The sequence below is a fragment of the Aeribacillus sp. FSL K6-3256 genome, assembly GCF_037965805.1.
GTDB lineage: Bacteria > Bacillota > Bacilli > Bacillales > Aeribacillaceae > Aeribacillus > Aeribacillus composti.
The window spans coordinates 2,637,678-2,695,348 of the sequence record NZ_CP150188.1; the positions used below are offsets into that span (position 1 = coordinate 2,637,678).

The window sequence follows — 57,671 nt, forward strand, 5'->3', positions numbered from 1 at the left end:
GCTTCTCCCATTAATTCGCCTTTTTTTAAGCGTTCAACGATTTCTTGAATCGTCATCGATTGATTAAATTGATAATTTCCTGCTTGAAACCCTGATTCATTTTTAAATTTCACGTAATATTTAAACACGATCGCACTTTTAATGATGTCATTTTTTTCTAAAATAGAAGCAATTTGCGATACGGAAGATCCAATCGGAATTTGTACCTTTACAGGTTCCTTATTATCCGGATCAACAGGCTTTAATGCAGATCGCACATATAAATACCCGCCGCCAATCACTCCAGCAAATAGAACAACAAAGGCAATCAGGACAGTTAACACAGTTTTTCGAACAATTTTCGCTATATACAGTTTTTCTTGGAGTTTCTTATCCAAAAATTCCTTATTCGAATCCGAATCCGCCATCAATTCATCCTCCTTCCGTCCCGATTATTATACTACATACACGCATTTATTCGTCAAAAATCTCCATTTTTTTATAGGAAGAAATTGTTTTTTTCATTTGGATGTAAATCACCTCAACAAAAAAAGCACCGCAAAACGGTGCTTATTCCTCTTCTAAAAATGTATTTAAAACGGCCTCGATCATTTCCCATTCTTCATCGGTTTCCACAGGCTCCAGCTTTCCGCCTTCACCGTCTTCATTGGGAATGTAGCTTGCTGCATGAATTTCTATTCCATCTTCGTCTTCCTCATCATCGATGCCGATCGGATAATAAAGAACGTAAGATTTGTCAAATTCGTCCGAATTAAACGTAAACAAAATTTCGTATAGTTGTTCATTACCGTTTTCATCAATAACGGTAATATGTTTTTCACCTTCCACTTATTTCACCTCAATTTATTGTTGACTGTCCAAATAACTTTGCAAAATAATCACCGCAGCCATTTTATCAATGACTTGCCGTCTTTTTCGCCGGCTTACATCCGCCTCAATGAGAAATCTTTCGGCTTCCATCGTCGAAAGGCGCTCATCCCATAAAATGACCGGAAGCTGAAACTGCTCCTTCAAAAGCGCGGCAAAGCGCTCGCTTGCTTCTCCCCTTGGTCCAACGGTGCCGTTCATATTTTTCGGATACCCGACTACTATTTTTTCTACCTCGTATTTCTTTATCAGTTCAGCGAGTCTTTGAATCCCGAACTCGCCTTCATCTTCATTTATGCTGATCGTTTCCACACCTTGAGCAGTCCATCCCAGCTCATCGCTTACCGCAACTCCTAATGTTTTTGAACCTAAGTCTAACCCAATGATTCGCATTTTATTCCTCACGGTTGTTTTTCAAATAAAATTTTACAAGCTCTTCAATTAATTCATCTCGTTCAATTTTTCTAATCAGATTGCGTGCGCCGTTATGTCTAGGAATGTAAGCAGGATCTCCGGACAACAAATAGCCGACGATTTGATTGATCGGATTATAACCTTTTTCTTCCAGTGCATTGTATACGGCACTTAGAACTTCCTTGACATTTGTCTCAACAGGTTCTTCTGAAAAATTAAACTTCATCGTTTTATCGAAGGAACTCAATTTTTGCACCTCTTTCCTAGACTAAAAAGCGAATCTGCTTGTCTACATCCATTTTACACTATGAATGAAATTTATGAAACGGATTTCACCCAGTCTTCGACAAAACGAAGAGCTTCAGCTAACCGTTCAGGATTTTTTCCTCCCGCTTGAGCCATGTCAGGTCTTCCGCCGCCGCCGCCTCCACAGCGGCTTGCAATTTCCTTAATTAATTTTCCAGCATGGAACCCTTTGTCAACTAAGTCTTTTGTGATGCCGGCTGCTAAATTTACTTTTCCGTCTGATACCGTTGCTAGCACAACAATAGCCGAGCCGAGCTTTTGCTTCAGTTCATCGACCATGCCGCGCAATCTGTTCATATCTTTCACTTGAACTTTTTCCGCAAGAACTGTTACACCTTTGATCGTTACCGCTTTTTCAGCGATGTTCCCCGCTTCCAGATTGCTAAGCTTCATCGTAAGAGATTCGTTTTCCCGCTGTAGTTCTTTTATTTCTTGCTGCAGACTGTCAATTCTCTCCGGCAGATTTTTTACATTCGCTTTCAGTTTTGCCCCAATTTCCTTTAACAATAAATATTGTTCATTCATAAACCGGTACGCTTCTTTTCCTGTCACCGCTTCAATTCGGCGGGTTCCTGCACCAATTCCAGTTTCGGAAACAATCTTAAACAGTCCGATTTCCGCTGTATTTGTTACATGGCATCCGCCGCAAAGCTCAAGCGAATAATCGCCTACTTGAACAACGCGAACAATTTTTCCGTATTTTTCTCCAAATAAAGCCATCGCGCCCATCGCTTTCGCTTCGTCAAGAGGCATGTGCTCGATAGAGACTGGAATGCTTTCCCAAATTTTCTCATTTACAATTCGTTCAATTTTTTCCAGCTCTTCTGTTGAAACTTGTCCAAAATGTGAAAAGTCAAAACGGAGACGGTCGGAAGCAACAAGCGATCCAGCTTGGTTGACATGTACGCCCAGCACGTCCTTCAGCGCTTGGTGCAGCAAATGTGTCGCTGTATGATTTTTCACGATGGATTTTCTAGACTCTGCACAAACGGAAGCGTAAACTGCTGCTCCTTTTGTCAAAACGCCTTTTTCGATGACAGCCCGGTGCAAGTGTTGGCCGTTCGGCGCTTTTTGCACATCTTTTACGTTTAAGACCACATCATCATTTTTGATGATTCCTTTGTCAGCAATTTGACCTCCGCTTTCAGCATAAAAAGGCGTCTCGTCCAATATAATTTGGACCTCTTCCCCGCTCTCGGCTTGATCGACTAATTCCCCATCTTTTATGATCACAAGCACCCGTGCATTTGCTTCTAGGGTATTGTAGCCGACAAATTTGCTTTCCTCTTTTAATTCCACAAGAATTCCGCTTTGCACTTGCATCGAGTCGACATCCTGTCTGGCTTTTCTTGCACGTTCTTTTTGATGCTCCATTTCTCGTTCAAAGCCTTCATAATCCAGCTCCATGCCTTCATCTTGTGCGTATTCCTCCGTCAATTCCACTGGAAAACCATATGTGTCGTAAAGCCGAAACACATCTTCGCCTGGAATTATTCGGCTACCCTGTTCTTTCTGCTTTTTGATTACATCCGCTAAAATGGCAAGCCCTTCATGGAGAGTCTCATGGAAACGCTCTTCCTCATTTTTAATTACCTTTTGAACAAAGGATGCTTTTTCTTTTACTTCCGGATAGTAATCGTTCATAATTTCCGCTACAACCGGAACTAATTCATACATAAACGGGCGGTCTATGTTGATCGTTTTTGCATACCGAACCGCTCTGCGGATAAGACGGCGAAGTACATACCCTCTGCCTTCATTAGAAGGTAGCGCACCGTCTGCAACAGCAAATGTAACCGTGCGGATATGGTCGGCAATCACTTTAAAAGCGACATCTTTCTCTTTGTCGGTTCGATAAGCTTCCCCCGAAATCTTTTCGGTAGCTTGAATGATCGGTAAAAAGAGATCTGTGTCAAAGTTGGTCGGCGCATTTTGAATGACAGAAACCATTCGCTCTAAGCCCATGCCTGTATCAATATTCTTTTTTGGAAGCGGAGTGTAAGTTCCATCAGGATTATGATTAAATTGAGAAAAAACAAGATTCCAAACTTCCAAATAGCGTTCGTTTTCCCCACCGGGATAAAGTTCCGGATCATTTGGATCGTTTCCAAATTCTTCTCCACGATCATAAAATATTTCAGTATTTGGTCCGCTTGGCCCTTCACCAATATCCCAGAAATTCCCTTCCAAACGGATAATTCGTTCTTCCGGCAACCCGATTTTATTTTTCCAAATGTCATACGCCTCTTCATCTTCCGGATGAATAGTAACTGATAATCTATTTGGGTCGAAGCCAATCCATTTTTCGCTTGTTAAAAATTCCCATGCCCATTCAATCGCCTCTTCTTTAAAATAGTCGCCGATTGAGAAATTTCCGAGCATTTCGAAAAATGTATGATGGCGCGCTGTTTTTCCGACATTTTCAATATCGTTTGTTCGGATTGATTTTTGTGCGTTAGTAATTCTCGGATTTTCAGGAACAACCCTTCCGTCAAAATATTTTTTCAATGTTGCGACACCGCTGTTGATCCACAATAGTGACGGATCATCAACCGGAATTAAAGAAGCGCTCGGTTCAACCGAATGTCCTTTTTCCTTAAAAAAATCTAAAAACATTTGACGAACTTGTGCTGAAGTGAGCTTTTTCATGGCATTCCTCCTAAAATGTCTTCATTTTTCTCGCAAAATAAAAACTCTCGCCTATGTAAATGCTCTGATTTACACAGGGACGAGAGTTACTCGCGGTACCACCCTGATTATGAGCCAATTGCTCATCACCTTCATTTGCCGTAACGTGGCATTTTCGTCAGGTTTTGCCTGCACTCAGAATTAGCGTTCTGTTGCCCTTCATCTAGAGCTTCTTTCAGCCTCGGAAGCCCCTCTCTTTTAAGATGGACTGCAACATACTCGATTCGTCATCGCTTTCATGCACTTATTCCATGTCTATCACGAATTATAGACAACGAAAAATCGCTTGTCAATGCGCTTTCCTCAGACGGATGATATGCAGCAATATCTCTTTCAGAACAGTGATAAAAGGCACAGCTAAAATTAAACCGATCACTCCGCCGATTTCTCCGCCCGCCAAGAGCGCCATAATAATCACCATCGGATGCATATGCAGGCTTTTCCCAACGATGAAAGGGCCAAGAATATTACTTTCAATAAATTGCAGCCCAAAAATGATGAAAAGCACTACAATTATTTTGTTAATGGAGAGCGTCGCAGCGACCATCAAAGCAGGAACCGCACCGATAAATGGACCGAAATAAGGAATAATATTGGTCATTCCGATAATCGTCCCTAAAATTAACGGATATTTAATTTTAAACAGCCAAAACAAAATCGAAGCCGCCAGCCCGATCAGAAAACAAACAAATAGTTGCCCCCGCAAATAACTTCCGAGCGACTCATCGACGTTTTCTAAAAAACGTCTCCCTTCACGTCTCCATTTCTTCGGGGTGAAGTACCAAATGGCCTTTTTCATTTTCTCATAATCTTTCAACATATAAAAAACGAGAAAGGGAATGACACCAATAATAACAGCATAATCAATAATTGACTTCATGCTTGAAAGCATCCGTTCAAGAAAGGCAGCGACGGATGTTTCCATTCCAGCAATAAAAGATTCAATTCGATGATGAATTTCTCCAGGTAAATTGGTTGTTCCGTCATGAATTTTATCCGTCCAGCTTTGGTAATATTTTGTAAACATAGGGATATTTTCGGAAAGGTCTTTCATTTGTTCAACAAAAATTGGGACACCTTTATAAAAGCTAAAACCGACTCCTCCGAAAAAAATAAAATAGATGATGAGAATCGAACATGTTCTTGGAACACCTGAACGGTAAAGTTTTTCCACTACGGGATGAAGCAAGTAGGTAATGAAGCCGGAAAGCATAAAAGGAATTAAAACAGCTTTTAACATTTTGAAAATAGGAAACCAAATGACTTTTAGCTGAAGAACCATATATACAAACAATGATAAAATGAGAAAAAAAATGATTCGGAAAAGCCATTTCCGCTCTCGCTCATTCATCCCGCATCCCTCCTCTTATTATTTTGAGGAATGCTCACGAAAATATGCATGAAGGCGCCCATTTTAGGCGCCTCAAATCGCACGATCTTCTTCAGGAAACAAGTCATCTAAAGAACTTAGTGTTCCGTCTTCTTCTACTTGATGTGTGTGAATAATGCCTTTTGTAACGGTAAGCTCAATAAAACAATGCCAACAATAATACTGATTGACTCCGATTTTTCCAATATCTTTGCTTTTACAATTCGGACATGTAAACAAACAGGGACACCTTCTTTATTCATTTATTTAATTATTTATTAATCCGGTATGTTCTCGCTATGCACACTACTATTTGTTACCATTTTCAAAAAAATTATACGTCTCTATAAAGCATGCTTTTTATGCTTAAACAATTTGTCCCCTGTTTGTAGCATCATCTGTCAATCGTTATCGATCTTATGGAAAGGAACAAATTTATTATCCTTCGCCCTCTTCCATAAAATCATATGGAGTGATGTTCTCCATCCCAATGTTGGCATCTTCTAGTGGAAAAGGAAGCTCCTCTTTCAGCTCGACAAGTTCAGACGTTTTCAGCCTCTCTTTTAAGGTTGTCTGCCTCATCGACTCCTGATTGTTGTATACTCCCATTTTTAACGCTTCCCATTCTCCGCACATAATTAAAAATTGCTTGCTCCTTGTAACAGCTGTATAAATCAAATTTCTTCTCAACATCCGAAAGTAGCCTTTTACTACCGGCAAAATGACAATCGGAAATTCGCTTCCCTGCGCTTTATGGATGGAGCAGCAGTAAGCATGAGTAAACTGATTAAAATCTTGCTTCGTATAGGTTACTTCGATACCGTCGTAAGAAATGACCACCATATCTTCTTTTTCGACATTTTCTTTTGCGTAAAAAATAGAAACAATCTCCCCAATATCGCCATTAAACACGTTTTGATCAGGCTGATTGACGAGCTGCAGCACTTTGTCCCCGATTCGGTAAATAACGTTGCCATGCTTGATCTCTCTTTTTTCTTTTGAAGGGGGGTTTAACATTTCCTGAAGCATTTCATTCAACTGATCAATGCCGGCAATCCCTCTGTACATCGGTGCCAACACCTGTATATCCTTCGCAGAATATCCTTTTTTCAAAGCGTTCTCAATTACTCTCGTTATAACTTCTTTTATTTGTGATGTTGTACAAGGAATAAACGATCTGTCTTGTGTCGTTTGCAAAAGGTTCGCTGGAAGAGTTCCTTGGCGGATTGAATGGGCCAAATCAATAATTGTAGATCCTTCTGCTTGTCTATAAATATCTGTCAGTGTAACAACTGGGATTCGTCCGGATTGAATCAAATCGCGAAGCACTTGGCCGGGTCCAACGGACGGAAGCTGGTGTTCGTCTCCGACAAGAACAATTTGTATGTCCGAAGGAAGCGATTTAAACAATTGATGCATGAGCCAAATATCAACCATTGATACTTCATCAACAATCAGAAGCTTTCCAGAAATCGGATGATCCTCATTGTGTTCAAATCCTTCTGAACCATTCCATCCTAAAAGGCGGTGGATTGTGACGGCAGGAAGACCGGTTGCTTCTGCCATTCTTTTTGCAGCTCGTCCGGTAGGTGCCACCAGTACAATGGGAAACGGCTCTTCCTTCTTTTGATATTCTTTTGGGTTCAATGAAAGGCCATGGAGGTTCGCATAAATTTCAACGATGCCTTTGATAACGGTTGTTTTTCCCGTTCCAGGCCCGCCGGTCAGCAAAAGAATCGGCGAATGAATAGCCCGCTGAATGGCTTCTTTTTGAGAGGGGGCATACTGAACATTCATTTTTTCTTCCAGTTTTCCTAACTCCAGCAAAAATTCTGATTCAGGAAACATATCTTGAAATTGGTTTTGGGTTAAAATTTCTTCAATGTTATTGGCAAGTCCCACTTCAGCATAGTAAAGAGAGGGTAAATAAATTCGATCTTCCTCGACGATAATTTTTCGATCTTCTTCCAATTCAAGAATGATTCTTTCAATATCCTGATCAGATATGTCTTCTCCATTTTGGGTGAGCAATTTTTTCGCTTTTTCCATCAGCTGAACTTTTGTAACATATACATGTCCTTCTTTTACAGCATCTTGTTCAATAGTGAACAAACAAGCCGCCTTCAGCCGGTCGGGATGATTGCCGGAGATCCCAAGCTCTCTCCCAATTTCATCCGCTCGAATAAAGCCGATCCCTTCAATATCTTCCACCAATTGATATGGGTTTTTTTGAATGATTTTAAGCGTATCCTCCCGATATAGCTGATAAATTTTCATCCCAAGTGCAGGCCCAATGCCAAGCTGATTTAATCCGATTAAAACCCCTTCTAAACCTTGATGTTCCTTCAGTGTTTCAGCCAGTATTTTGGCTTTTTCCTTTGAAAGCTTCTTCACTCTTTTTAATGAATCGGGATCCTCCAAAATAATCGAAATCGCATGTTCCCCCAGTTCATTCACGATCGCTTCCGCTGTTTTTTTGCCGATTCCTTTAAAAAGCCCGCTTGATAAATATTGAATAACTCCTTCTTTCGTAGTTGGAAGCTCCTTTTGAAAACGCTCAGCTTGAAATTGTACGCCGAATTTTGGATGGTATTTTTTTGCGCCAAAAAACGTATAGCTGTCATGTAATTGGAGAAGAGGAAAAAAACCCGTCACGGTCACTTGATCTTGCTCAAACTGTTCATTCGTCTCTTCAATTTTCACTTTAATAACAGTATAAAAATTTTGCTCATTCTGGAACACAATATGTTTAATGACTCCGCGAACAAAAGGAGTACTTTCCTCATGAAACAAACTCTCCTGTTGACCGCCCATCCTCTTTCCTCCTAATTTCGTTTAAATCATCTCTTCTAACAGCCTTTTCCCGTTGCCCGCAAGCAAATGATCCGGTTGAATGGAAAGCGCCATATCAAACATTTTTAAAGCTTCTTCTCTATTTTCTTCAAATGCGTACGCAACACCTAAATTATAATAAGCATCTGCGTGATGTTGATCGAGGTCGATCGTTTTTTCAAACTCTTTTTTTGCTTCTTGAATGTGGCCTGCTTGTGCTAAACATAAACCATATTGAAAGTGAGCGCTGGCGTCTTGTTCATCCAGCTCAACCGCCCGCAAAAAATATGGAAGTGCAAGACGGGGCTGTTCAAGCTGGTAAAGAGACATTCCAAGCATAAAATAGACATCTTTATGAGCAAGCCCATACTTTTCCGCCTGATCAAAAAATGTTTTCGCTTTATGATAATCTCCCGCATTATAATGAACGGTTCCAATGCCGTAATACGCAGTAGCCGTCCCTTTATCAATCTCAATCGCCTTTTCATAAAATTTCAATGCTCTTTCTGCATCACCTGAAGAGGCAAGCAAATTCCCAAAATTTACGTATAACACAGGGTCGTTTGGATTTTCTTCCAATGCTTCTGCAAAATATTTCGCTGCTTCTTCCCATTTCCCTTCTTTTATTGCTTCTAAAGCCAGTTGATTTTTATGCATCCATTTCATCCTTTCACATCCAAAGACAAAGAGGCTGCGCCAAGTTAACAAATCTCATTCCGATCGGTACAGCTTATCTCTTTAACCGACATACCACAGTTTTTCGCCGTTGCGAAATACTTTATCGATAATGCCGCCTCCCAGACATTCCTCTCCATTATAAAAAACGACAGCTTGTCCTGGTGTAACGGCACGGACCGGCTGTTCAAACGAAATTTGTGCAGTTTGATCACCGATCATTTTCACTTTTACCGGCTGATCAGGCTGGCGGTAGCGAAATTTTGCGGTGCAAACAAGCTCATCTGTTGGTTTTACACCGGTTATCCAGTTTACATTTGTTGCGATAATGGAGTCTGAATATAAATGTTCATTATGAAATCCTTGTTCAACATATAAAATATTATTTTTCAAATTTTTTCCAACCACAAACCAAGGATCGCCATTTCCTCCTATTCCGAGTCCATGGCGTTGACCGATCGTATAATACATAAGCCCGTCATGCTTCCCTTTTACCTCACCAGACAACGTCTCCATTTTGCCGGGTTGAGCAGGTAAATACTGGCTTAAAAATTCTTTAAAGTTCCGCTCGCCAATAAAGCAGATGCCTGTTGAATCTTTTTTCTTTGCTGTTGCCAAGTTTGCTTTTTCCGCAATTTCTCTAACTTCTTTTTTTTCAAGATGCCCGATGGGGAACATGACCTTTGACAGCTGCTTCTGATTCAGCTGATTCAAAAAATACGTTTGATCTTTGTTTGGATCCTTTCCTCTGAGCAATTTGTACACACCATCGCGGTATTTTACCCGTGCATAATGGCCTGTTGCGATATAGTCCGCGCCTAAGTCAGCTGCATGCTCCAAAAATGCTTTAAATTTAATTTCTTTATTGCACATGACATCGGGATTTGGCGTTCTTCCAGCTTTATATTCCTCTAAAAAGTAAGTGAACACTTTATCCCAATACTCTTTTTCGAAATTCACTGCATAATAAGGAATCCCAAGCTGATTGCATACACGGATTACATCATCATAATCTTGCGTTGCCGTACATACGCCGTTTTCATCCGTATCATCCCAATTTTTCATAAAGACCCCGATGACTTCGTACCCTTGTTCTTTTAGGAGCAAAGCAGTTACAGATGAATCTACTCCGCCAGACATCCCGACTACGACTCTTGTTTCATGCGGCGCCTTTTCCATCTCTCTCACCTCTTTCTATTTTGACGTTAACCTTTTAACAATCTCGGCTGTTTTTTTGGCAGCCGATTCAATTTGTGCCTCCGTATTTCCTAAGCCGAAGCTGAATCGAACCGATGAAGTTATTTCTTTTGAATTTTTGCCAAACATTGAAACGAGCACATGCGACGGTTCAACTGATCCTGCTGTACAAGCTGATCCGCTTGATGCCGCAATTCCCGCCAAATCGAGGTTGACAAGTAGCGATTCAACGTTTGTTCCCGGAAAGAAAACGTTTAATATATGAGGCAAGCTGTTGTCAATCGAGCCGTTCACAGCGAAGGAAATGCCCTCTTGTTCAAACACATCGATCATGATTTGTTTAAAATGCACATATTGCTCTGTTTTTTCCTTTCTTGTTTGTTCTGCAATTTTTGCGCTTTCCGCAAACCCGATAATCGCTGGAACATTTTCCGTTCCGGCTCTTCTCTTCAATTCCTGCTCACCGCCATGCATGCGCGGAGTGAATTTCACCCCAGCTTTTGCATATAAAAAACCGATCCCTTTCGGCCCATTTATTTTATGACCGGAAACCGACAGCAGATCGACATTCAGCTCGCGAACATCAATTGGAACGAGTCCGTATGCTTGAACTGCATCGGTATGAAAATACGCTTGATGGTTTTGTAATAAGCTTCCTATTTCTGAAATAGGCTGTAAGGCACCTACTTCATTATTTCCATACATGACTGTGACAAGAATCGTTTCATCTTTTAAAGCTTTTTTAAGATCCTCGACAGAAATAACTCCCGATTGATTGACAGGCAAATACGTAACGTGAAATCCGTTTTTTTCTAGATAGCGGCAAGATTGGAGGACAGCCGGATGCTCAATTTCTGTTGTGATAATATGGTTTCCTTTTTCTTTATTAGCAAGCGCTGTTCCAATCACCGCTAAATTATCTGCTTCTGTTCCTCCGCTAGTAAATATGATTTCTTTTGGGTCGGCATGAATACTTTTGGCAAGGAGCTCTCGAGCCTCATCCACTTCTCGTCTGCTTTCTCTGCCAAAAGAATGGATGCTAGACGGATTGCCGAAATAATCCTTCATAAAGGTTGTCATTTTATCCAAAACTGCGGGATGGACTGGCGATGTTGCCGCATGATCCAAATATATCCGTTCCAAAGTTAATTCCTCCCGACTTTAAATGTAAAACATGTAAGCGTCCTGCTCATTATCTCCTGTATGGCTTGCTAAATCATCAAGTGTCGTGTTGTCAAGAACGTCCTTCACCGCATCGCGGATTTTTAACCATAGATGCCTTTGAGCAGGCGGTTCATCTTCAATTCCTTCAACAGGGGTGATCGGTCCTTCCAACACACGGATAACGTCACCAGCCGTTATTTTGGACGGATCGTTCGCTAAAATATATCCGCCATAAGCTCCGCGAATGCTTTTGACAAGTCCGGCATTGCGGAGAGGAGCAATTAATTGTTCCAAATAATGCTCTGATAAATCATGAGATTGTGCAATACTTTTCAAAGATGTCGGTCCTTCTCCGTACTTTCGCGCCAATTCAATCATAATCGTTAAACCATAGCGTCCTTTCGTTGAAATTCTCACGTTTCTACACTCCTATTTTTTAGTTTTTTTCAAGATTTTCACCATTTTGGTTCTACTTTAAACTTTAGACATTATAGCATATTATTTTATTAGTGGGTAAATGAGATGATATGATTTTTATTTGGGAGCGATAAAATGGAACCTTTAGCGTATAGAATGCGTCCAACCAAAATAGAAGATATTATTGGACAAGAACATTTAGTTGGAAAAGGAAAGATTATTGAACGAATGGTGCGAGCTAAATATTTAAGCTCGATGATTTTATACGGACCTCCTGGAATCGGAAAAACATCTATTGCAACAGCAATAGCAGGCAGCACTAACACGCCTTTTCGAAAGCTGAATGCGGTTGTCCACAATAAAAAAGATATGGAAATTGTTGTAGAAGAAGCAAAAATGTCAGGGCAAATCATTCTCATTTTAGATGAAGTGCACAGACTTGATAAAGGGAAACAAGATTTTTTGCTTCCATATTTAGAAAACGGCATGATTATTTTAATCGGTGCAACGACAAGCAATCCGTATCATGCCATTAACCCGGCGATTCGGAGCCGCTGTCAAATTTTCGAATTGCACCCTCTTTCTCCAGATGACATTATGATTGCCCTGAAAAGAGCTCTTACAGACCCAAGAGGACTGAGCGACTTTCCTGTTCAAATCAGCGACGAAGCTCTAAGACATTTTGCCGAAAGCTCCGGCGGAGATGTGCGTGCGGCGTTAAATGGATTAGAACTCGCCGTTTTATCAACAAAGGAAGATGAGAATGGGAACATTTGCATTACGGTTGAAATTGCTGAAGAGTGCATGCAAAAAAAGAGCTTTTCCCACGATAAAGACGGAGATCATCATTACGATGTTTTATCTGCTTTTCAAAAGTCTATTCGCGGGTCCGATGTAAACGCAGCGCTTCACTATTTGGCCAGATTAATTGAGGCAGGGGATCTTTCTTCGATTGCAAGGCGTTTAACGGTCATCGCCTATGAAGATATTGGTCTTGCAAATCCGCAAGCGGGACCTAGAACTCTTTCGGCTATAGAAGCAGCTGAGCGCATCGGTTTTCCCGAAGCACGCATCCCTTTGGCCAATGCGGTGATTGAACTATGTTTATCCCCTAAATCAAACTCTGCTTATAAAGCGATTGATGCAGCTTTAGCCGACATTCGCTCAGGAGTGACAGGCGAGGTCCCTTCCCACTTGCGGGATGCTCATTATAAAGGAGCAAAGCAGCTTGGCAGAGGCGTGAACTATTTATATCCGCACGATTATGAATCAGGCTGGGTAAACCAGCAATATTTGCCTGACCCCATCAAGCATAAAAAATATTACAAGCCAAAAAGAACGGGCAAATTCGAGCAGGCTTTAGCGCAAATATATGAAAATATCGAGAAAAAGAAAAAAGAAAAGGACGAATAGGAAGCTTCGGTCATGTCCGCGTCATCTTGAAAATATAAATAGGATTGTCCAAAATGTCAAAACCCCATGGAAAACGTAAATAAAAGGGGGCGTCAATAAGCCGAAAAACGGCTTATTTGACACCCCCATTTTTTAATCGTCGTCGCCGACACGATAAATTTTTATATCCTTCAGCAATTCATTAATCACATGACCAGCCATAATCAATCCGGCTACGGATGGCACAAAGGCATTTGATGACGGGGGCATTTTTGCTTTGCGGATCGTTGATTCGTTATTACCGACTTCTTTTCTGACATCTTCTCTAATAACAACAGGGCGTTCATCAGAAAATACGACTTGAATTCCCTTTCGGATCCCTTCTTTTCGCAGTTTCGTTCGAATCACTTTGGCAATCGGATCTGTATGTGTTTTTGAAATATCTGCTACTCGGAAACGGGTTGGATCCGTTTTGTTGGCTGCCCCCATGCTTGAAATAATAGGAATATTCCGTTTCAGGCATTCCTTCATTAAATGAATTTTATAGCTGATCGTATCGCTGGCGTCAATCACATAGTCAGGGTTTAGCTTAAAAAAGTCTTCATACGTCTCTTCCGTGTAAAACATTTTTAATGCAATTACTTCACAATCCGGATTAATGTCAGCAATTCTTGCTTTCATTAAATCCACTTTCGGTTTTCCAACCGTCGACAAAAGCGCATGGATTTGCCGGTTAATATTCGTAATATCGACATCATCTTTATCGATCAAAATCAATCGCCCGATGCCTGATCGTGCAAGAGCTTCGACGGCAAAAGATCCAACTCCGCCAACCCCTAAAACGGCTACGGAGCTGTTTTTCAATTTATGTAAACCTTCTTTTCCAATCGCTAGTTCATTTCGGGAAAACTGATGAAGCAAAAAAAATCACTCCAATTTGTCAAAATTCAGTGTACAAACTAAAAAAGTCCCAATTGTGCCGTCGCCGTTTCCTTCGTTTTGAACCCGCTCTCAGCAGGTGGGTGCCCTGTTCTAAAGCTTTGTAAGTCCTCGTGCCATATGCATAAGAGGCATTTACTCACTTTAGAAACTCCGGGCTCCCATTTAAATCGTTGTTCGGTCAAAACTAGGTGTACGACGCACACATCAGGACTTAAATTTTGAATAAAGAATATCATAATTAGCATGAGATTTCAAGATAAAAAACAAATAATGGAAATTATTACCTTGAGCTATGTTTCACTTCAAGATGCAGTTCATCCAATTGCTCTTTGCTTACTTGGCTTGGTGCCTCCGTTAACAAACAGCTCGCACTTGCTGTTTTCGGAAAGGCAATCGTATCCCGTAAATTTGTTCTTCCTGCCAAAAGCATTACAATCCGATCCAATCCTAGTGCAATTCCACCATGCGGCGGCGTACCGTATTCGAAGGCTTCCAGCAAAAATCCGAACTGTTCTCTTGCTTGTTCCTCTGTAAAACCAAGAAGTTTAAACATCTTTTCTTGAACGTCTTTTTCAAAAATCCGAATCGACCCTCCGCCAAGTTCATATCCATTTAACACTAAGTCATATGCTTGAGCCCGCATTTTGAGAGGGTCTTTCTCAAAGTACTCCAAGTCCTCACGAAACGGCATAGTAAACGGATGATGCAATGCATAATAGCGGCCGTCTTCTTCATTATATTCAACGAGCGGCCAATCCGTAATCCATAAAAATTCAAGTTTATCTTCTTCGATCAGCCCTAAATCTTTTCCTAGTTTTAGTCTGAGAGCCCCCAACGAATCAGCAACAACATTCGGCTTGTCGGCAACAAACAGAAGCAAGTCTCCATTCTGTCCTTCAGCTGCTTGCAAAATACTATTTTGTTCATTTTCTGATAGAAATTTTGCAATTGGGCCTTTTACTTCATTTTCTTCTACTTTAAGCCAAGCCAAACCTTTCGCTCCATAATTGTGAACATACTCTTGGAGAGCATCTAGATCTTTGCGTGAAAATTCGTCTTTTTTTCCTTTTACATTGATTAGCTTTACTTGCCCTCCACCTGCAACTGCTTGACTGAAAACTTTGAAAGCGGAGCTTTTCACAATTTCAGATACATCAACAAGCTCCAGGCCGAATCGAACGTCCGGCTTGTCCGACCCAAAGCGCGCCATCGCCTCATCATATGGCATGCGTTGGAATGGAAGAGTAAGCTCGATTCCTTTCACTTCTTTTAACACATGAGCCATCATCTTTTCGGTTAGATTCATAATATCTTCTTGGCTCATAAAAGAAGTTTCTATATCTATTTGGGTAAATTCCGGCTGTCTGTCTGCGCGCAAATCCTCATCTCGGAAGCATCTTGCAATTTGATAATATTTATCAAATCCTGAAACCATTAGAAGCTGTTTGAATATTTGCGGCGATTGCGGGAGCGCATAAAATTCCCCCTCATGGACGCGAGAAGGGACAAGATAGTCCCGTGCTCCTTCCGGTGTGCTTTTTGTTAAAATGGGGGTTTCCACATCAATAAATCCATTTTCATCCAAAAAGTTGCGAATCGCTCTCGTAATTTGATGCCGCATTTTTAACGTTTCAAACATGACTGGACGGCGCAAATCTAAATAACGGTATTTTAAACGAACCTCTTCGGAAATGTCCGCTTTTTGATCCGCAAGTGAAAAAGGAGGAGTTTTGGCGCTGTTTAAAATGGTTACCGATTGAACAACCACTTCCACTTTTCCTGTTCGAATGTTCGGATTAATCGTCTCTTCCGATCTTTTCACCACTTCGCCTTCAATGTCCAATACATACTCGCTGCGGATTTTTTCAGCTATTTCTAACGCTTCCTTTGAAACTTCAGGATTAAAAACAATTTGGACAACTCCTGTCCGGTCGCGCAAGTCGATAAAAATAAGTCCTCCTAAATCGCGGCGTCTTTGCACCCATCCTTTTAAAACGACCTTTTCGCCGATTGCTTTTTCGGAAATTTCTCCACAATAATACGAACGTCCAAACATCCTACATACTCTCCTTTACTTTCTCTCTTTTATATACTCTGCAAGTCGTTCAAATGCCACCGCATCTTGTTCGCCTGTTGCCATGTTTTTTACGTTCGCCACGCCTTTTTCTAATTCCTCATCACCTATGATGATGACAAATTTGGCTTGAAGCCTGTCCGCTTGCTTCAGTTGTGCTTTCATTTTCTTATTTTCATAATCTTTGTCTGCAGAAATGCCGGCTTTCCGCATTTCCTGCAATAGAGATACCGACCGTTCCTTCGCCCGATCTCCCAGTGCCACAATATAACAATCTAGACCTTTTTCAATCGGAAGAGCGATGTTTTCAGCATCAATTGCTGCTAACAGGCGTTCAATGCTTAAAGCAAAGCCGATCCCCGGCGTGCTTGGCCCTCCGGCTTCTTCGACCAAGCCGTTATATCTTCCGCCGCCGCATAAAGTCGTAATCGCCCCAAACCCTTCCGCATTGCTCATGATTTCAAATGCTGTATGGTTATAATAATCCAATCCGCGAACGAGATTTGGATCGATTTCATACTCAATGCCAAGCTCCGTTAAATATTTTAACACTTGATCAAAATATTGCTTTGATTCATCGTTTAAAAAGTCAATGATGGAAGGGGCGCTTTTCATCAATTCATGCTCGCGGTCTTGTTTACAATCAAGTATTCTTAACGGATTTTGCTCAAGCCGCTTTTGGCAATCAGAGCAAAATTCTCCAATTCTCGGCTTAAAATGGTTGACTAAAGCAGCACGATGTGCAGCTCTGCTCTCTTGATCTCCCAAACTGTTAATGGCAAGCTTCAATTTTTTTAAGCCGAGCGATTGATAAAACGCCATCGCCAAAGAAATAACTTCAGCATCCAGCGCAGGGTCGTCCGAGCCGAGAGCCTCCACACCGAATTGAACAAATTGCCGAAAACGCCCTGATTGCGGTCTTTCATACCGAAACATAGGACCGATGTAAAAAAGCTTTACAGGCTGGTTCGGATCGGCGTACATTTTCTTTTCAACAAAAGCGCGGACGACTGCTGCCGTTCCTTCCGGTCTTAATGTTAAACTTCTTCCTTTCCTGTCGGAAAAAGTGTACATTTCTTTTTGGACAATATCGGTTGATTCGCCTACACCCCTTTGAAATAATTCCGTATGTTCAAAAATGGGGGTTCGAATTTCTTGAAAGCGATAAAGACGGCATATTTCCCTAGCTTTTTTCTCAACATATTGCCATCTTGAAGCCTCCGACGGCAAAATATCCTGTGTACCTCGCGGGATTTGAAAAGCCATTGTCGATTCTCCTCCACTTATAAAATAAATTCCATAAAAAAACCCGTCCCCTGACGATTCCCGTAGGGACGGGAGAGTCTCCCGTGGTGCCACCCTAATTGAAGCAATGCTTCCACTTAAAAGTTAACGCCTATTTACGTTTCCTCCTACTTTTACACCTTTCAGAGGAAAACCTCCGGAGTGTTCTTCACTAAGCGATCATGGGGAAAGGCTTTCAGCCTAAGGCCTTTCCTCTCTGTCCATGTGCATCCCAGCTACTTGTCTCCGTCATCGGTTGTTTATGTACGTTATTTTTAAATCTAGAATTTTATATTATCATACGAACAATACTGTGTCATGTCAAGAACGGCTGAGCCGATCACGGAGCTTTTTCGCCTCCTCTTGATTTAAACCATGCTCAAACGAAACCTCTATTAAAATATCCTGCATCGTATGATCAATGAAAGAAATACCAAACTGGTCATGAAAAATTGATGCGGAGAAAGAATGTTTTTCACTGGACCGCATATTTTTCCCCTTTCTTTTTCATCAGAATTTGCGTCTTAGTTTTCCCGCAAAAAAATGAAAAAATACTCAATGTAAAAAAGGAAATGCCGAAATAAAAATAGAAATAGTTTTTTGCATGAATGTGAAAGGAGCATGGCCATTGCGAAAAAAATGCTTTTTAATCGTTCTGTTGCTTTCACTGCTTTTTACTTCTACCGCTCCAGTTTTTCATTCAGCCCAAGCGGATACGCAATATGCAGTCATTAAGCAAGATAAAGTAAATGTCCGGACAGGTCCCGGTTTAAGCTATCCCGTAATGAAAAGCGTTCGGTACGGTGAAAAATACCCGATTGTTGCAAGGAAAGGAGATTGGGTGAAAATTCAATTAAAACAGGGCTCTTCCGGGTGGGTAGCCGATTGGCTTCTTTCAGTAGAAACCGAGCTTCAAAAAAAGGATTATGTCGTTTCTACGACTACCGGGTTAAGAATCCGTTCTGGCCCCGGGACAAACTATAAAGTTGTTGGACAGTTTCCTAAAGGGGAAAAAGCGCATGTGTTGACGAAACAGGGGAAATGGGTGAAAATTTCCTATAATGGCCGGCAAGGATGGGTCTCTTCGGCATATGTAGCTCCAGCAGCCAGCAAAACCCCTTCGAATCAGAAGCATAGCCTCGGTACGGTTACAGCCACTATATTAAATGTTCGTTCAAAACCAAATGCACAATCATCAATTACCGGCAAGCTGACAAAAAACATGAAAGTTGAAATCATTTCGGAACAAGGCAATTGGTATAAAATTCGCTACAACAATGTGACGGGGTGGGTGTCGAAGCAATATATTACCAAAGCAGCAGCTAAAAGCAGCAGCACTTCCCCGCAAAAAGGAAGGATTACAGCCAGTTCGTTAAATGTTAGAAGCGGTCCGTCTTTACACTCAAAAATTGTCGGTACCATTAAAAAAGGAACAGAGGTAGAAATCATAGGTGCAAACGGAGATTGGTATCAAATTAGATATGCGAAAAACAAAACAGGCTGGGCATCCAAAAGATATATCGAAGCTGGCTCAAAGAAAACAAACGGCGCTCAATCAGTTGTCCTTTTATACGACGGAACAAATTTGCGCAGTGCACCTTCCACTTCTGCAAAAATTGTTCAAAGAGGAAACAAAGGGCAGACTTTTCCAATTGTAGGGATTTATAATAATTGGTATAAAATTCAGCTCCGAAACGGTCAAACAGCTTATGTAGCAAGCTGGGTCGTCACAACAACAAGCGAAAACAATTCCAATAAAGGGACAAGCATACCGTCAAACGGTAAAAAAGTCATTATCGATCCGGGCCACGGAGGCTATGACAGCGGGACGATCGGTGTCAGAGGGACGCTGGAAAAACATTTAACCTTAAAAACAGCTAAACTTGTGTACAACAAATTAAAAAGAGCAGGTGTAAATGCAGTTTTAACTAGAAGCGACGATACATATATCAGCCTGCAATCCCGTGTAGGAATTTCTGTAAAAAACAACGCAAACGCCTTTGTGAGCATCCATTATAATAGCTCAATCATTCCAAGCGCAAATGGAATCACAACTTTTTATTACAATTCTGCAAAGGATAAAGCATTAGCAAATGTAATTCACAAAGAGATGGTGAGGCATGTCAATTTAAGAAACCGTGGTGTTCAATTTGGAAATTATTTTGTGCTGCGTGAAAATAAACGTCCTGCTGCTTTGCTTGAACTAGGTTTTTTGAGCAATCCTATGGAAGAGTGGACAGTCAGCACAAACGCTTACCAAGAGAAAATCTCACAAGCGATTTATAAAGCGGTCGTCAAATATGTAAACTCATAAAAAAATCGTGAGCAGCTCGCTCACGATTTTTTTATTTGCTTTCGATAATCAATGTTACTGGGCCAACGTTTGTAAATTCAACAGCCATCATCGCTCCGAAAGAACCCGTTTCAACACGTACGCCTTTTTCTCTCAGTTTGTCGTTGAAAGATTCATATAGTTTTTCAGCAATATCCGGTTTGGCTGCTTGCATAAAATTTGGCCTTCTTCCTTTCCGGCAATCGCCGTACAGCGTAAATTGGGAGACGGATAAAACTTCGCCCCCAACATCTAAAAGAGATAAATTCATTTTCCCTTCTTCATCCTCAAATATGCGCAAATTGGCCACTTTATCCGCTAAAAACTCTGCATCTTTTTCCGTATCCTCGTGCGTAACACCGACTAGCACCATTAAACCGAACTCAATCGAACCAACAACTTGTCCATCTACTTTGACATTTGCATTCCTTGCTCGTTGTACTACAACTTTCATCATGTATTTCCTTTCTTAATTCATAATTCTCCGCACTGAATATACATCCGGTATTTGCTTGATCCGATCCACAACTTTTTGAAGATGGCTGACATTTTGAATCGAAATTCCTAAATGGATGTTCGCTACTTTGTTACGGTCCGTTCTTCCCGAAATTGTCGTAATGTTTGTCTTCGTCTCTGTTACAGACTGGAGCACTTCATTTAATAAGCCGCGCCGGTCAAAACCTAAAATCTCAATTTCCACATTGTATTCCTTCCGGCCGTCCAGCTGATTTTCCCATTCCACTTCAATTAACCTGTCTTTTGCATCCTCTTTATTGACATTTGGACAATCAGACCGGTGAACAGATACCCCTCTTCCTTTTGTAATAAATCCGACAATATCATCGCCAGGAACTGGGTTGCAGCAGCGGGAAAGCCTGATTAACAAATTATCAATACCCTTTACAGACACTCCTGCATCACGGCGCTTCGGCCGCCTTGCACCTTGTTGAACCACCTTTTCCATCAATTTTTCCTGCTCTTCTATATCCCGCTGTTTGCGAATTTTTTCGACTAGGCGGTTTGCAACCTGTAAAGCAGTAATGCCGTTGAAGCCAACCGCCGCATACATATCGTCCTCGTTTGAAAAATTAAATTTTTCCGCGACACGTTTTATATTTTCCTGAGTAAGGACTTCTTTCACATCAAAATCCATCGCTTTAATTTCTTTTTCAATTAATTCTTTTCCTTTTTCAACATTCTCCTCTCGGCGCTGCTTTTTGAAAAATTGGCGAATTTTATTTTTCGCTTGAGAGGTCTGCGTCAATTTAAGCCAATCTTGGCTCGGACCGTAAGAATGCTTCGACGTCAATATTTCCACTATATCTCCGGTTTTTAATTTATAATCTAGAGGCACTATTTTTCCGTTTACTTTTGCTCCGATCGTCTTATTGCCTATTTCAGAATGAATTCTGTAGGCGAAATCAATCGGAATTGACCCGGCGGGAAGCTCAATGACATCTCCTTTTGGAGTAAATACAAACACCATGTCAGAGAACAGATCAACTTTCAATGCCTCCATAAATTCTTCGGCGTTGGAAGAATCGTTTTGAAACTCCAATATTTCTCTAAACCAGCTCAGTTTTTTATCAAAAGATGTAATGCTTTTTCCTTCTTTATAAGCCCAATGGGCAGCAATCCCGTATTCAGCGATCGCATGCATTTCGTATGTGCGAATTTGAACCTCAAGGGGATCCCCCTTCGGACCGATGACAGTCGTGTGAATGGATTGATACATGTTTGTTTTTGGCATTGCAATATAATCTTTAAATCTGCCAGGCATCGGCTTCCAGCATGTGTGAATGATGCCAAGCACTGCGTAGCAGTCTTTTATGCTGTTCACAATAATTCGCACAGCCAGCAAATCATATATTTCGTTAAATTGTTTATTTTGGAGAACCATTTTTCGATAAATGGAATAAATATGCTTCGGCCGGCCGTACAGCTCTGCCTTTATCTTTACTTCTTCAATTCGCTTCTTTAAATCTTCAATTACCTCTTCAACATACTTTTCCCGTTCTGCACGTTTCTTTTTCATCAAATTGACAATTCGGTAGTATTGCTGCGGATTTAAATACCGCAAGGCTGTATCTTCAAGTTCCCATTTGATTTTTGAGATTCCGAGGCGATGGGCGAGAGGAGCAAATATTTCCAACGTTTCATTGGCGATTCTTCGCTGCTTTTCCTGCGGCAAATGTTTTAACGTACGCATATTGTGAAGACGGTCTGCCAGTTTAATTAAAATGACCCGAATGTCCTTCGCCATAGCGACAAACATTTTCCGGTGATTCTCCGCCTGCTGCTCTTCTTTTGATTTATATTTAATTTTTCCCAGCTTTGTTACTCCATCCACAAGCATAGCGACTTCATCGTTAAATTCTTGTCGAAGCTCGTCTAATGTCACATCCGTATCTTCCACAACATCATGTAAAAAGCCGCCGGCAATCGTTGTAGGATCCAGCTCCAAATCTACTAGAATCCCGGCAACCTGCACCGGATGCATAATATATGGTTCGCCTGATTTGCGATATTGCCCATGATGGGCGTTTTTTGCAAACTCGTATGCTTTTTTTATAAACTCTATATCGTCAGGCGGAAGATACTTTTCCGCTTTTTCGAAGATCTGTTCAGCTGTCAACATTTGTTCGTTTGCCATGGGATCACCTTTAATTGTATATACGTTATTGTTTTTATTATTAAATAAAATTAACAAACATGTAAAGAGAAGAATACGATCCTTTTGAAAAGGGGTAAAAAAAATAGAGCTGCTGCAGCTATTTTGCGAGTGGATGGAAAATATTACAATTTCTAAAGTTTTTCATTTTATTGTTTTAAAAAAAAGCACCCATTAAGAGTGCTTCATTTATAGATTTGCGCCGATTAATATTTAATCAATGCTAATATATCATAGCCTTCAAGCCTTTTTCTGCCCTCAAGATAAGACAATTCAATTAAAAAGGCAATGCCGGCAACCTCTCCGCCAAGCTGTTCCACTAATTTAATAGTAGCTTCAATCGTTCCTCCAGTCGCCAGCAAATCATCGGTTATTAACACTCGCTGGCCAGGCTTAATCGCATCTTTATGAATGGTTAATGCATCTTTTCCGTACTCAAGCCCGTATTCCACCTTGATCGTTTCGCGCGGAAGCTTGCCTTCTTTTCGAACAGGTGCAAAACCAACTCCGAGAGAGTAAGCAACTGGGCAGCCGATGATAAACCCTCTTGCTTCTGGACCGACAACAATATCAATCTTCTTTTCACGCGCATATTGAACAATTTGGTCTGTTGCATATTTAAATGCTTCCCCGTTGTCCATTAATGTTGTGATATCTTTAAAAGAAATGCCCGGTTTTGGAAAATCTTCAACAATTGTCACGTATTTTTTTAAATCCATCACTCGTCCTCCTCGGTTGTTTACCATTCATGAACTTGTAAAAATTTATCGGCATCTCGTTTCAAGACTGCCTTTTCAAACCATTCCTTCAGTTCTTGATAAGAAGAATAGAGAAGCTGCTGTTCCAGTTTCATTTGATCCAGCTTCTGCTGATATGTTCCGGATTCTGATAAATCCCGTTTTTTCACCTTTTTGTTTAATGTAATCACACCATTGTTTATTGTAACAAATTCAAGTTCAAAAAACACCTTTGTCATAAAAAAGATCGTTTCTTTTGTCCAGCCACGGTATTTGGCTAAATCTTCCCCATATTTTTTGTAATCGAAAGAACTTTTTTTCGTTAAGAATGCGTAATACCATTTAAAATGCTCTCTTGTCGGCATTGTTTGAAAAAAGTGGTCTGCATGCTGATAAAAAATAGCATAAATTCTTTCAGGCATTCCTTGCTCAAATGCTGAAACAAGAAATTCGATTGCCGGGGGCATATCGAGAAATACAACATACTTATTGGAAACATCTATATTTTTGTAATCCTTTATTTCTGATATTATATGAATTTCATGAATGTACGGTTGATCTTTATATAATTTTATAGATTCTTCATGAAAGGCGATCAGCAATCGTTTTTCAGCAGGAAGTTTAGAGAGCAAAGCCTCCGTTCCTCTTGAACCTCGCCAATCAAAAAGCTGGCACGCTGGCACGGCAAGGTCTTGAAGCAATAGCTGCGGCTTTTTTACATAATTCCATTCGTTGATCGCAAGCTCACCGACAATAGAAACGTTTGCGAAAGGAGATATTTCTTCTGCCAATTCTCCCTGTCCAAAGCCGACGACATCTAATTCAAATTCCTTCTCCTCAATCTTCATTTTCAAATGATTTCCGTTTACCCCAATTTTTCTAACATCTGCCGCATTGACATTCTCTAGTAAAAAGAGCGGCTTCGGATTATCGACTCCGAAAGGGGCAAGCTTCTCCAGCTCTTCGACTGCTTTTATTGTGACATGCTCCAATGAACAGGCACATTCAATGTTTTTTACAGGAATAAAATCTTCATCTGAAAGCTGACTATTTGCAAGATCGATCATTTTTTGGCGCAGCTCGTCAATATGCTCTGCTTTCAGCGTCATGCCAGCAGCCATCGTATGGCCTCCAAAATGAGGGAGAAGCTCCCTGCATTCCGATAAGTTTTTAAATAGATCAAACCCTTGAATGCTTCGCGCAGACCCTTTGGCAAGACCTGTCTCACGATCAATGCTCAACACGATGGCAGGACGGTAAAATTTTTCGACCAATCTGGAAGCAACGATTCCGATCACTCCAGAATTCCAGTTTTCTTTTGCGACGACTAAAACAGGATTGTCTTCGATTGGAAAATTTTTCTCAATTTCCTTAATCGCTTCGTCCGTTATCTCTTGTACAAGCTTCTGCCTTTGCTTATTTAATTGATCGATTTCCTTAGCAAGCATATCAGCTTTTTCTTTATCATCTGTCAACAACAATTCAACGGCAGGATCGGCTTCTTGCAGCCTCCCTGCCGCATTAATTCTCGGTCCTAAAACAAATCCTATCGTTTCCTCATTTACGGAAGATTTGTCCACTCCAGCAATGGAAAGAAGCGAATTTATGCCAGGTCTTGTCGTCGTTTTTAATTTTTCAATCCCTTTTTTCGCAAGAAGCCGATTTTCTCCGTATAGAGGTACTAAATCAGCAATTGTTCCAATGGCTGCGATCTCTATCAGAGATTCTGGAACCTTTCCATAAAGGGCATGGGCCATTTTAAAAGCAACGCCTACACCTGCCAGCTCCTTAAAAGGATATGTTGAATTTGGCAATTTCGGATGAATGATCGCATACGCATCAGGCAAAACAGGCCCCGGTTCATGATGGTCTGTTATAATGAGGTCGATTCCAAGCCTTTTGGCTAAATCCGCTTCATTGATTGCCGCGATGCCGGTATCAACTGTTATAATCAGCCTGCATCCTTTTTCATGAATCATTCGGAAAGCATGTTCGTTTGGCCCGTATCCTTCTGAAAATCGATTCGGTATGTAAAAATCGACGTTTGCCCCCAATTCCTTTAATGCCGTCAACAGGACGGCAGTGCTGGAAACGCCGTCCGCATCATAATCACCGTATACGACAATCTTTTCACCAGCGCGGATTGCTGCAAAAATACGCTCACATGCCCGCTCCATCCCATCCAACAAAAAAGGATCATGAAATGAAGGTTCCTTTATATGTAAAAACTCTTTTGCTTCTTCAACATTTTGAATGCCGCGATTCACAAGTAATCGAGCAGTCAAATATGTAATATTCAAAGAGTCGATTAATGCTCGAACAGCCTCTTCGTTGGACTCATCCCTATATAAACGATTCCAACGAAATTTAGATCTCAGCATAATTTCACCCCTCAACTTCTCCTATTATACAGAACGAAATGAAATGTTTTCAAACACTATTTTCAAGGTTATGTTTCTTCATAAGAAAGAGAGGGGCTGTCCGATGAGTTCCCAAAATGAAGAAGTTTGGAGAAATACATTGTGAAGGACAAAAATAATCGAATAAAATTTGTAAATGTCCTTCATAGAGGCAATGAAGTCCGACTGGAATAAATTGTATGCGCTGAATGTCCGTCATAAAACTTTTGGAGAACGTAATGAAGAAAGAGAGCATAAGAAAAGGGGGATGTCTAATAAGTCGTTTTTACGGCTTATTGACGCCCCCATTAATGTTTTAGAAACGTTGATATATCGGTGTTTATGATTTTTTGTTTTCAATGGCGATTTGACTTTCAAAGACAGCCCCTAAACACAAGATAGGAAAAATAGTCTGTCCGATAAATCCCTAAAATGAAGGAGCCCCAAAAAGTCAGTTAACCCTGACTTTTTGGACAGCCCCTTCGAACTTTTACAGCGGCTGTTCACTAGTTTTCTTTTACAGAACGTTTTTCAATTTGCTTCCATTTCCAAACGAGCCAAAGCTGGCTGGCGATAAACAAAGAGGAATAAACGCCTGCGATCAATCCAACCAACAAAGCAATCGAGAAATTTAAAATGGACGAGCTTCCGAATAAAATGAGAGCGACAACAGCAAAGATCACGGTTAAAACGGTGTTAATCGATCTTGTAAAGGTTTGCCGCAAGCTTTTGTTGACAATTTCCGTAAGCTGCTCAAATGTTTTTATTTTTTTCGCTTTTCCCATGTTTTCTTTTATACGGTCAAACGTAACAATCGTATCGTTGATCGAGTAACCAATAATCGTCAACACGGCCGCGATAAATGTAATGTCTACTTCAAGACGGGTAATGCTGAAAAAGGAAACGATAAAAAAGGCATCGTGCAATAGGGCAAGCACAGCTGCAAGCGCCATATAAAATTCAAAGCGGATGGATACATATATGATAATCCCAATGGAAGCAATTGCAACACCGATGAGAGCATTTCGCGCCAGCTCTTTTCCGACTGTTGGCGAAACCGTGCTTATATTTGGCTCTATCCCATACAACTCTGTGAAATGTTCTTTTACATTTGAAATCGTTTCTTTATCAAATGCGCCTACAAATCGTACAACTGCTGTGCTTTTATCATTACCAGATAATACAATTTCATCCGGCTTAAGCCCGATTGATTTGAATTCTTTTTCGATTGTATCAGCCGATAGCGGCTCATTTGTCGCTAGCTCGACCCGCGTTCCGCTCGTAAAATCGATGCTTAGATTCAATTTAGCAACAAAGAGGATGATGATGCCTGCGACAATTAATACACTTGATAAAACGAAAAACTTTTTCCGATGTTTAACAAAATCAATATGATCAAAGCGAGTTGGGACATCGGTATCTTTATTCGTTTTCGTAATATCCAAAATATCGCTTTTCCTCACGCCAAACCAATGCGGCTTTTTGTCAAATGCCCGGCTCTCCACGAGCAATCCGAGCAGCAATCTGCTTAAATAAATCGCCGTAAGGAAGGATATAATAATGCTGACAATGAGCATTGTCGCAAATCCTTTTACAGAGCTTGTTCCAAAAATAAACAAAACAACAGCTGCGAGTATTGTCGTAATATTGGCATCAAAAATGGTTAAAAGCGATCTTTTGTTTCCTGCTTTAAAAGCAGATCGGACACTTTTTCCAAGCTTTAATTCATCCTTAATTCGTTCGTCTGTAATAATGTTCGCGTCAACTGCCATCCCAACCCCTAAAATAAGGGCGGCGATCCCCGGCAATGTAAGCACCGCATGCATCCAATTGTACACAACTAAAATGAGGTATATGTATGAAACAAGCGTGATAGATGCGATCAATCCCGGCAAGCGATAGTAAAAGATCATGAACAGCATAATGAGGCCTACGCCGACGTAACCCGCATAAATGGTTGATTGCATCGCTTGTTCCCCATATTTTGCCCCGACAGAAGTTGAATAAATTTCGTGCAGCTTCACTGGCAATGCACCAGCATTCAGCAAACTTGCTAATTGCTGCGCTTCTTCTACCGTAAATTGTCCTTCAATCGTGACCGTAGTCGTATCAAACACTTCATTTACGTACGGATCGGACAAAAATTTCGGATTCGCTTTTGCTGCTTCTTTTTTATACGAGTCGCCTTCTTCCCAATCAAGCCATATAATCAGCTTATTTTCAGGCGCCATTTTTACTATTTTCTCTGTCACTTCTTTAAATTTTTTCGCATCCTTTAGCTCAACGACAACGTTCGGTTTACCGTTTTGGTCAAATGATTGCTTGGCACCGCCTTGCACTAAGTCTGAACCGTTTAGTAATTCTTTGTCATTGACATCACGAAAGGTCAGTTCTGCCTGCGTCGACAAAATTTTCCGAGCTTCAGTCTGATCCGTCACGCCTGCAAGCTGAACGCGAATTCGGTCATTCCCTTCTATTTGGATATTTGGTTCGCTCACTCCAAGTGCATTCGCCCTTTTGTCCAGCGCTTCAACTGCACTTAAAAGGGCTTGACGGTCAATTTTATCTCCTTTATTTACCGGCTTCACTTCATATAAAACTTCAAAGCCGCCTTTTAAATCAAGACCAAGCGTAATGCCTTCTACGATTGGTTTTGTCGTTGCGCCAGTCAAACCTAAAAGGGCGAAAACAATGATAAAAAATGATATAATTCGGCCTTTTTTTGCCATGTTGATCCTCCTCAAGCTTATATGCGAAACATCGCCTTATCATCTTTAGGTTAATTCTTTTAATATTTCTTGTCCTTCTTTACTATCTAACCATTTTGCATCTTTCATAAACTCAATGGTCGTATAATTCATGAAATCGGACACTTTCACTGACATAATCCCTTCTACTAACCGATGTACTCTGACACCCTCAATTTTTTTCCATTTTTTTCTTTTCAAAAAAGCCCACAATTCATCCTCTGTCATTTTATCGTATCCATACAGCCGGAATTCTTCGAGCTTGCTTTTCAAAAACGGCCTTAAATACTTGCGATAGGCATCTACCGAATAGTTCTCCACTTTTATGCTCCTTTCTTAAAAGGTTGTCATGCCTGTACTTCGAGTCTGCATATAGTAATTGTATATGATATCAAGTTTTTTGAGAAGGCAGGGAGAAAAATGCCGAAGCAAACCTTTTTAAAAGGAATGCTCATTTTAATGACGGCAGGCCTCATCACAAGAATTCTCGGTTTTATTAATCGAATTGTCATAGCCAGAATGATTGGAGAAGAAGGGGTTGGCCTCTACATGATGGCGATGCCTACGTTTGGCCTTGTCGCAGCAGCTACACAGCTCGGTTTGCCGGTTGCCATCTCCAAGCTGGTCGCGGAAGCGGATGCAAAAGGAGACAGCAAAAAGGTAAAAAAAATACTGGTTGTATCTTTAACAATTACGTGCAGTTTAAGCATTATCATCGCACCGCTTGTGTTGTTTTCCGCCTCATATATTTCTGAAACATTGCTTACAGACCCAAGAACATTCTTTCCTTTGATTTCCATCACTCCTGTAATTCCTATTATTGCTGTATCCTCTGTTTTGAGAGGCTACTTTCAAGGAAAACAAAACATGACGCCTGCGGCATTCTCCCAGGTGCTTGAGCAAGCGGTCAGAATCGCCTTTATCGCCGTTTGTACAAAAGCTATGCTGCCTTACGGAATCGAATATGCAGCCGCTGGCGCCTTTGTTGCGGCAGCAATTGGAGAACTTGCTTCCTTACTTTACTTACTAATAGCGTTCCGTTTCAAAAAGCAAATTCGAGTGAGAAAATCGTTTTTCCGTTCGTTAAAAAAGGGAAAAGAAACATTCAGTCAGCTCATGAAAATTGCCCTGCCGACAACCGGCAGCCGATTTATCGGCAACATTTCATGGTTTCTCGAACCGATCGTTGTTTCACACAGTTTACTGATCGCCGGCGTTCATTCATCTTTAGCTACAAAACAATATGGGGAATTGACGGGGTATGCGCTTCCTTTATTAATGCTTCCCTCTTTCATCACTTTTTCGCTGTCAACATCATTAGTGCCCGCATTAAGCGAAGCGATTGCCCAAAAAAGGATTCGATTAGCAGAATATCGGCTGAGGCAAGCTTTAAGGCTCTCGCTTGTTACAGGCGGACTAGCAGTTGTTATTTTATACGTGTACGCTGAACCGATCATGATCTTTATGTATGGAAATGCTCAATCTGCCATCTATGTGAAAGTTATGGCTCCTTTTTTCATCTTTTATTATTTCCAAGGTCCACTGCAAGCAGCATTGCAAGCATTAAATTTAGCAAAAGCAGCGATGACCAACAGTTTAATCGGTTCCATTTTAAAAACAGCGCTCATTTTTGTTTTCGCAACTAGGCCGCAGCTCGGCATAATCGGCGCAGCTCTTGCCATTATAAGCGGGTTTATGATCGTTACTCTTCTTCATTATGCAACGGTGCTGAAAGTGTTTAAGTTCACAATTTATTTAAGAGACTATGTTCTATCTTTTGCAGCCATTTTCTTAACAGGTTGGATCTCCTATCATATTTACGATATCTTATTGGAACAACTGCATTTGCTGCCAAAGTTAATGTATGCATGCATGATCACAACAGTTATTTACAGTCTGTTTCTTATCATCTTTCGACTAGTCGAAAAGGAAGAAGTAAAGCGAATTCCCCTAATCGGTCCGTATATAGCAATCTTTATTCCGATGCAGAAAAATCGTTAAAATCTATCCGTTTCATTCCTTTCACCCTGATCTGGCAATTTTAATTCTAAATCTTTTTTTTATGAATATGCTTGTATAAAAGTGATTACCCTTGTACGGGTGAACATGGGAGGAGATGAATGGATGATTGAAGCAAAGCGGTGGGGGAAAGCTGTATTTTACGGTGTTTTTACCATTTTGATCATTGCTTTGATTTCCAGTTTTCTTTTATCTATTTTATTACGATTTACTAGTTTAACAGAAGATTCGCTCTTTTGGGTCATCACATCTATAAGTTTTTTAGCCGTTTTTATCGGAGGTTTTATAGCTGGCGGAAAAGGTAAAGAAAAAGGGTGGCTTTTAGGCGGTGCGACAGCGGTTGCTTACACGGGAATTGTGTTGTTGTTTCAATTTTTAGGTTACGGAAAAACGCTTTCGCTAGAATCGCTATTATATCACGGTGGATTTTTAATCACTTCAATAGTTGGAGGAATGCTGGGAGTCAATATTTCGTCGCCAAAACGGCAGGCTTAAAAAGAAAAAGGCTGACATTTAAGTCAGCCCTGTTTTTTGTAGAACTATGATTGTTCTACGACTTCTCTCACAGCATTTCGGTCAAAAGTTAAGCGGGAGCCGTCTCCCGTACGGATGACGATTTTATCTTCATCCAATGAATCAACCGTCCCATGCAAACCGCCAATCGTTACGATTTTATCACCCTTCTTCAAGTTTGCCTGCATGTCACGGATTTGCTTTTGCCTTTTTTGCTGAGGTCTGATCAACAAAAAGTAAAAAATAGCAATCATCAGCACAAAAGGCAGCACTGTTGCTACAAAATTCTCCGACATTTCTTCACCCCTTTCTAAGCATTAAAAGTTTTTCGCATTTGGTTTATTGAATCCGTACCGTTCAAAAAATTCTTCTCGGAAATCTCCTAAACGGTCTTCACGGATTGATTCCCTAATCTGCTCCATTAATTTTATCAAAAAATAGAGATTATGGTAAGATGTTAATCGAATCCCAAATGTTTCATTGCTTTTAATTAAATGTCTGATATAAGCACGTGAATAATTTCGGCAAACGTAGCAATCACAAGATTCATCCAATGGACCGAAATCGCGCGCATATTTCGCATTTTTTACGACAAGCCGACCTGTTGATGTCATTAAGGTGCCGTTGCGCGCAATTCTAGTAGGAAGCACGCAATCAAACATATCAATGCCCCGAATCGCTCCATCTATCAGTGAATCTGGAGAACCGACCCCCATCAAATAACGAGGTTTGTCGCTTGGCAATAAAGGCACGGTAAATTCTAGCACACGATTCATCACTTCTTTCGGTTCACCGACAGAAAGACCACCAACCGCATATCCCGAAAAATCAAGCGAGACAAGATCGCGTGCGCTTTGCTTCCGCAAGTTTTCATATTCGCCGCCTTGTACAATTCCAAACATCCCTTGTTCATTTTCTCTTTTATGAGCTGCTAGACAGCGTTCAGCCCATCTGGAGGTTCGTTCTACAGATTGTTTCATATAATCAAATGATGCCGGGTAAGGCGGGCATTCGTCAAATGCCATTATAATATCTGATCCGAGAGCATTTTGGATTTCAGTTGCTTTTTCTGGAGATAAAAACAGCTTGTCCCCGTTTAAATGATTGCGAAAATATACTCCCTCTTCTTCAATTCGCCGGAATTCGCTTAAGCTGAACACTTGAAATCCGCCGGAGTCGGTTAAAATCGCTCCATCCCAATTCATAAAAGAATGGAGACCTCCTGCCTCCTTAACGATATCTTCCCCTGGTCGGAGCCATAAATGGTATGTATTGCTCAAAATGATTTTTGCGCCAATTTCTTTTAATTCCTCCGGTGACATAGTTTTGACGGTCGCCAATGTTCCCACAGGCATAAACACCGGAGTTTCAAACGAACCGTGAGGTGTATGTACGATTCCAAGGCGGGCGCCTGTTTGTTTGCATGTTTTGATCAATTCATATCGAATAGGTGGCTTATTCAATGAAAGCCCCTCCTTTATTCAGTGTACCTCTATTCTGTTTCAAATAATCAGCATGGCATCTCCAAAGCTGAAAAAACGGTATTTTTCCTTTATAGCCTCCTCATACGCGCGAAGAATTGTTTCTCTTCCAGCCAGCGCACTGACAAGCATGATCAGAGAAGACTTAGGAAGATGAAAATTTGTAACGAGTCCGTCTATTCCTTTAAAATTGTAGCCCGGATAAATAAAAATGTCTGTCCAACCGCTTTCTTCGACAAATTTGCCTCCATGTTTTCCAGCAATTGTTTCCAGCGTCCTTGTTGAAGTCGTACCGACTGCGATAATACGTCCTCCCTTTTCTCTTACTTCATTTAATAAGCGGGCCGTTCCCTCTGTCATTTGATAAAATTCCGCATGCATTTTATGTTCTGTAATGTTTGTGCTGCTGACTGGACGAAATGTCCCAAGCCCGACATGCAGCGTTATAAAAGCGATATGAATCCCTTTATTTTTTATATTTTCGAGTATTTCATCTGTGAAATGCAAACCTGCAGTCGGTGCAGCTGCTGAACCAATTTCTCGGGAATAAACGGTTTGATATCGTTCTTTATTATCAAGCTGCTCTTTAATGTATGGCGGCAATGGCATTTCCCCAAGCTGATCCAAAATTTCCAAAAAAATGCCTTCGTATTGAAATTCAATGATTCTACCGCCGTGTTCAAGAGTTCCTACACATGTTCCTTTTAAAAGGCCGTTTCCGAAATTTAATGTTGTCCCTACTTTGACTCGCTTTGAAGGTTTTACAAGGGTTTCCCAAACATTCCCTTCTTTTTCTTTTAGCAATAAAACTTCCACTTTGGCCCCGGTTTCTTCTTTCACCCCGTACAATCTGGCCGGCATGACCCGCGTATCATTTAAAACAAGGCAATCACCCGGAGATACATACTCAATTAAGCTTTTAAATCTGCTGTGCGTAATATCTCCGCTTTTTTTATCAACAATCATTAATCTTGAAGCATCCCTCTCCTTCAACGGAGTTTGAGCAATCAGTTCCTCTGGCAATTCGAAGTCAAATAATTCGATATTCATCCTGTTCACCTAGCTTCTGTCCATTATTTAAACCGTCCTAAAAAAGAAAAAATGAACGTTAAAAGCAAACTAATGACAATGCATGTGACAATCGGAAAGAAGAAGGTGAAATTTCCTTTTTTTACTACGATATCTCCTGGCAGTCTTCCGACAACTTGCATAAATAAGCCGATAAAAAGCAAAATACCGCCAAGCACCATCAATAGCTTTGGAAATTCCGTCATCTTTTCGGCACCTCCATTTGAAAATGTTTATACACAAGATCTGTTACTATTCTTCCCCTCGGTGTTCGCCGAATAAAACCGATTTGCAATAAATACGGTTCATAAACATCTTCAATTGTGTGCGCTTCTTCACCGATTGTCGCTGAAATGGTCTCAATTCCAACGGGACCTCCTTGGAATTTTTCAATGATCCCTAAAAGAAGTTTATGATCGATATGATCCAATCCAAGTTTATCCACTTGCAAACGCTCCAAGGCGTCTTCGGCAAGATGGGCGCTGATTTTTTCAAATCCGAGCACTTGCGCAAAATCCCTGACCCTTTTAAGAAGTCTGTTCGCAATTCTTGGCGTTCCACGCGATCTTCTGGCTATTTCAACGGCTGCCTGCTCTTCAATCTCGATATTTAACATATTGGCCGTTCGTTTGACTATCTTTGAGAGCTCGTGCTCTTGATAATATTCCAAGCGGCTTAACACACCAAATCGATCCCTTAAAGGAGCAGTTAATAAGCCGACTCTAGTTGTTGCACCAACAAGTGTAAACGGTGGCAGATCCAACCTGATCGTGCGGGCGCTTGATCCTTTTCCAATGACGATATCTATACAAAAATCTTCCATCGCTGGGTACAAGACTTCTTCGATAGAACGATTAAGCCGGTGAATTTCATCAATAAATAAAACATCCCCCGGTTCTAAAGAAGTGAGAATAGCCGCTAATTCTCCCGGCCGTTCAATCGCGGGCCCTGAAGTATGGCGGATATTCGTCCCCATCTCATTTGCGATAATCGTTGCAAGTGTTGTTTTCCCGAGCCCTGGAGGTCCATATAAAAGAACATGATCCAACGTTTCTTCTCTAAGCTTTGCCGCTTCAATAAATATTTTTAAGTTTTCCTTAATCTTTGATTGACCGATATATTGATCGAAAGATTGAGGACGAAGGCTGAATTCAAAATCTTTTTCTCCCGCTTCAGCTTCGCCTGCAACAATTCTTTCCTCCATTGCTATCACCTTATTTCAAAAGCAGTTTCAATGCTTTTTTCACATATTGATCAGTTGAGAGCGATTCACCTTCCAATGACGGCTTGATTTTTGCTATCTCTTTCTCACTGTATCCTAAAACTTTCAGTGCATCGATCGCTTCCATAAGCGAATGATTGCTATGTTTTTGGTTTGTTTGTACCTGATTAGCTAACATGTTGGAAGACGGTTCTGAAACGAATTCGACGAGCTTCCCTTTTAAATCTAAGATGATTTGCCTCGCTGTTTTCTTTCCGACACCAGGAAATTTTACTAAAAATGCTTCATCTTCATTTTCAATGGCCTCCACTACTTGCTTTGCATCCCCATAAGCCAGGATCGCCAGAGCACCCTTCGGACCGATTCCTGTTACGTTTAAAAGCTTGGAAAAGAGAGTCTTTTCTTCACGACTTGAAAATCCGTACAGAGCGAGGAGATCCTCCCTTACATATTGATATGTATAAACTGTCACTTCTTTTTTTATATGTTTTTGATAGCTGAAAGGATTGGGAGTGAAAATTTGAAAGCCGATTCCGTTCCGATCGATCACAATTGAATCTATTGATATATGATCTACAACTCCGCGGATAAACTCAATCACTGCGTTCACCTCTCATCACTTAACCTATTTTAACATAAAGAACTCGCTCCGTCAGGGAAAGAACTGCAAAAATAAACCGATGCAAAAAGCATCGGTCCTTTTATTTGAATTCATCAGCAGAATAAGCTTTAAAGGTATTGATGACATTTAAATAATTCTCTTTATTTTTTACGGGAATTCCTCTTTTTAGTTGCAGGTGGCGATAGCTTTCCAGTTTTTTTATATCGATCTGGAAAAAAGACTGAATGACTTCATTGTCTGCGTCAGGCTTCCCGTTAAAAATCGACAAAGTCCCGTCTTCCATAATACCGAAAAAACCATTTGTTTTTAATAAAGGAGAGAGGTCATCAATTTGCTTTTGAAAGACAATTTCGTCGCCATCCTGACGAACAACCTGCCAATCTTGATATTTCGCAATTACATCTGCGATAGAATGATGATGTTCTGTTTTGACCTCTTCGCTCACTTCGCCATCAAGATAAACTCTTCTCAAGATGACTTCAACTGTCGAGGAATGATGATTCGCATTTGCGAAAGATGCTTCAGGATGGAAATGACAAAAAGCTAAGATCATCAAAGTATAACAAAAGAGGCAAAATACCTTTTTCACATGCCACCACTCCTGAACTTATAACACATTTGTTTTTATTTATTGTAGCCATCATGAGAAGTTTTAACCCTTAGTCCTGATTCTTCATCTTATTACATATTATGGAAACTACCTTGTATATCATGGCATGCTTGTATATTAATACGTTTCAATTAGAAAAAGTAAAATGGATAACTTAACAATTTCTTTTTTTTTCGGCTGTTAGATTTTTTAAATCGTTAATATCAACAAATTTTCAATCACTCATCTTCCTGCATATTATGGAAGACTTCTTGGACATCGTCGTCATCTTCAAGGACATCGATTAATTTGTACATTTTTTCAGCTGTTGTTTCATCTAGTTGCGTGTACGTTTGAGGAATCCATGTGATTTCCGCTGTTTCCAGTTTATATCCTTTTTCTTCTAAAGCGGTTTTTACATTATTCAAATTTTCAGGAGCGGTATAAATTTCAAACGCCTCACCTGACGCTTCTAATTCTTCTGCTCCAGCGTCAATTGCTTCAAGAAACAAGTCATCCTCTTCAATTCCGTTACCTTCAATAACAATATATCCCTTTCGTTCGAACATATAGGATACACAACCAGTTTCTCCTAAGTTTCCTCCGTTTTTATTAAAAGCAGTGCGAACACTTGTTGCTGTACGGTTTTTATTGTCCGTCAGACATTTTACCATTACAGCGACACCGCCGGGGCCATATCCTTCATATGTAATTTCTTCATAGTTGGCTCCATCTTGGCTGCCGGTCGCTTTTTTAATTGCTCGTTCTATATTATCGTTCGGCATGTTGGCAGCTTTAGCCTTGTCAATGGCAAGTCTGAGGCTCGGATTCGCGTCAGGATCTCCTCCGCCTTGTTTAGCCGCAACATAAATTTCTTTTGCCAATTTCATAAAAATTTTGCCCCGCTTCGCATCTTGGGCATTTTTTCTTCTTTGAATATTTTTCCATTTAGAATGTCCTGCCATTCTAAAAATCCCCTCTCATAAACAAATCTCGATTTTTAATATAACATATTTTATTTAGCGGGAAAAATTGTTCTTCACAAAAGAAACAGGGAGGAGTTCTCCCTGTCTCGTTAGCGGTTATTTCCGTCAAAAGGTTCTGTTACAGCTTCTCCAATATCATTGAATAGACGTTGGATATCTTCCCCTACATCTGTACCGTTATTCAAGTTATTATTAATGTTTCGCACGCGAGTAAAAGTTTCCTCGTCTGTTACAATATGGATGCTTTTATTTCCAGCCAGTCTTGATACAACTCGTTTGGCTCGATTTTTTACGTCCTGTTCGTTTCGATCAGTTGTATTGATCGCTACTACAACCCTGTCATTTGTTACGAGCGTATCAACATCCTGCACGTTTTTCAGCCGGCTTACCTGATCAGAAATTCGTTCGGCTAATTGAGCATTATTCGAGCCCACATCCCGTAAATGATTATGATAATTGACATCGCTTCTTTGGAAGCCGTTGTTTCTTCTATCGTTCACTGTCAGCGAGCGGTCTCTATTGCGGTCATTTGCATCGCGGAGCATATCATTGTCATCCATTCCGCCGTCAAACATTTCAGTGATCGGTCCATCATTATCAACGTAATCAAAATTGCGATCCCGATCAGCTGAATAGTAGCCAATTGGTGCTGCACCATTTCGATTACGGTCATCCAATGCACCATTATTGTTGTTGCACGCCGCAAGACCAATTGTCATAAAAGAAAGGGCAATAGCTGCGGAAACTGATTTTCTCAATGAAAAAACCCCCTGAAAAACAATTTGAGCATAATAGCTCATCAATAGCTTGTTCTATCAGGGGAGGTTTATTGCTGTTAGTTCCCGGCAATTAATTAAAATTTTGGCGGTGCTGCCGCTAAATTTCGTTTATGCTCAGAACGTCTATGCAGCGCTTCAATGATTTCTTTATCTTTCTCAGGAATTTCCTCTCCCTTTAAAAATTTGTCAATCATATCATATGTTGTTCCCATTTCGTTTTCATCCGTTTGTCCTTCCCACAAACCGGCGCTTGGAGCTTTATTAATAATTTCATCCGGAACTCCTAAAATTTTTGCCATTTCCCTTACTTCGCCTTTTGTAAAATGTACAAGAGGAACAAGGTCTACACCGCCGTCTCCGTATTTCGTAAAATAGCCCGTATACCATTCAGCTGCATTATCTGTGCCAACAACCATGTAACGATAATTGTTTGCCACAGCGTATAATGTTGTCATTCTGAGCCGCGCGCGCGTATTCGCGTCGCCTAATCTTGATGCTTCTTCATTCCAATCGTTTTTAGCTTGAATATTTTTTTGAATGGCGTGAAAAAGCGTTTCATGAGTTTCGGTCAAGTCGATCACCATATAATCAATGTTGCAGCTTTTCACTACTTTTAAAGCATCTTCTTGATCTTTCGGATTGCTTTTACATGGCATGATTAGGCCAAGCGAATGCTCAGGAAACGCTCGCTTAATGAGATGAGCAACTACGGCGGAATCAATTCCCCCGCTTATTCCGACAATTGCACCGTTTAATCCTGCGTTTTTTACTTGATTTTGAAGCCATTCGATTAGTTTTGCAATTTTTTCCTGCATTATGTCATGCACCTTCCTTAGCATCATTTCTTTTTATTATCCATTGTATCATATTGTGTTTTACGAAAAATAAATCATGTCATGAAATTTTCAAAGAAAAAAGAGACGATTTTTATCATCGTCTCCAATAAAATTAATCTTCATCTTCTTCATCTTGCGGTGCAACGAACTGGTTATAATCATAGTAAGGCACAGCATAAGGGTAATGCGGTATTCCATATGGTACAAATGGAGCCGCTCGATATCCATAAGGTACAGGACCTCCGCAGCCGCAGTCATCCTGATGACTCGGAAAAGCTCCAGTATGAGGTATATTCTCTGCAAATTCTTGATTTTCTGCCGCCTCCGGGCTTACCCATTGACCGTGCGGCATTCCATAAGGTGCAGCATAAGGTGTCGGCGCCAATCCTGATCCTGGATATACAGGAGATACCGGATGGCATCCTAAGAATGGAAACGGTGGACAAAGAACAGGATATGGTACATATGGAACTACGGGTTGCGGACTGTATTGTATTGGTGAAACGTTTGGCGGAATGTTAGGTGCAACATTAGGCGGAATATTGGGCGGAATATTAGGTGCAACGTTTTCGTAACCATACGCTTCATCATATTCATCATCATCATCAAAATCTTCGCCATATTGTTGTGGGCTTACAAATTGATTCGGGGCAGGGTTCGGAATATTTGGCCAGACAGGCGCGTAATAAGGCTGCCATTGGGCTCCATAATATGGATTGACATTCGAAAATTGCGGATTCGTCATATCTTTGTTGTCCTCCTCTTTATTTTCTTCTCCTTTACCCAAAACTTCATGAAACACATTTTCAGGCTTTTTCGGAAGCTGCGGTTTGGAATCTTTTGAAGCATAGGGATGCGTTGGAGCCTTTTCCGCTTCTTCATGGATATTCATCATCGGCATATTGAGCATAAAATAATTGCTTACATCAGTTTTTTTCGGATAGTAAGGCTGATAAACTTTTGGAACGGGAGGCACATATGGCTTAGACGGCTTCTCCTTTGCTTCCGGTTCCTCCGTCTCAATAGGAGCAACAGGTTTTTCCTCTGCAAAAGGATGTTCCTTTGCTTCCTTTTTAAAAGCTACTTTTGGCACTTCTTTCTTTAATTCATGTTTCACTTCCTTTTTAATTGGCACATCGCCAGTTGGAATTTTTATTTTCATTCCTGGCATAATAAGATCAGGATTGCTCAATTGGGAATTCAACATTTTTAGCTCCTGGAAATCGACTCCATATTTTTGAGCAATTTTCCATAGTGTATCGCCTTTTTGAACAATGTGGATTTTCACTGTTTCCCCCTCCTGTGAAAACGTACTGCCTATACAACTTTCGAATCAATACATTCATAAATCTTCTTCATCACAACTTATGCAAATTTTAGTGGGATTATGATTTAAAAATGAAGGCTAAGAAAAACGATCCTCTTTTTTAAAAGCCAATTGATATCGATATCAGTACACAGCTGCTGATTTATGCTGCAAAAATACAAAAATAAAAATACCCGGGGAGGGACCCCAGGCATTCAAATTGTTCTTCGTACTTTTGCTATCCCGTATGCATATGGGCGATTGCAATATTTTTCCTTTTTATGAGCTATGATCCAGCATGCGATTTAATGCAAGAACTGCATACTCTTTAATTGATTCATCCACAATGATTTGATTAATTATTTTTCCTTTATCGATTGATTCCAGCGCCCAAACTAAGTGGGGCAGATCAATTCGATTCATTGTTAAACACGGACACATATATGGATTTAAAGAAACGATCTCTTTGTCGGGATTATTTTGTATTAACCGATTCACTAGATTCATTTCTGTTCCGATTGCCCACTTGCTTCCTTTCGGGGAGTTTTGAATCGTATCAATAATATATTTCGTGGATCCCGAATAATCGGCCATCTGAACAACCTCAAATGTACATTCAGGATGAACGATAATTTTCATATCGGGATATTTGCTGCGAATATGTTCAATATTTTTTACTGTAAATTTCTCATGCACTGAGCAATGGCCTTTCCATAAGATGATGGCGACATCTTCCCTTTTTCCATCATAATGCAGCTTTTGTTCAATCGGATCCCAGACAGCCATCTTATTAAGGGGAATACCCAGTTTAAAGGCAGTATTTCTCCCTAAGTGCTGATCAGGTAAAAACAAAATTCTCTTTTTTTGCTTCAGCGCCCAAGCCAGCATCGTTTCAGCATTTGAGGAGGTTACCGTTGCTCCGCCATTTTTACCGACAAAAGCTTTAATCTCTGCTGATGAATTGACATATGTTAATGGCAAAATCGTGTCGTCAAAAAGCTCTTGCAGCTTGCTCCAAGCGGCTTCTGTTTGTTTGATATTTGCCATATCCGCCATCGAACAGCCAGCTCTCATATCCGGAAGAATCACCTTTTGATAAGGCGATGTCAGCATGTCTGCTGTTTCTGCCATAAAATGAACACCACAAAAGACAATATATTCGGCATCTTTTGTTTCTTGCGCTATTTGTGCCAGCTTTAACGAATCTCCTGTTACATCTGCAAATTGGATCACTTCGTCTTTTTGATAATGATGACCTGGGATCATCAGTCTTGTTCCGAATTTCTTTTTGATTTCTATCACACGGTTTTCCAATTCTTCCACAGATCGATGTTTATAATCTTCAGGCATCATTTCTGTTTTTGAAGCATCCAACAATTCAAAAAGATTCATAGCTCATTCCTCCCCGAAAAAGATAAACTAATGTCTATTGAAGGTGCTGAGTGGGTAATAAACCCAAGCGATATGAAATCAACATTTGTATCTTTGTAATCCGCTAAATTTTTTAACGTAATTCCGCCTGAAGCTTCTGTAATAATGTCAGGCGGAGTCATATCAACAAATTTTTTCACTTGTTCAGGCGGGCAATTGTCAAACATGATAATATCGGGATGTACTGAAATTGCTTCTTTCAATTGCTCTTCCGTTTCAACCTCCACCTCAATTTTTACCATGTGACCGACTCGATTTCTTACTCTTTCAACTGCTTTTGTAATCGAACCGCAAAAGGCAATATGGTTGTCTTTAATCATCACCCCGTCATATAAACCAAATCTGTGATTATATCCTCCCCCTATGCGGACAGCATACTTTTCAAACATTCTCAGCCCAGGGGTTGTTTTTCTTGTATCACAAATTTTTGTATGCGTTGAATTTAACGTCAGCACCGCTTGTTTTGTCAAAGTTGCGATCCCGCTCATTCGCTGCAGCAGATTTAACACTACTCGCTCTCCTTGTAAGATGGAACGAATAGAACCTTTTATGACGGCAATCTCTTCCCCCGCTGTCAGCTCATGTCCATCTTTTACAAACATGTGAACTTCAAGGTTGGGGTTTAACATCGAAAAAGCGGTTTTCACCACGTTTTCTCCACAAAAAACTCCGCTTTGTTTTGCTTTTATGACGCCCGATCCTCGGTCGTTTTCTGAGAAAATCGCATCGCTGGACAAATCATTGTCTCCTATGTCTTCCATAAAAAATTGCTTCAATGCCTGCTCGAGTTTTATTTGATTCATTTTTCAACCGCCCCTATCCTTTGCTCGTTTGTTTGTACAATTCGTTTTTCCAGCCATTCAGGTTTTTCCCCCGGATAATCGATCCTGAAATGGCCGCCGCGGCTTTCCTTTCGTAAAAGAGCTCCTTTAGCTATTAAATATCCGGCTGTGATCATGTTAATCCGTTCGATTTCTTCAATTGAATAACTTATAGCATTTAATGGAAAATATTTGACATATCGCTTCAGCCATGAAACAGCCCATGACAGTTCTCCATGCGTCCGTTCGATTCCAACCCATTTTGTCAATATTTTGCGTATTTCTCCTTTTTCTGGAACCTCTGTTTTTTCATGTTCGTTCCAATGGAAATCCCCAAAACTCTCCTGTGAAGACAGCCGCTGATCCAGTATAAATTTTGCAATCCTTTTTCCGAATACAAGACCTTCTAAAAGAGAATTTGATGCTAGACGATTTGCCCCGTGGACACCAGTACACGCCAATTCGCCTACAGCATAAAGCCGATCGATATTCGTTCTGCCGACTAAATCGGTTTCAATTCCGCCCATTAAAAAATGCATGCCAGGCACTACAGGAATTTTCTTCTCGCTCAAATTTACCCGATTTTGCCGACACATCTCAGCAATCGTCGGGAAACGTTCGGAAAAAAATTGAATTTCTGAAATATCCAAATACACTTGATGTCCATCCCGATATTTACGATAAATTGCGCGGGCAACAACATCTCGAGGAGCCAAATCACCTAATGGGTGAATTTCGCTCATAAATCTTTGCCCCGTTTCATCGATCAATACAGCGCCTTCACCCCTGACCGCTTCAGAAATCAATCCTCTGCATGTCCCGTTTATATAAAGCATTGTTGGATGAAACTGTGTAAACTCCATATCGATCAGCCTGCATCCAGCCCGAAAAGCAATGGCAAGTCCGTCTCCCGTTGCGTTCGGATGATTGGATGTCCATTCATAAGCTTGACCGCAGCCGCCGGTTGCCAAAATAATATGGGAGGCTGTATAGACATGTATATTTTCATCTGCTGTTTTGGTAATAATGCCAACTGCCCTTCCGTCCTTTACAACGACATCACAAACAAACTGATATTCATTGATTGTTATCCGGTTTGTTATTTTTTTTAAAAAATGCTCTACCATTTTCCTTCCCGTCGCATCTCCTCCTGCATGGAGAATGCGGCGAAAGGAGTGCGCCCCTTCATTTCCTAAATCCACATTTCCTTGCTCGTCCTTGTCAAATGGAAAGCCCTCATCCATAAGGGATGAAATAATTTCCTTTCCTTCTTGTACAAGCAGCTCAACTGCTTCCTTTTTATTGTGGTAGCGCCCAGCATATAATGTATCTTCATAATGAAGGCAGCTATGATCATTTTCATGTATGGCACATGCAATTCCACCTTGAGCTAAATGAGAATTAGAACTAGTTTTCATCGTTTTTGTAATCATTAATATGTTCATTTTTTCACATAATTCGCTTGCAACCGTTAATGCGGCAATACCGCTTCCGACGATGATGACATCATAATGGGTCATCAACAACCCCCCTTATAAATTTACACATGTCTTGACACATATATTTACACAAAAATACAATATTGACAAGAGGAATTTTTCACAAAATTTTTAAGGCTTGAATAGAGAGGGGCGAAAACAATTGATATACTTTGATTTTGCAGCAACGACCCCCATGAGTGAAAAAGCGATTGCTTCATACACCGAAGCGGCAAAATTTGCTTACGGAAACTCAAGCAGTCTGCATGATATCGGCGGCAAAGCGTATGAACTATTGACAGCGTCAAGGAAAGCATTTGCAGCGTTATTAGGAGGAGATCCAAACGGTGTTTATTTTACTAGCGGCGGTTCTGAAGGCAACATACTGGCCATCCAATCATTATTAAATAGCACGCCAAACAAAAAGCATATTATTGCTTCTTCACTTGAACATGCATCCATTGACCATTATTTGTCTTTATTGCGTGCGAAAGGATATGACATTACATTTTTAAAGCATGATCAAAATGGAAATATTTTAATGGAGCATCTTGAAGAAGAAATCCGTGAAGATACGGCCCTTGTCACCATCCAGCACGGCAATTCCGAAATCGGAACAATTCAAAATATAAAGGAAATTGGCTTGTTTTTAAAAAAGAGGAAAATATACTTTCATACCGATTGTGTGCAAACGTTTGGAAAACTGTTGATTCCCGTCGATGAGATGAATGCTGATGCCTATACATTTTCTTCACATAAAATTTACGGTCCAAAGGGCGTAGGAGCAGTGTATATTCATCCAGCAGCAAGCTGGTCGCCAGTGATTCCCGGAACAACACATGAGGACGGATTTCGTCCAGGCACTGTCAACGTTCCAGGCATTTTTTCCTTTGTCACTGCCGCAAATGAGTTTTATAATCAAAGAGAGAAGCATTTTAACCATTTCATCAAGCTCAAGCAGCATTTGATCAGCCAATTAAAGACACAGCTGCCCACGATAACGATTGTCAATGAAACGAAAAAAGAGGTTCTCCCAAATATTGTTGGTGTTGTCACAAACAGTTTAGAAGGTCAATTTGTAATGCTCGAATTGAACCGAAAAGGATTTGCGGTCTCAACTGGAAGCGCCTGTCAAGCTGGAAATAGTCATCCTTCTAAAACCCTTCTTTCAATCGGCTTTGACAAAGATTCCGCTCATCAATTTATTCGTATTTCCTTTGGAATTACAAATACAATCTCGGAAGTCGATGAGCTTATCAATGCGATTCTATCCATCGTTCGATAAGAGTTTTGAAAGGTTGGTGTTTATGGAAAAAATATTAGGGGACAAGCGGAGGGAAGTGATTCTCGAATGGTTAAAAAATGAAAATCGGCCGATCACGGGAGGGGAATTGGCCTCACGGACGAATGTCAGCCGTCAAGTCATCGTTCAAGATATTTCTCTTTTAAAAGCACTCGGAGAACCGATTTTAGCCACAAGTCAGGGATATATGTATTTAAAAGAAAGAACGAATGAGGCAAAAAAAGCGAAACGTCTTATTGCCTGCAAGCACGCTCCGGAAAAAACAAAGGAGGAATTGAACATTATTGTTGATTACGGAGCGACCGTAAAAGATGTAATCGTTGAACATCCAGTGTATGGGGACTTGACCGCATCGATTATGGTAAGCAATCGAAAAGAAGTAGATGAGTTCATAAAAAAAATCGAAACAACAAACGCCTCTTATTTGTCGGAATTAACGAACGGCATTCATTTGCACACCATTCTTGCCGACAATGAAAAAACTTTAAATGAAGTTTGTGCAGCTCTTGATCAAGCAGGATTTTTAATTCGTGACGATCATTGATTAATCAAGCCAGGCATCCTGCAATGGATGCTCGGCTTTTTTTATAGTTTATAAGCCGGAAAGCTTCCGAGAATCTTGACGCCGCAGCCTAAAGCCTCCAGTTCTTGGATTGCCCCGGGTATTAAAACATCATCCATTTTTGATTCTATATCTATAATAAACAAGTAATCTCCTAATCCCGTTTTCATTGGACGAGATTCAATTTTTGATAAATTCAGTTTTCTCCATGCAAATGCAGACAATACTTGATGCAGGGCGCCTACATGGTCTGTCGGCAACGTTACAACTAATGTCGTCTTTTCACCGACTTTATTATGGTGGTTATTTTCTATTTGAAAATCTTGATCCGGATGTAAAATAACAAATCGTGTATGGTTGTAATCATAATCGTGAATATTATATTTCACAATAGCTAAATCATACTCTTTTGCCGCCAACTCATTGGCAATGACAGCCATATTTTCTTCCGGATGTTGATGAATATATTCTGCAGCGGCTCCTGTCGATGTGGCATATTCGATCGAAACATCCGGCATATGCTCATGTAAAAATTTATGGCATTGTGCAATAGCATGTGAATGAGAAAATACTTTTTCGATTTTTTTCCAATCATCCTTCCTGCAAGGATGAACCATTAAATGCTGCTTGATTGGAACAACAATTTCACCGACAATATGCAGTGTATTTTCATGAATTAAATAATCAATTGTAAGATTGACCGACCCCTCAAGCGCGTTTTCAAGCGGAACAACAGCAATGTTTGTTTCTTGCTTGACGACTGCATCCATGACATGTGGAATCGTTCGGTAAGGGACTAGTTTTACATCGTTTTCAAAAAATTTTGAGACGGCCAAATGAGTAAATGTTGCTTTCGGTCCCAAATAGCTGATTTTCATCTGTATATCTTCCTTCCTAATTCTATGCACCTGAACTTAATAGTTCGACCTTTTCTACAAATTCTAGCTTCCGCAATTTTAATAATAAAACGTTCATATCCTCTTTCATTCCGTTCGTATTTAATGATAAAGTCACATTGGCTCTTCCTTGAATCGGAATGGTTTGGTGAATTGTCAGCACATTGCAGCCTGCTTCAGCCACAACTTTAAGCAAATGCGACAGCGTTCCGGAACGATCTTCTAAATGGAAAAACAACGTAATGATTTTTTCTTTGACAACAGTATGAAAAGGAAAAACCGCGTCTCTGTATTTATAAAACGCACTTCGGCTCAAGTCAACGAGCTGCACAGCTTCTTGAACGGACGAGACTTTGCCTCGTTCAAGAAGCTTTTTCACTTCGAGCGTTTTTTTCATTGCTTCCGGCAGCACATCTTCCCTTACCAAATAAAAAATTTCGTCTTTCATCTACCGTCTCCTTTCCCACCCATATGCGATGAAGCATGAAGGACACAGATTTTATGTGCAAAATGTTTTATTCAATGAATTCAAATTCAAATTCCAGCAGCCTGACTGTATCCCCGTCTTTTGCACCGCGCTCTCTTAATGCGTCGTCTACCCCCATTTTGCGAAGCTGTCTTGCAAAACGGCGAACGGATTCGTCTCTTGAAAAATCGGTCATTTTAAACAGCTTTTCAACTTTTTCACCTGATAAAATAAACGCTCCATCGCTGTCACGGCTGATGGTAAAGCTCGGCTTTTCATCCTTTAATGTATACACGACGCGATTCGGAGCAGATGTTTCCGTTTCGTCAAAGTAAAGAGGGAATTCCGGTGTTTTTTCCAGTAAATCGGCAATAGCAAATAACAGCTCGCGAATTCCTTGGCGTGTAACGGCTGATATTGGAAAAATGCTGACATTTTTGTCTTGCAGCTTTCTTTTAAATTGTGAAAGATTTTCAGCAGCATTTGGCATATCCATTTTGTTGGCGACAACAATTTGCGGCCGCTCCGTCAGCCTTAAATTATATTGTTTTAATTCTTCATTGATCGTCAGGTAATCCTCATACGGATCACGGCCTTCCATTGCGGACATATCAATGACATGAACGATGACTCTTGTTCTTTCAATATGACGCAAAAATTGATGTCCAAGACCTACTCCTTGATGAGCGCCTTCAATAAGACCCGGTAAATCTGCCATCACAAAACTGCGTCCGTCTTCGGTCTCAACAACACCTAAATTCGGCACAATCGTCGTAAAATGGTAGGCAGCGATTTTTGGTTTAGCACTTGATACAACTGATAAAAGAGTGGACTTCCCAACGCTCGGAAATCCGACAAGCCCGACATCAGCCAAAAGCTTTAATTCCAATGTTACATATCGTTCTTCGCCCGGCTCCCCTTTTTCGCATATTTCAGGCGCCGGATTCGTTGGCGAGGCAAATCGGGTGTTTCCTCTGCCGCCCCGTCCTCCTTTGGCAATCACGCTTCTTTGCCCGTGCTCGGTTAAATCTGCGATCACTTCTTTTGTATCATCATCTATTACAACAGTACCGGGAGGAACTTTCACAACAAGGGGTTCGGCATTTTTCCCGTGCTGATTTTTAGACATCCCGTTTTCGCCTTTTGGAGCTTTAAAATGTTTTTTATAGCGAAAATCCATTAACGTCCGGAGACCTTCATCCACTTCAAAAATCACATCTCCGCCCTTTCCGCCGTCTCCCCCTGCAGGGCCTCCTTTCGGAACATATTTTTCACGGCGGAAAGCAACCATGCCGTTCCCGCCATCTCCGCCCTTCACATATACCTTCACTTGATCGACAAACATTGAACTTCAGCCTCCTTTCATTGTTTCATCACGACTTACTGACCATCAATGTAAATTCATATGTATCAAAATGTATTTGTTGAATGGTGATTGCATCTGATTGGTACTGCTCTAAAAATGTTAAAAGAGTCTTATCATCCGTTAGTATACCATTAAAATCATAAAAGAACCGGACATTGTTTTCTGTTTTAAAGAGTTCTAATGTTACGGTTATATGATTTTCTTGTTTTTTATCAATATTTTGATTAAGGATTTGAAAAAGATCTGTTGTAAAATGGAACATTTCCTCATCTAGACCAGAACAATCCATCGCTTCCCCTAACACTTCATAATCCAAAATGAGAAGGTGTCCTTTCCAGTTATATGTTAAAAGCAGCTCTGCAAAACTGGGCATGTTTAAATTGCAAAGTTTTGATTCTTGCTTTGCTTCCACGACAATTTCATCAATAATTTCCTTCACCCGATCGTATTTTTTTAATGATAAATGGCCTTTAATTAATTGCAATTTATTCATCCAATCATGTCTGGAGTGGCTTAATGCGTCAACAATACTCCATCTCTCTCTTTGATCAGCCATGGTTCCACTCCCATCAAGCTATCTTTTTAAACATGTACAAAAATTATATCAACTTTCCATTAAAAAAACACCGAAAAAGAAAACTCTAACCAAAAAGGCTAGAGTTTTTCAAGTGTTTGCTTATGCTTCTTTTGCTATCGGATACACGCTGACTTTTTTCTTGTCGCGTCCATATCGTTCAAAACGGACGATGCCGTCTACTTTCGCATAAAGCGTATCATCCCCGCCGCGGCCAACATTCAAACCAGGATAAACTTTTGTACCTCTTTGACGATAAAGAATGGAGCCGCCTGTAACAAATTGACCGTCCGCACGTTTTGCACCTAATCGTTTTGCGATGGAATCACGTCCGTTTTTCGTGGACCCAACTCCTTTTTTCGATGCGAAAAATTGAAGATCCAATTTTAGCATGAGTGCCACCTCCTAATCTTTTTTTGTAACGATTCGAATAAACTTTCCATACCCTCGCTCGATCGTTTGTAATGAAACAAGCATTCCTTCAAGCAATAATTGGATTTTTTCAAATGAATCCGTGTCAACTTGATCAGGAACCTGTACGTGCAAAAATCCGCCTTCTTCCGATTGTTCAACATTCATATCGACATTGGCTAAAGCTTTGATCGCATTTACTGCTCCAAAAGAAACAGCTGAAGCGCCTGCACATACGATGTCCTTCCCGTGCTCTGCGAAGTCCGCATGCCCTTTCATTGTAAACGACCGGATGAATCCTTCTTTCGAACGATGGATGGTCACATGTATCATATGAAACAGCCTTTATTATGCATTAATTTTTTCAATGACAACTTTTGTGTACGGTTGGCGATGACCTTGTTTTCTACGGTAATTTTTTTTCGGTTTATATTTAAAAACGATAATTTTCTTACCTCGGCCATGCTTTTCAACTTTTGCCGTAACCGTAGCTCCTTCTACCAGCGGGTTACCTACCTTTACGTTGTCTCCTCCAACGAAAAGCACCTTGTCAAAAGTAACTGTTTCACCTTCTTGAGCGTCTAATTTTTCCACATAAATGGCTTGACCCTCTTCAACTTTCACTTGTTTCCCGCCAGTTTCAATGATTGCGTACATATTCTGCACCTCCTATTTAACTAAGACTCGCCAGATTAGGGTGTCGGATAACCGAGCTTCAAACCCAAACTGAGCGGTTGTAGCACGGGTGCTACAAAAAACAATAACAAATTGATCTTAACAAAATATGAATGTATATGTCAATACATTTTGGAGATCCGTAAAGCCACTTCCTCTTCTGTTCCCCATTGGCGAATTTCGAATCCTTTTACATGATCGGAAGGACTGAAGAAAATCTTCATGCCTATTAGTTCTTCAAGCTTTTTTAAATGTTTCTCATATTCACATGTAAAAAAATCGCAAACTTCTGGGGCCGCTTCTACAAGGACGGCTTCGTCATCTGATCCAGCATGTTCAAGAAGGGTTCTTTCAAGTTCAAAAGCAATGCTTTCAACCGTCCTTTTTCTTCCTGTTCCGCCGCATGCTGGACATGGTTCGAGCAAAAGCTCGGAAAGAGATTTTCGAGTTTTTTTCCTTGTTAATTGCAATATATTTAATTCGGTAAAACCGATGACTTTTGTGAAAATGCGGTCCTTTTCCAATTCTTTTTGAAACAATCTCAAAATCCGGCTTCTATCTTTTTTCTCCATATCAATAAAATCGATCAAAATGATGCCGCTCAAATTTCTTAATCTTAACTGCCGGGCAATTTCTTTTGCCGCCTCCTCATTGGTTTTTAAAACCGTATCTCGGTACGTATTTTTCCCCGAAAATTTCCCTGTATTAACATCAATGACAATCATTGCTTCCGTTTCTTCAATTACGATAAACGCGCCGTTTTTTAACCAAACAATTTTTTTCAGCGCCTTTTCGATTTCATGTTCGATTGCATAATAAGAAAAAATATTTTCGTTTTCGGAATAAAAATTAATGGAAAATGGGAACAAATCTCCGTAATTTTTTTCCAATTCTTTTACAGTGCTTATGTCATCAATGACAATTTCATCCAATACATGCGGTGAAATTTCAGCGATAATTTGCTCTACAAAACTTTCTGAACCGAATAATAAGCTCGGCACTTTTTTGCTTTTCAGCTGTTGTTCAAAACTGCTCAGCATGTCATCAAACCATTTTTTTATTGTTTGGTCATCCGTTCTTTCCGCAGCAGTTCGGAAAACGATGCCCCCTTTGTTTGAGCATAACGTTTCCCCGAGAAGCTGCAATCTTTTTCTTTCTTCCTGGGAAATAATTTTTTTGGAAATTGCCACCGTGCGGCCAAAGGGCTGATATACAAAAAAAGGGGATCGCAATTCAATATTCATTGTGACTTTAGGGCCTTTAAATTCTCCTGATTCTTTTACAACTTGAACGATTACCTCTTCACCTTGAGAAATAAAATGCCGGACATTTTTATTTTTTAATGCCTCATTCGTTCGGGACGTCTCAAAATATGACATAATGTCATTCCGGTGAAGATAGCCGTTTCTTCCCTGACCTAAATCAACAAAAACAGCCTCCATACCAGGAAGGACTTTTGTTACTTTTCCTTTATAAATGTTGCCGACAATCGTGTTTTTTTCTTTTATCCATACTTCCGCCAGTCGTCCGTTTTCCAATAATGCAATGCGTTCATCATCCGTTTTTTTATTTATAATTAATTGCCGCAACCCAACAACCTCTTTTCATGTATTGTTTCCTATTTCAATACCATGTTTTCCTGCAGGCGTCAATAAACGTACTGTAAATCGCCCATTTTTCCGTCCGTCTTTTTTTCCGAAAAAAAACTGTGCAGCAGCTCATTTTCATCAAGCTGAAAAAGTTTTTTTCCATCGTCCTCCACTATAATAGGGTGCTTGCAACCCCGCTGAAATTTCAGCAGCACGTGGTAAATCAAATCATCGCGATCAACAATGATCGGCTTTAACACCGTGAACGCTTTATGATTTCCATAATACCTTTCCATCAAGAAGCGAATATATACAAATTGTCTTTGTTTATATTCCGTATAAATGGAGTGGACGATAAAGGCTGCGATAATCCACCCGCTTAAAAGAGTAGGGTTGAAAAAAAGCAAAAAAAGGAACAAACATGAAAAAACAACTGCAGATATGCGAAGCATTTCCTTATGAGCAACTGAAAAAGGTTTTTGTTTGCTCAGCAAAATAAAAAGAAGCTTTCCTCCATCAAGGGGCCAAATGGGAAGAAGATTAAAAAGGAAAATAGACATATTAAAAAAAATAAACATTTCATATGTAGAGTCGTTTATGAAATTTGCTTCCCAAAAAATCCATGCAGCTATTTGCATCCATAAATGCTGAATCGGTCCAGATATAACAACAAACAGATCTTCTTTCAAGGGACGATTTCCATGCTCCTCCATTTCCACTGCACCGCCAAAAGGAAGAAGCTGAATGGACTTGATCCTCCATGAAAAAAAACTGGCGCAAACAGCATGCCCCATTTCATGAATAAAAACTATTGAGAAAAGGATGCAAAGAGCTTTAAATTGCGCTGTCATTGCTCCGATTGCAATCAACACCCAAAAGATAGGATGAATATGTATTTTCGACAATAAGGAAAAATATTTATTCAAATGAGATCACCTGACTCGGGTCAATAAATGTGTCGCCCTTTTTTATGGCAAAATAGTATGTTCCGTGCTGGTTTTGGCTTTGCTTTACTTTGCCTACAGGTTTTCCCGTTTCGACAAAGTCATACAGCGCTACATTTAGCTCTTCCAGGTTCCCATACCAGGTTTCTATTCCATCAGCATGTTGAATCACCACAGTCAGACCAGTATCCTCCTTCTTTCCAGCTTCAATAACAATTCCTTCATTCATGGCCTCTACCGTTTTATTATTTGTTTCGATCATCACGCCTTGCCCTGTATCTTTAAAGCTCTGAAGCACCTTTCCTGATGCCGGAACCGCATATTGACTTTCTTTAGATCCACTTTCCTCTTTCGATTGTTTTTTCAAAAACGCTAATGGATTCCCAAATTGCTCTTCGTACCATTTGGAAACATATGCAAAGTTAAACTCCTTTTCCATCACATGGCTGACGAAATCTCTAGCTTTCAGAAATTCTGCCCGGTCATTTTTAAAAATAATACCGATCATCAGGACGATGCAGGCAGAGATTAGCAATTTTGTTATAAAAACGTCCGAACGAAACAATGGATGAAAATTTTTACTTCCTTCTGCCTCTACATAAAACGGGGAGTCCGCGTCAACTTGCACGTTTTCTTGTGTGATTTGATTGATAAATGGAACAGATGTATCATCACTGCTGCTTGAACTGCTCGAAAGCATGCTGTTCATTCTTTTTCGTTTACGCTTTGCTATTCGTTTTTTTATTTCTTTTGCTCGACGATTCATCATCCATCATCCTTTTGCAATTTTGTACAAGTTTATGCCCTGTCCTTACCGTTTATGACAATAAAGCCATTTTGCATTTCTTAAAGCGATATCTAGGCAAATGTTTATCTTTGACCTTGATAAAGAACTTTTACCTACAAGCCAAAATTCTCCTAGTAAGCAGGTTCTTCACTCTTTTCTGATTCAAAGGAATACTGGATGAAGCAAAATAAAATATGGCGCTATCCACTGAAAAGCAAAATTTTGAAATCAAAAAGAAGACCACAAAATGCTTTTGTCGTCTTCTTTTTGAAATAGTAGTATATGGTGAATTAACACAAAAGCTAGACTGCCTCTTATTTGAAGCCGCTTAACGAAATAGGTTGACTAGTTCATTGATCGATAAAATGAAAAATAAAACAATATTTAAACTCAAAAGTACGTTGAAAAACCATTTATTTCGATCTTCCTTATGAGGAAGATGCTTTTTACTATTAAGCAAATAGATAAGGGTCAGCGCCAGAAAGGGCATAAATAGCGCACCAAGGGCACCATACAAAATAATGAGGCTCACAGGTTTTCCTATAAAATGCAAGAGCATTGGCGGGAATGTTAACCAAAAAACAAAAAATTTATAAGCTTTTGTCTTACTTAATTGTTCTTTATTCACATCATGTTTTTTAACAGTATAGACAAAATCAGCAAATAAATAAGAGACGCCATTCCAAACACCTAATACTGATGTAAAGGAAGCTGACCAAAAACCGATGAGAAATAAGATGCGTACAGTTGGGGACAGCTCGTTTCCTAAAATGGTAGCAAATGATACGAGACCTTGCTCACCGTTAATGTTTGTATTCGTTCCATATAGTAATGCAGCCCCTAAAATTAATAAAGAAATTGTAAAAACTGCTGTAGTAATATAGGCAATCATGGAGTCAAATCTAACGTAGCGGAGATAGGATCGATCCTTCCAATTGTTTTCCTGCAGCCAATAGCCATAAGACGCCATGGTAATGGATCCGCCAACTCCCCCAATTAATCCGAGTGCGTAAAGCAGTGACCCTTTCGGCAACGCCGGAACAGCAGTGTCCATGATATCAGAAAGTTCCGGCAGAACAATAACAGCTGAGCCGACAACCGAAATAAACATAAGTAGAATTAAAAGATTCATAACTTTTTCAAATAGCTTATATTGCCCCATCCATGTTAATAAAAAACCTAACAAACCGCTTATAACCGCCCATACCCATAAAGGCAAGACAGGAAATAATGCAGACAGAGCCAATGCACAAGATGAAGTCGCAGCCGCTCCATAAACAAATCCCCAAATAACCGAATAAACGCCAAAATAGCTTGTTGCCCATAATCCCATAGAATGCCAGCCTTCTAAAATAGTTTTTCCAGTCAGCAAATGATATCGGCCAACACCCTCATTTAAGGCAAATTTTAAAATAGCCCCGATAATGATTGCCCATAAAAAGACAAGCCCAAAATTTGTACCGGCAACTAAGGCAGCAACTAGATCACCGGCTCCGACGCCCGTTGCTGCGACAATTAACCCCGGACCAACGGCCGGCCATTTTTTTTTTTGTTGATTTGCCATGTTCCATCACTGTCACCTTCCATCTGAGATTTGAACGTAGAAATGAGTCATCTAACATTTCTTATGAATGATCTTTCTCACTAGGGAATATAAATGTGCATGAATCAATTGCTGGATGAACATATTTTCGCATCATGCTGTTATATCTAGTTTTAGCAATTGTTCATCCATGCGAAACTTTCTCATTTATAGTTCTTATGTAAAGAATTCATATTTTATTAATTGAATATTCTGTATTTTTAAGTCGATCGTTTTCATTGCTCTTGTATCAGCTGTTTGAAATGATTTCTCGCACCTGTCTCCTTCCCTTTGTAAACGATTACGACTGTAGAAATAAACATTTACATATCACTTCAATTTTGAAATAATTCTAATTGAAAATCATTATTATTAAGGAGGCATCAGAAATACCAATGGAAACATACAAAGTAGCCAATATAATTAAAGAGCGTCGATCGATTAAAGAATTTAAGAAAGATCCAATCCCTAAAGAAGTAATATGTGAATTATTAAATACGGCTGTTTGGGCTCCTAATCATGGATTAAGAGAGCCATGGCGGTTCGTGCTGTTTATGAATGAAGGAAAAGAAAAATTAGTTGCTGCTATTGCACAAGAAACGAACAATGGAAAAAATATCGATCGATTACGAGAAAAGCTGCTGCCGATTCCAGCACATTTATTGGTAATCATGAAAGAGGATCCGCGTCAAAAGCAGTGGGAGGAGGATTTAAAAGCGACAAGTGCATTAATCCAAAATTTTCAACTAGCTGCATGGGAAAAAGGTATTGGCGTTATATGGAAAACAGGTGCTTATATTTATTCACCATCTTTCCGACAAAAAGTTGGAGTAGAACCAGGAGAAAAAATTGTCGGCCTTCTACATATTGGCTATCCTGCCTCAATCCCAGAACCAAAACAGCGGACAAACGCAGAAGAAAAATTGACGATTATTGAATCATATTGAAAGGGAAAAGATTCAAGAGGAAATATTTTGTACAGCCTTCAAAAAATCTCCCACCTCAAGAGATAGAAGAAAAAAACGATCAGCAGGTGGGAGATATATCAGTGTGATGGCAGTGATTCTAATGTGTGCAAAGAAAAAAGCTAATGCTTTATTCAAGGAAGTGTGATTTTTAAATTGATTAGGATTAAGCACGTACTCCAAAAAATTTTTTGATTTTTGCGATAACACCTTTTTCAGGCTCATCTAATGATTGAAGCGGAACCGCTTCACCTAAAATTCTTCTCGCAATATTGCGGTAGGCAATGGAAGCACGATTGTCAGGGTTCATTACAATCGGTTCACCATTATTAGACGCTTTTATTACCTCATCATCATCAATTACAATCCCCAACAAATCAATAGAAAGATGGCTGACAATTTCATCGACATCCAGCATATCACCGTTTTTCATTAAATGATTTCGGATCCGATTAATAATTAATCGTGGCGGCTCAATATCTTCCTTCTCCAGCAAACCGATAATTCGATCCGCATCTCTCACAGCGGAAACTTCTGGTGTTGTCACGACAATCGCTTGATCCGCACCGGATACGGCATTTTTATATCCTTGTTCAATCCCGGCAGGACAGTCGATAATAATATAATCAAAATCTTGTTTTAGCTGATCAATTAATTTTTTCATCTGCTCAGGTGTTACGGCAGTTTTATCGCTAGTTTGCGCTGCAGGCAGCAAATAAAGAAAATCATTAAAGCGTTTATCTTTTACGAGAGCTTGATGAATTTTGCATCGTTCTTGGACAACATCAACTAAATCATAAATAATCCTGTTTTCCAATCCCATGACAACATCGAGGTTCCGCAAGCCGATATCTGTATCAACTAGACAAACTTTCTTTCCCATAATGGCAAGGGCTGTACCAACATTTGCAGAAGTTGTTGTTTTGCCGACCCCGCCCTTGCCAGAAGTGACCACAATTGCCTCACCCATTCATTATTCCCCCTTCAAGCCTAGTTAAATTGGGTCTCAGATGAGCTAATTGTTGAATCCGTTCAATAATGATTGTCCCATTTTCATCAATATATGCGCATTCCATATCATTTCGAAATGATGGCTCCTTCTGATCGGGTGGCCTACTTAAAATATCGGAGATCCTCAGCTGTGTCGGCTTCATCAAGGAGGCGGCAATCACTGCATTTCGATTCCCTTCAAAACCAGCATGAGCTATGCCTTTTAAAGCCCCCATGACAAAAATATTGCCCGTTGCCATGACTGTCCCGCCAGGATTGACATCTCCTATCAGCAACAAATCCCCTCTAATTTTCAACACTTGCCCAGAACGGACGACTTTAGCAACTGAGATAACATCTGCTTCCTCTTTCCACTTCAACGCCTCTTCCTTTGAAATGACATTTGAATCAATTGCATCGACAATTAAATTTCTTTTTTTTCTTATTACGTCTTTTATTTTCTCTTCTTGTTCCTCCGTCAAAAAACGATTTCCAGCCTTTATCGTCACCCTGATCATCGGTTCATTTTCCTGAACATACTGCCTTTTGGAGAGCATCGAATCCAGTTCATTCACAATATCGTGAAACGAACAGGAATCATCTAAATATAATGTCAATCCATCCTTTGTGCCTTTAATCGTTACATAATATGGTCTTTGAGCTTTCACGAAGTTCACCCCAACAAAAATCTATTTCGACAGCAATAACAAAAACTCCTCTATCAAACTTTAAAACTTAATCGTTGTGTTCACCTATTTTCAAGCCCAAAACGAATTTCTTTAAAGGATAGATTAACACACAAGCTAATACAAAATTCAGAGCAAGTGTCGGTAGCAGGCGATCAATTGTAAACAATTGCAGAGGAACAGCTGTCATCCTGATTAGTAAATAAATACCGTATGT

Annotated in this window: 57 protein-coding genes, 1 other RNA gene and 3 other annotated features (2 of these 61 cut by a window edge); of the genes, 7 read left to right on the forward strand and 51 right to left on the reverse strand. The window is 40.2% G+C overall.

All coding sequences use genetic code 11. The features are described from left to right. The 12 genes from mltG to NSQ84_RS12780 form a co-directional block, all read right to left on the reverse strand. Positions 1 to 407 carry the beginning of an endolytic transglycosylase MltG gene (mltG, locus tag NSQ84_RS12725; protein ID WP_327873387.1) on the reverse strand. It extends 724 nt beyond the left edge of the window, so the window shows 407 of its 1,131 coding nt (coding positions 1-407); the start codon lies at positions 405 to 407; its stop codon lies off the left edge, out of view. A 142-nt stretch (positions 408 to 549) separates the two neighbouring features. Next, positions 550 to 828: a DUF1292 domain-containing protein gene (locus NSQ84_RS12730; protein WP_063387996.1), complete on the reverse strand. Its 279-nt coding sequence runs from the start codon at positions 826 to 828 to the stop codon at positions 550 to 552. Positions 829 to 843: 15 nt separating this feature from the next. After that, entirely contained in the window at positions 844 to 1,260 is a 417-nt protein-coding gene (ruvX, locus tag NSQ84_RS12735) for a Holliday junction resolvase RuvX (protein WP_094246262.1), read from the reverse strand. Position 1,261: 1 nt separating this feature from the next. Further along, complete coding sequence (locus NSQ84_RS12740; protein ID WP_063387994.1) at positions 1,262 to 1,528, reverse strand: IreB family regulatory phosphoprotein; 267 nt, start codon at positions 1,526 to 1,528, stop codon at positions 1,262 to 1,264. A gap of 71 nt (positions 1,529 to 1,599) precedes the next feature. Then, positions 1,600 to 4,236, reverse strand: coding sequence for an alanine--tRNA ligase (gene alaS, locus NSQ84_RS12745; protein WP_311066348.1), 2,637 nt, complete (start codon positions 4,234 to 4,236; stop codon positions 1,600 to 1,602). 72 nt (positions 4,237 to 4,308) lie between these two features. Beyond that, positions 4,309 to 4,515 (reverse strand) — a binding site (T-box leader). 49 nt (positions 4,516 to 4,564) lie between these two features. Then, entirely contained in the window at positions 4,565 to 5,626 is a 1,062-nt protein-coding gene (locus NSQ84_RS12750; protein ID WP_063387992.1) for an AI-2E family transporter, read from the reverse strand. 72 nt (positions 5,627 to 5,698) lie between these two features. After that, positions 5,699 to 5,884: a hypothetical protein gene (locus NSQ84_RS12755; RefSeq protein ID WP_063387991.1), complete on the reverse strand. Its 186-nt coding sequence runs from the start codon at positions 5,882 to 5,884 to the stop codon at positions 5,699 to 5,701. Positions 5,885 to 6,082: 198 nt separating this feature from the next. Then, positions 6,083 to 8,458, reverse strand: coding sequence for an ATP-dependent RecD-like DNA helicase (locus NSQ84_RS12760; protein WP_063387990.1), 2,376 nt, complete (start codon positions 8,456 to 8,458; stop codon positions 6,083 to 6,085). Between the two features lie 21 nt (positions 8,459 to 8,479). Continuing rightward, positions 8,480 to 9,133, reverse strand: a complete 654-nt coding sequence (locus NSQ84_RS12765) for a tetratricopeptide repeat protein (RefSeq protein WP_063388167.1) — start codon at positions 9,131 to 9,133, stop codon at positions 8,480 to 8,482. Positions 9,134 to 9,214: 81 nt separating this feature from the next. Next, positions 9,215 to 10,330 carry a tRNA 2-thiouridine(34) synthase MnmA gene (mnmA, locus tag NSQ84_RS12770; RefSeq protein ID WP_063387989.1) on the reverse strand — a complete coding sequence of 372 codons (1,116 nt, stop codon included), beginning with the start codon at positions 10,328 to 10,330 and terminating at the stop codon, positions 9,215 to 9,217. 15 nt (positions 10,331 to 10,345) lie between these two features. Then, positions 10,346 to 11,491 (reverse strand): cysteine desulfurase family protein, encoded by a 1,146-nt coding sequence (locus NSQ84_RS12775; protein ID WP_063387988.1) that lies wholly within the window; start codon positions 11,489 to 11,491, stop codon positions 10,346 to 10,348. An 18-nt stretch (positions 11,492 to 11,509) separates the two neighbouring features. Next, complete coding sequence (locus NSQ84_RS12780) at positions 11,510 to 11,929, reverse strand: Rrf2 family transcriptional regulator (protein ID WP_063387987.1); 420 nt, start codon at positions 11,927 to 11,929, stop codon at positions 11,510 to 11,512. A gap of 135 nt (positions 11,930 to 12,064) precedes the next feature. On the opposite strand from NSQ84_RS12780, the gene NSQ84_RS12785 reads away from it, so the two are divergent. After that, the gene (locus NSQ84_RS12785; protein WP_063387986.1) at positions 12,065 to 13,342 is read left to right on the forward strand and encodes a replication-associated recombination protein A; all 1,278 of its coding nucleotides are present in this window, start codon (positions 12,065 to 12,067) and stop codon (positions 13,340 to 13,342) included. Positions 13,343 to 13,474: 132 nt separating this feature from the next. Here NSQ84_RS12785 and NSQ84_RS12790 read toward each other — a convergent pair whose 3' ends face one another. The 5 genes from NSQ84_RS12790 to NSQ84_RS12810 all read right to left on the reverse strand — a co-directional run bounded on the left by NSQ84_RS12790 (position 13,475) and on the right by NSQ84_RS12810 (position 18,110). Beyond that, on the reverse strand, positions 13,475 to 14,242 hold the full coding sequence (locus NSQ84_RS12790; protein WP_063387985.1) for a tRNA threonylcarbamoyladenosine dehydratase: 768 nt from the start codon (positions 14,240 to 14,242) through the stop codon (positions 13,475 to 13,477). Positions 14,243 to 14,284: 42 nt separating this feature from the next. After that, positions 14,285 to 14,477, reverse strand: a non-coding RNA gene (gene ssrS, locus NSQ84_RS12795) — 6S RNA. 66 nt (positions 14,478 to 14,543) lie between these two features. After that, on the reverse strand, positions 14,544 to 16,319 hold the full coding sequence (gene aspS, locus NSQ84_RS12800) for an aspartate--tRNA ligase (RefSeq protein ID WP_327873386.1): 1,776 nt from the start codon (positions 16,317 to 16,319) through the stop codon (positions 14,544 to 14,546). 15 nt (positions 16,320 to 16,334) lie between these two features. Further along, positions 16,335 to 17,603 carry a histidine--tRNA ligase gene (hisS, locus tag NSQ84_RS12805; protein WP_063387983.1) on the reverse strand — a complete coding sequence of 423 codons (1,269 nt, stop codon included), beginning with the start codon at positions 17,601 to 17,603 and terminating at the stop codon, positions 16,335 to 16,337. 61 nt (positions 17,604 to 17,664) lie between these two features. Next, positions 17,665 to 17,883 (reverse strand) — a binding site (T-box leader). A 59-nt stretch (positions 17,884 to 17,942) separates the two neighbouring features. After that, positions 17,943 to 18,110, reverse strand: coding sequence for a hypothetical protein (locus NSQ84_RS12810; protein ID WP_327873385.1), 168 nt, complete (start codon positions 18,108 to 18,110; stop codon positions 17,943 to 17,945). Positions 18,111 to 18,249: 139 nt separating this feature from the next. On the opposite strand from NSQ84_RS12810, the gene NSQ84_RS12815 reads away from it, so the two are divergent. After that, a complete protein-coding gene (locus NSQ84_RS12815; RefSeq protein WP_327873384.1) occupies positions 18,250 to 19,935 on the forward strand; it encodes an SH3 domain-containing protein in 1,686 nt (561 codons plus the stop codon). A 31-nt stretch (positions 19,936 to 19,966) separates the two neighbouring features. On the opposite strand, the gene dtd is transcribed toward NSQ84_RS12815, so the two are convergent. The 6 genes from dtd to NSQ84_RS12845 all read right to left on the reverse strand — a co-directional run bounded on the left by dtd (position 19,967) and on the right by NSQ84_RS12845 (position 28,828). Further along, complete coding sequence (dtd, locus tag NSQ84_RS12820) at positions 19,967 to 20,407, reverse strand: D-aminoacyl-tRNA deacylase (protein WP_063387981.1); 441 nt, start codon at positions 20,405 to 20,407, stop codon at positions 19,967 to 19,969. Between the two features lie 15 nt (positions 20,408 to 20,422). Further along, entirely contained in the window at positions 20,423 to 22,606 is a 2,184-nt protein-coding gene (locus NSQ84_RS12825; protein WP_063387980.1) for a bifunctional (p)ppGpp synthetase/guanosine-3',5'-bis(diphosphate) 3'-pyrophosphohydrolase, read from the reverse strand. 224 nt (positions 22,607 to 22,830) lie between these two features. Next, positions 22,831 to 23,343: an adenine phosphoribosyltransferase gene (locus NSQ84_RS12830; protein ID WP_063387979.1), complete on the reverse strand. Its 513-nt coding sequence runs from the start codon at positions 23,341 to 23,343 to the stop codon at positions 22,831 to 22,833. Positions 23,344 to 23,363: 20 nt separating this feature from the next. Beyond that, entirely contained in the window at positions 23,364 to 25,742 is a 2,379-nt protein-coding gene (recJ, locus tag NSQ84_RS12835) for a single-stranded-DNA-specific exonuclease RecJ (RefSeq protein WP_327873383.1), read from the reverse strand. Positions 25,743 to 26,266: 524 nt separating this feature from the next. Next, positions 26,267 to 28,489, reverse strand: a complete 2,223-nt coding sequence (gene secDF / locus NSQ84_RS12840; RefSeq protein WP_327863351.1) for a protein translocase subunit SecDF — start codon at positions 28,487 to 28,489, stop codon at positions 26,267 to 26,269. Positions 28,490 to 28,534: 45 nt separating this feature from the next. After that, positions 28,535 to 28,828, reverse strand: coding sequence for a post-transcriptional regulator (locus tag NSQ84_RS12845; RefSeq protein ID WP_066249531.1), 294 nt, complete (start codon positions 28,826 to 28,828; stop codon positions 28,535 to 28,537). Positions 28,829 to 28,927: 99 nt separating this feature from the next. Here NSQ84_RS12845 and spoVB point away from each other — a divergent pair, with 99 nt between their 5' ends. Continuing rightward, complete coding sequence (gene spoVB / locus NSQ84_RS12850) at positions 28,928 to 30,508, forward strand: stage V sporulation protein B (protein WP_066249533.1); 1,581 nt, start codon at positions 28,928 to 28,930, stop codon at positions 30,506 to 30,508. Positions 30,509 to 30,631: 123 nt separating this feature from the next. Next, positions 30,632 to 31,021 carry a TIGR04086 family membrane protein gene (locus tag NSQ84_RS12855; protein WP_066249537.1) on the forward strand — a complete coding sequence of 130 codons (390 nt, stop codon included), beginning with the start codon at positions 30,632 to 30,634 and terminating at the stop codon, positions 31,019 to 31,021. 44 nt (positions 31,022 to 31,065) lie between these two features. Here the strand turns inward: NSQ84_RS12855 and yajC are convergent, their stop codons facing one another. The 14 genes from yajC to nadB form a co-directional block, all read right to left on the reverse strand. After that, a complete protein-coding gene (yajC, locus tag NSQ84_RS12860; RefSeq protein WP_063387973.1) occupies positions 31,066 to 31,335 on the reverse strand; it encodes a preprotein translocase subunit YajC in 270 nt (89 codons plus the stop codon). A gap of 21 nt (positions 31,336 to 31,356) precedes the next feature. Continuing rightward, entirely contained in the window at positions 31,357 to 32,502 is a 1,146-nt protein-coding gene (tgt, locus tag NSQ84_RS12865; protein ID WP_063387972.1) for a tRNA guanosine(34) transglycosylase Tgt, read from the reverse strand. 39 nt (positions 32,503 to 32,541) lie between these two features. After that, positions 32,542 to 33,570, reverse strand: a complete 1,029-nt coding sequence (gene queA, locus NSQ84_RS12870; protein WP_063387971.1) for a tRNA preQ1(34) S-adenosylmethionine ribosyltransferase-isomerase QueA — start codon at positions 33,568 to 33,570, stop codon at positions 32,542 to 32,544. A 23-nt stretch (positions 33,571 to 33,593) separates the two neighbouring features. After that, a complete protein-coding gene (locus NSQ84_RS12875) occupies positions 33,594 to 33,794 on the reverse strand; it encodes a DUF2905 domain-containing protein (protein ID WP_063387970.1) in 201 nt (66 codons plus the stop codon). Then, entirely contained in the window at positions 33,791 to 34,792 is a 1,002-nt protein-coding gene (ruvB, locus tag NSQ84_RS12880) for a Holliday junction branch migration DNA helicase RuvB (RefSeq protein ID WP_327873559.1), read from the reverse strand. Before ruvB ends, NSQ84_RS12875 begins: the two co-directional genes overlap by 4 nt. A 10-nt stretch (positions 34,793 to 34,802) precedes the next feature. Then, positions 34,803 to 35,411 carry a Holliday junction branch migration protein RuvA gene (gene ruvA / locus NSQ84_RS12885; RefSeq protein WP_063387968.1) on the reverse strand — a complete coding sequence of 203 codons (609 nt, stop codon included), beginning with the start codon at positions 35,409 to 35,411 and terminating at the stop codon, positions 34,803 to 34,805. Between the two features lie 100 nt (positions 35,412 to 35,511). Beyond that, positions 35,512 to 36,021, reverse strand: coding sequence for a BofC C-terminal domain-containing protein (locus NSQ84_RS12890; RefSeq protein WP_235600442.1), 510 nt, complete (start codon positions 36,019 to 36,021; stop codon positions 35,512 to 35,514). Between the two features lie 239 nt (positions 36,022 to 36,260). Next, positions 36,261 to 36,986 carry a YebC/PmpR family DNA-binding transcriptional regulator gene (locus NSQ84_RS12895; RefSeq protein WP_117016757.1) on the reverse strand — a complete coding sequence of 242 codons (726 nt, stop codon included), beginning with the start codon at positions 36,984 to 36,986 and terminating at the stop codon, positions 36,261 to 36,263. Positions 36,987 to 37,096: 110 nt separating this feature from the next. Next, on the reverse strand, positions 37,097 to 37,765 hold the full coding sequence (locus NSQ84_RS12900) for a YhcN/YlaJ family sporulation lipoprotein (protein WP_327873560.1): 669 nt from the start codon (positions 37,763 to 37,765) through the stop codon (positions 37,097 to 37,099). Between the two features lie 95 nt (positions 37,766 to 37,860). Then, a complete protein-coding gene (gene nadE / locus NSQ84_RS12905) occupies positions 37,861 to 38,601 on the reverse strand; it encodes an NAD(+) synthase (RefSeq protein WP_130156071.1) in 741 nt (246 codons plus the stop codon). 133 nt (positions 38,602 to 38,734) lie between these two features. Continuing rightward, entirely contained in the window at positions 38,735 to 39,910 is a 1,176-nt protein-coding gene (safA, locus tag NSQ84_RS12910; protein WP_339211961.1) for a SafA/ExsA family spore coat assembly protein, read from the reverse strand. A 297-nt stretch (positions 39,911 to 40,207) separates the two neighbouring features. Further along, a complete protein-coding gene (gene nadA, locus NSQ84_RS12915; protein ID WP_327873561.1) occupies positions 40,208 to 41,320 on the reverse strand; it encodes a quinolinate synthase NadA in 1,113 nt (370 codons plus the stop codon). Further along, positions 41,317 to 42,162 (reverse strand): carboxylating nicotinate-nucleotide diphosphorylase, encoded by an 846-nt coding sequence (nadC, locus tag NSQ84_RS12920; RefSeq protein ID WP_117016761.1) that lies wholly within the window; start codon positions 42,160 to 42,162, stop codon positions 41,317 to 41,319. The genes nadA and nadC overlap by 4 nt, the downstream gene beginning before the upstream one ends. Further along, positions 42,159 to 43,700 (reverse strand): L-aspartate oxidase, encoded by a 1,542-nt coding sequence (nadB, locus tag NSQ84_RS12925; RefSeq protein WP_327873562.1) that lies wholly within the window; start codon positions 43,698 to 43,700, stop codon positions 42,159 to 42,161. The genes nadC and nadB overlap by 4 nt, the downstream gene beginning before the upstream one ends. Positions 43,701 to 43,854: 154 nt before the next feature. On the opposite strand from nadB, the gene NSQ84_RS12930 reads away from it, so the two are divergent. Then, positions 43,855 to 44,943, forward strand: a complete 1,089-nt coding sequence (locus NSQ84_RS12930; protein ID WP_063388165.1) for an IscS subfamily cysteine desulfurase — start codon at positions 43,855 to 43,857, stop codon at positions 44,941 to 44,943. 22 nt (positions 44,944 to 44,965) lie between these two features. Continuing rightward, positions 44,966 to 45,505, forward strand: a complete 540-nt coding sequence (locus NSQ84_RS12935) for a transcription repressor NadR (protein ID WP_063387960.1) — start codon at positions 44,966 to 44,968, stop codon at positions 45,503 to 45,505. A gap of 41 nt (positions 45,506 to 45,546) precedes the next feature. Here NSQ84_RS12935 and pheA read toward each other — a convergent pair whose 3' ends face one another. The 11 genes from pheA to NSQ84_RS12990 all read right to left on the reverse strand — a co-directional run bounded on the left by pheA (position 45,547) and on the right by NSQ84_RS12990 (position 54,795). After that, on the reverse strand, positions 45,547 to 46,401 hold the full coding sequence (gene pheA / locus NSQ84_RS12940) for a prephenate dehydratase (protein WP_063387959.1): 855 nt from the start codon (positions 46,399 to 46,401) through the stop codon (positions 45,547 to 45,549). Between the two features lie 22 nt (positions 46,402 to 46,423). Then, positions 46,424 to 46,867, reverse strand: a complete 444-nt coding sequence (locus NSQ84_RS12945) for an ACT domain-containing protein (RefSeq protein ID WP_063387958.1) — start codon at positions 46,865 to 46,867, stop codon at positions 46,424 to 46,426. A 67-nt stretch (positions 46,868 to 46,934) separates the two neighbouring features. Continuing rightward, the gene (obgE, locus tag NSQ84_RS12950; protein WP_063387957.1) at positions 46,935 to 48,230 is read right to left on the reverse strand and encodes a GTPase ObgE; all 1,296 of its coding nucleotides are present in this window, start codon (positions 48,228 to 48,230) and stop codon (positions 46,935 to 46,937) included. A 28-nt stretch (positions 48,231 to 48,258) separates the two neighbouring features. Further along, positions 48,259 to 48,807 carry a Spo0B C-terminal domain-containing protein gene (locus NSQ84_RS12955; RefSeq protein ID WP_066249564.1) on the reverse strand — a complete coding sequence of 183 codons (549 nt, stop codon included), beginning with the start codon at positions 48,805 to 48,807 and terminating at the stop codon, positions 48,259 to 48,261. A gap of 120 nt (positions 48,808 to 48,927) precedes the next feature. After that, positions 48,928 to 49,218, reverse strand: coding sequence for a 50S ribosomal protein L27 (rpmA, locus tag NSQ84_RS12960; RefSeq protein WP_063387955.1), 291 nt, complete (start codon positions 49,216 to 49,218; stop codon positions 48,928 to 48,930). Between the two features lie 12 nt (positions 49,219 to 49,230). Next, the gene (locus NSQ84_RS12965; protein ID WP_063387954.1) at positions 49,231 to 49,569 is read right to left on the reverse strand and encodes a ribosomal-processing cysteine protease Prp; all 339 of its coding nucleotides are present in this window, start codon (positions 49,567 to 49,569) and stop codon (positions 49,231 to 49,233) included. Positions 49,570 to 49,584: 15 nt separating this feature from the next. Beyond that, on the reverse strand, positions 49,585 to 49,893 hold the full coding sequence (gene rplU, locus NSQ84_RS12970) for a 50S ribosomal protein L21 (protein ID WP_063387953.1): 309 nt from the start codon (positions 49,891 to 49,893) through the stop codon (positions 49,585 to 49,587). 13 nt (positions 49,894 to 49,906) lie between these two features. Beyond that, positions 49,907 to 49,982: a sequence feature (ribosomal protein L21 leader region), on the reverse strand. 51 nt (positions 49,983 to 50,033) lie between these two features. Further along, positions 50,034 to 51,500 carry an Rne/Rng family ribonuclease gene (locus NSQ84_RS12975; RefSeq protein ID WP_327873563.1) on the reverse strand — a complete coding sequence of 489 codons (1,467 nt, stop codon included), beginning with the start codon at positions 51,498 to 51,500 and terminating at the stop codon, positions 50,034 to 50,036. 59 nt (positions 51,501 to 51,559) lie between these two features. Further along, positions 51,560 to 52,426 (reverse strand): M50 family metallopeptidase, encoded by an 867-nt coding sequence (locus tag NSQ84_RS12980; RefSeq protein WP_327873564.1) that lies wholly within the window; start codon positions 52,424 to 52,426, stop codon positions 51,560 to 51,562. Then, a complete protein-coding gene (locus tag NSQ84_RS12985) occupies positions 52,419 to 53,213 on the reverse strand; it encodes a M23 family metallopeptidase (protein WP_327873565.1) in 795 nt (264 codons plus the stop codon). The genes NSQ84_RS12980 and NSQ84_RS12985 overlap by 8 nt, the downstream gene beginning before the upstream one ends. A gap of 346 nt (positions 53,214 to 53,559) precedes the next feature. Next, the gene (locus NSQ84_RS12990) at positions 53,560 to 54,795 is read right to left on the reverse strand and encodes an Nramp family divalent metal transporter (protein WP_063387949.1); all 1,236 of its coding nucleotides are present in this window, start codon (positions 54,793 to 54,795) and stop codon (positions 53,560 to 53,562) included. Positions 54,796 to 55,208: 413 nt separating this feature from the next. On the opposite strand from NSQ84_RS12990, the gene NSQ84_RS12995 reads away from it, so the two are divergent. Then, positions 55,209 to 55,760, forward strand: coding sequence for a nitroreductase (locus NSQ84_RS12995; protein WP_063387948.1), 552 nt, complete (start codon positions 55,209 to 55,211; stop codon positions 55,758 to 55,760). A 184-nt stretch (positions 55,761 to 55,944) separates the two neighbouring features. Here the strand turns inward: NSQ84_RS12995 and minD are convergent, their stop codons facing one another. The 3 genes in view from minD to mreD are tightly spaced (at most 58 nt apart) and all read right to left on the reverse strand, a layout consistent with a single transcriptional unit that may run on beyond the window. Further along, on the reverse strand, positions 55,945 to 56,748 hold the full coding sequence (gene minD / locus NSQ84_RS13000) for a septum site-determining protein MinD (protein ID WP_063387946.1): 804 nt from the start codon (positions 56,746 to 56,748) through the stop codon (positions 55,945 to 55,947). Next, positions 56,741 to 57,445, reverse strand: a complete 705-nt coding sequence (gene minC, locus NSQ84_RS13005; RefSeq protein WP_082829524.1) for a septum site-determining protein MinC — start codon at positions 57,443 to 57,445, stop codon at positions 56,741 to 56,743. The genes minD and minC overlap by 8 nt, the downstream gene beginning before the upstream one ends. 58 nt (positions 57,446 to 57,503) lie before the next feature. Next, positions 57,504 to 57,671, reverse strand: partial view of a rod shape-determining protein MreD gene (gene mreD / locus NSQ84_RS13010; RefSeq protein ID WP_144597691.1) — the 3' end only. 351 nt of this gene lie beyond the right edge of the window; only the last 168 of its 519 coding nucleotides appear in the window; its start codon lies beyond the right edge, outside the window — the gene reads right to left on this strand; the stop codon is at positions 57,504 to 57,506.

Coding starts and splice junctions, on each gene's coding strand:
- nadC (WP_117016761.1), bottom strand. CDS start 42,162: ATGAATCAAATAAAACTCGAGCAGGCATTGAAGCAATTTTTTATGGAA.
- pheA (WP_063387959.1), bottom strand. CDS start 46,401: ATGAAAATCAGCTATTTGGGACCGAAAGCAACATTTACTCATTTGGCC.
- spoVB (WP_066249533.1), top strand. CDS start 28,928: ATGCCGAAGCAAACCTTTTTAAAAGGAATGCTCATTTTAATGACGGCA.
- recJ (WP_327873383.1), bottom strand. CDS start 25,742: ATGCTGAGATCTAAATTTCGTTGGAATCGTTTATATAGGGATGAGTCC.
- NSQ84_RS12990 (WP_063387949.1), bottom strand. CDS start 54,795: ATGGCAAATCAACAAAAAAAAAAATGGCCGGCCGTTGGTCCGGGGTTA.
- minD (WP_063387946.1), bottom strand. CDS start 56,748: ATGGGTGAGGCAATTGTGGTCACTTCTGGCAAGGGCGGGGTCGGCAAA.
- yajC (WP_063387973.1), bottom strand. CDS start 31,335: ATGTCGGAGAATTTTGTAGCAACAGTGCTGCCTTTTGTGCTGATGATT.
- NSQ84_RS12855 (WP_066249537.1), top strand. CDS start 30,632: ATGATTGAAGCAAAGCGGTGGGGGAAAGCTGTATTTTACGGTGTTTTT.
- hisS (WP_063387983.1), bottom strand. CDS start 17,603: ATGGCTTTTCAAATCCCGCGAGGTACACAGGATATTTTGCCGTCGGAG.
- mnmA (WP_063387989.1), bottom strand. CDS start 10,330: ATGGAAAAGGCGCCGCATGAAACAAGAGTCGTAGTCGGGATGTCTGGC.
- NSQ84_RS12995 (WP_063387948.1), top strand. CDS start 55,209: ATGGAAACATACAAAGTAGCCAATATAATTAAAGAGCGTCGATCGATT.
- NSQ84_RS12765 (WP_063388167.1), bottom strand. CDS start 9,133: ATGCATAAAAATCAACTGGCTTTAGAAGCAATAAAAGAAGGGAAATGG.
- rpmA (WP_063387955.1), bottom strand. CDS start 49,218: ATGCTAAAATTGGATCTTCAATTTTTCGCATCGAAAAAAGGAGTTGGG.
- NSQ84_RS12945 (WP_063387958.1), bottom strand. CDS start 46,867: ATGAAAGACGAAATTTTTTATTTGGTAAGGGAAGATGTGCTGCCGGAA.
- NSQ84_RS12830 (WP_063387979.1), bottom strand. CDS start 23,343: ATGGATTTAAAAAAATACGTGACAATTGTTGAAGATTTTCCAAAACCG.
- dtd (WP_063387981.1), bottom strand. CDS start 20,407: ATGAAAGTTGTAGTACAACGAGCAAGGAATGCAAATGTCAAAGTAGAT.
- nadE (WP_130156071.1), bottom strand. CDS start 38,601: ATGCAGGAAAAAATTGCAAAACTAATCGAATGGCTTCAAAATCAAGTA.
- ruvX (WP_094246262.1), bottom strand. CDS start 1,260: ATGCGAATCATTGGGTTAGACTTAGGTTCAAAAACATTAGGAGTTGCG.
- secDF (WP_327863351.1), bottom strand. CDS start 28,489: ATGGCAAAAAAAGGCCGAATTATATCATTTTTTATCATTGTTTTCGCC.
- queA (WP_063387971.1), bottom strand. CDS start 33,570: ATGAATATCGAATTATTTGACTTCGAATTGCCAGAGGAACTGATTGCT.
- NSQ84_RS12935 (WP_063387960.1), top strand. CDS start 44,966: ATGGAAAAAATATTAGGGGACAAGCGGAGGGAAGTGATTCTCGAATGG.
- NSQ84_RS12875 (WP_063387970.1), bottom strand. CDS start 33,794: ATGACGGAATTTCCAAAGCTATTGATGGTGCTTGGCGGTATTTTGCTT.
- NSQ84_RS12810 (WP_327873385.1), bottom strand. CDS start 18,110: ATGCGGTCCAGTGAAAAACATTCTTTCTCCGCATCAATTTTTCATGAC.
- NSQ84_RS12955 (WP_066249564.1), bottom strand. CDS start 48,807: ATGGCTGATCAAAGAGAGAGATGGAGTATTGTTGACGCATTAAGCCAC.
- obgE (WP_063387957.1), bottom strand. CDS start 48,230: ATGTTTGTCGATCAAGTGAAGGTATATGTGAAGGGCGGAGATGGCGGG.
- alaS (WP_311066348.1), bottom strand. CDS start 4,236: ATGAAAAAGCTCACTTCAGCACAAGTTCGTCAAATGTTTTTAGATTTT.
- NSQ84_RS12895 (WP_117016757.1), bottom strand. CDS start 36,986: ATGGCAGGACATTCTAAATGGAAAAATATTCAAAGAAGAAAAAATGCC.
- rplU (WP_063387953.1), bottom strand. CDS start 49,893: ATGTACGCAATCATTGAAACTGGCGGGAAACAAGTGAAAGTTGAAGAG.
- NSQ84_RS12785 (WP_063387986.1), top strand. CDS start 12,065: ATGGAACCTTTAGCGTATAGAATGCGTCCAACCAAAATAGAAGATATT.
- nadA (WP_327873561.1), bottom strand. CDS start 41,320: ATGAATCTTTTTGAATTGTTGGATGCTTCAAAAACAGAAATGATGCCT.
- NSQ84_RS12825 (WP_063387980.1), bottom strand. CDS start 22,606: ATGGCAAACGAACAAATGTTGACAGCTGAACAGATCTTCGAAAAAGCG.
- NSQ84_RS12750 (WP_063387992.1), bottom strand. CDS start 5,626: ATGAATGAGCGAGAGCGGAAATGGCTTTTCCGAATCATTTTTTTTCTC.
- aspS (WP_327873386.1), bottom strand. CDS start 16,319: ATGTTTGGACGTTCGTATTATTGTGGAGAAATTTCCGAAAAAGCAATC.
- nadB (WP_327873562.1), bottom strand. CDS start 43,700: ATGACCCATTATGATGTCATCATCGTCGGAAGCGGTATTGCCGCATTA.
- NSQ84_RS12760 (WP_063387990.1), bottom strand. CDS start 8,458: ATGGGCGGTCAACAGGAGAGTTTGTTTCATGAGGAAAGTACTCCTTTT.
- ruvB (WP_327873559.1), bottom strand. CDS start 34,792: ATGGAGGAAAGAATTGTTGCAGGCGAAGCTGAAGCGGGAGAAAAAGAT.
- NSQ84_RS12930 (WP_063388165.1), top strand. CDS start 43,855: ATGAGTGAAAAAGCGATTGCTTCATACACCGAAGCGGCAAAATTTGCT.
- NSQ84_RS12985 (WP_327873565.1), bottom strand. CDS start 53,213: ATGATGAATCGTCGAGCAAAAGAAATAAAAAAACGAATAGCAAAGCGT.
- NSQ84_RS12965 (WP_063387954.1), bottom strand. CDS start 49,569: ATGATACATGTGACCATCCATCGTTCGAAAGAAGGATTCATCCGGTCG.